33 protein-coding genes, 4 pseudogenes and 1 riboswitch are annotated in these 50,312 nt (G+C 67.7%); of the genes and pseudogenes, 21 read left to right on the plus strand and 16 right to left on the minus strand.

Annotated elements, in window-relative coordinates; genetic code table 11:
* Window positions 1-106: 106 nt before the first annotated feature.
* A pseudogene (locus ACIBJF_RS37655) lies at window positions 107-469 on the minus strand (ATP-binding protein); the annotation flags it as partial.
* A 57-nt stretch (window positions 470-526) separates the two neighbouring features.
* Between ACIBJF_RS37655 and ACIBJF_RS37660 the strand changes: the two are divergent.
* Window positions 527-1,102, plus strand: coding sequence for a hypothetical protein (locus tag ACIBJF_RS37660; RefSeq protein ID WP_399180760.1), 576 nt, complete (start codon window positions 527-529; stop codon window positions 1,100-1,102).
* Here the strand turns inward: ACIBJF_RS37660 and ACIBJF_RS37665 are convergent.
* A pseudogene (locus tag ACIBJF_RS37665) lies at window positions 1,069-1,754 on the minus strand (transposase); the annotation flags it as partial. The gene ACIBJF_RS37660 and the pseudogene ACIBJF_RS37665 sit on opposite strands and share 34 nt — an antisense overlap.
* 316 nt (window positions 1,755-2,070) lie before the next feature.
* Between ACIBJF_RS37665 and ACIBJF_RS37670 the strand changes: the two are divergent.
* Both ACIBJF_RS37670 and ACIBJF_RS37675 read left to right on the plus strand, forming a co-directional pair.
* A complete protein-coding gene (locus tag ACIBJF_RS37670; protein ID WP_399180761.1) occupies window positions 2,071-4,875 on the plus strand; it encodes a hypothetical protein in 2,805 nt (934 codons plus the stop codon).
* A 240-nt stretch (window positions 4,876-5,115) separates the two neighbouring features.
* A complete protein-coding gene (locus tag ACIBJF_RS37675) occupies window positions 5,116-6,504 on the plus strand; it encodes a hypothetical protein (RefSeq protein WP_399180763.1) in 1,389 nt (462 codons plus the stop codon).
* A 127-nt stretch (window positions 6,505-6,631) separates the two neighbouring features.
* Here the strand turns inward: ACIBJF_RS37675 and ACIBJF_RS37680 are convergent, their stop codons facing one another.
* The 4 genes from ACIBJF_RS37680 to ACIBJF_RS37695 form a co-directional block, all read right to left on the minus strand.
* Window positions 6,632-6,766: a hypothetical protein gene (locus tag ACIBJF_RS37680; RefSeq protein ID WP_399180765.1), complete on the minus strand. Its 135-nt coding sequence runs from the start codon at window positions 6,764-6,766 to the stop codon at window positions 6,632-6,634.
* Between the two features lie 518 nt (window positions 6,767-7,284).
* On the minus strand, window positions 7,285-8,790 hold the full coding sequence (locus tag ACIBJF_RS37685) for a hypothetical protein (protein WP_399180767.1): 1,506 nt from the start codon (window positions 8,788-8,790) through the stop codon (window positions 7,285-7,287).
* 885 nt (window positions 8,791-9,675) lie between these two features.
* Entirely contained in the window at window positions 9,676-10,353 is a 678-nt protein-coding gene (locus tag ACIBJF_RS37690) for a hypothetical protein (protein ID WP_399180769.1), read from the minus strand.
* A gap of 164 nt (window positions 10,354-10,517) precedes the next feature.
* Window positions 10,518-13,232, minus strand: a complete 2,715-nt coding sequence (locus tag ACIBJF_RS37695; protein WP_399180770.1) for an ADP-ribosylglycohydrolase family protein — start codon at window positions 13,230-13,232, stop codon at window positions 10,518-10,520.
* 908 nt (window positions 13,233-14,140) lie between these two features.
* On the opposite strand from ACIBJF_RS37695, the gene ACIBJF_RS37700 reads away from it, so the two are divergent.
* From ACIBJF_RS37700 to ACIBJF_RS37710, 3 genes are all read left to right on the plus strand, one after another.
* Entirely contained in the window at window positions 14,141-14,644 is a 504-nt protein-coding gene (locus ACIBJF_RS37700) for a hypothetical protein (protein WP_399180772.1), read from the plus strand.
* A gap of 297 nt (window positions 14,645-14,941) precedes the next feature.
* Window positions 14,942-15,055, plus strand: a riboswitch (SAM riboswitch).
* A 45-nt stretch (window positions 15,056-15,100) separates the two neighbouring features.
* Complete coding sequence (locus ACIBJF_RS37705; protein WP_399180774.1) at window positions 15,101-15,583, plus strand: DUF3293 domain-containing protein; 483 nt, start codon at window positions 15,101-15,103, stop codon at window positions 15,581-15,583.
* A gap of 453 nt (window positions 15,584-16,036) precedes the next feature.
* Entirely contained in the window at window positions 16,037-18,079 is a 2,043-nt protein-coding gene (locus ACIBJF_RS37710) for a hypothetical protein (protein WP_399180775.1), read from the plus strand.
* A 119-nt stretch (window positions 18,080-18,198) separates the two neighbouring features.
* On the opposite strand, the gene ACIBJF_RS37715 is transcribed toward ACIBJF_RS37710, so the two are convergent.
* The 6 genes from ACIBJF_RS37715 to ACIBJF_RS37740 all read right to left on the minus strand — a co-directional run bounded on the left by ACIBJF_RS37715 (window position 18,199) and on the right by ACIBJF_RS37740 (window position 30,419).
* Window positions 18,199-19,605 (minus strand): hypothetical protein, encoded by a 1,407-nt coding sequence (locus tag ACIBJF_RS37715; RefSeq protein ID WP_399180776.1) that lies wholly within the window; start codon window positions 19,603-19,605, stop codon window positions 18,199-18,201.
* 310 nt (window positions 19,606-19,915) lie between these two features.
* Entirely contained in the window at window positions 19,916-21,520 is a 1,605-nt protein-coding gene (locus tag ACIBJF_RS37720; protein ID WP_399180778.1) for a protein kinase, read from the minus strand.
* A gap of 165 nt (window positions 21,521-21,685) precedes the next feature.
* Window positions 21,686-24,880 (minus strand): type I restriction endonuclease subunit R, encoded by a 3,195-nt coding sequence (locus tag ACIBJF_RS37725; protein ID WP_399180780.1) that lies wholly within the window; start codon window positions 24,878-24,880, stop codon window positions 21,686-21,688.
* Window positions 24,877-25,884 carry a restriction endonuclease subunit S gene (locus ACIBJF_RS37730; protein ID WP_399180782.1) on the minus strand — a complete coding sequence of 336 codons (1,008 nt, stop codon included), beginning with the start codon at window positions 25,882-25,884 and terminating at the stop codon, window positions 24,877-24,879. The genes ACIBJF_RS37725 and ACIBJF_RS37730 overlap by 4 nt, the downstream gene beginning before the upstream one ends.
* A 299-nt stretch (window positions 25,885-26,183) precedes the next feature.
* Window positions 26,184-28,175, minus strand: a complete 1,992-nt coding sequence (locus ACIBJF_RS37735) for an N-6 DNA methylase (RefSeq protein WP_399180784.1) — start codon at window positions 28,173-28,175, stop codon at window positions 26,184-26,186.
* A gap of 90 nt (window positions 28,176-28,265) precedes the next feature.
* The gene (locus ACIBJF_RS37740) at window positions 28,266-30,419 is read right to left on the minus strand and encodes an N-6 DNA methylase (protein ID WP_399180786.1); all 2,154 of its coding nucleotides are present in this window, start codon (window positions 30,417-30,419) and stop codon (window positions 28,266-28,268) included.
* 206 nt (window positions 30,420-30,625) lie between these two features.
* On the opposite strand from ACIBJF_RS37740, the gene ACIBJF_RS37745 reads away from it, so the two are divergent.
* From ACIBJF_RS37745 to ACIBJF_RS37775, 7 genes are all read left to right on the plus strand, one after another.
* Window positions 30,626-30,955 (plus strand): hypothetical protein, encoded by a 330-nt coding sequence (locus ACIBJF_RS37745; RefSeq protein WP_399180787.1) that lies wholly within the window; start codon window positions 30,626-30,628, stop codon window positions 30,953-30,955.
* A gap of 78 nt (window positions 30,956-31,033) precedes the next feature.
* Window positions 31,034-32,317, plus strand: a complete 1,284-nt coding sequence (locus ACIBJF_RS37750) for a DNA sulfur modification protein DndB (protein ID WP_399180789.1) — start codon at window positions 31,034-31,036, stop codon at window positions 32,315-32,317.
* 157 nt (window positions 32,318-32,474) lie between these two features.
* The gene (locus ACIBJF_RS37755; RefSeq protein ID WP_399180791.1) at window positions 32,475-33,110 is read left to right on the plus strand and encodes a ribonuclease HI; all 636 of its coding nucleotides are present in this window, start codon (window positions 32,475-32,477) and stop codon (window positions 33,108-33,110) included.
* A 346-nt stretch (window positions 33,111-33,456) separates the two neighbouring features.
* Window positions 33,457-34,851: a nucleotide sugar dehydrogenase gene (locus ACIBJF_RS37760; protein ID WP_399180793.1), complete on the plus strand. Its 1,395-nt coding sequence runs from the start codon at window positions 33,457-33,459 to the stop codon at window positions 34,849-34,851.
* 131 nt (window positions 34,852-34,982) lie between these two features.
* Window positions 34,983-35,156, plus strand: coding sequence for a hypothetical protein (locus tag ACIBJF_RS37765; protein WP_399180795.1), 174 nt, complete (start codon window positions 34,983-34,985; stop codon window positions 35,154-35,156).
* Window positions 35,153-36,622, plus strand: coding sequence for a glycosyltransferase (locus ACIBJF_RS37770; RefSeq protein ID WP_399180796.1), 1,470 nt, complete (start codon window positions 35,153-35,155; stop codon window positions 36,620-36,622). Before ACIBJF_RS37765 ends, ACIBJF_RS37770 begins: the two co-directional genes overlap by 4 nt.
* 78 nt (window positions 36,623-36,700) lie before the next feature.
* On the plus strand, window positions 36,701-36,958 hold the full coding sequence (locus ACIBJF_RS37775) for a hypothetical protein (protein WP_399180798.1): 258 nt from the start codon (window positions 36,701-36,703) through the stop codon (window positions 36,956-36,958).
* Window positions 36,959-37,352: 394 nt separating this feature from the next.
* Here the strand turns inward: ACIBJF_RS37775 and ACIBJF_RS37780 are convergent, their stop codons facing one another.
* Window positions 37,353-37,658, minus strand: coding sequence for a hypothetical protein (locus ACIBJF_RS37780; RefSeq protein ID WP_399180799.1), 306 nt, complete (start codon window positions 37,656-37,658; stop codon window positions 37,353-37,355).
* An 889-nt stretch (window positions 37,659-38,547) separates the two neighbouring features.
* Between ACIBJF_RS37780 and ACIBJF_RS37785 the strand changes: the two genes are divergently transcribed.
* Together ACIBJF_RS37785 and ACIBJF_RS37790 are read left to right on the plus strand one after the other, a co-directional pair.
* Window positions 38,548-39,339 carry a DUF4389 domain-containing protein gene (locus tag ACIBJF_RS37785; protein WP_399180801.1) on the plus strand — a complete coding sequence of 264 codons (792 nt, stop codon included), beginning with the start codon at window positions 38,548-38,550 and terminating at the stop codon, window positions 39,337-39,339.
* Window positions 39,340-39,408: 69 nt separating this feature from the next.
* On the plus strand, window positions 39,409-39,702 hold the full coding sequence (locus ACIBJF_RS37790; RefSeq protein WP_399180803.1) for a hypothetical protein: 294 nt from the start codon (window positions 39,409-39,411) through the stop codon (window positions 39,700-39,702).
* A gap of 618 nt (window positions 39,703-40,320) precedes the next feature.
* Here the strand turns inward: ACIBJF_RS37790 and ACIBJF_RS37795 are convergent.
* From ACIBJF_RS37795 to ACIBJF_RS37805, 3 genes and pseudogenes are all read right to left on the minus strand, one after another.
* Window positions 40,321-40,662, minus strand: coding sequence for a hypothetical protein (locus ACIBJF_RS37795; RefSeq protein WP_399180804.1), 342 nt, complete (start codon window positions 40,660-40,662; stop codon window positions 40,321-40,323).
* A gap of 37 nt (window positions 40,663-40,699) precedes the next feature.
* Window positions 40,700-40,887 (minus strand): annotated as a pseudogene (locus ACIBJF_RS37800) (hypothetical protein); the annotation flags it as partial.
* Window positions 40,872-41,197: pseudogene (locus ACIBJF_RS37805) on the minus strand (ATP-binding cassette domain-containing protein); the annotation flags it as partial. The pseudogenes ACIBJF_RS37800 and ACIBJF_RS37805, both read right to left, overlap by 16 nt.
* Window positions 41,198-41,751: 554 nt before the next feature.
* Between ACIBJF_RS37805 and ACIBJF_RS37810 the strand changes: the two are divergent.
* The 6 genes from ACIBJF_RS37810 to ACIBJF_RS37835 all read left to right on the plus strand — a co-directional run bounded on the left by ACIBJF_RS37810 (window position 41,752) and on the right by ACIBJF_RS37835 (window position 50,143).
* Window positions 41,752-42,228 carry an ATP-binding protein gene (locus ACIBJF_RS37810; protein WP_399180806.1) on the plus strand — a complete coding sequence of 159 codons (477 nt, stop codon included), beginning with the start codon at window positions 41,752-41,754 and terminating at the stop codon, window positions 42,226-42,228.
* 454 nt (window positions 42,229-42,682) lie between these two features.
* Window positions 42,683-44,248, plus strand: coding sequence for an alpha/beta hydrolase (locus tag ACIBJF_RS37815; protein WP_399180808.1), 1,566 nt, complete (start codon window positions 42,683-42,685; stop codon window positions 44,246-44,248).
* A 1,255-nt stretch (window positions 44,249-45,503) separates the two neighbouring features.
* Complete coding sequence (locus tag ACIBJF_RS37820) at window positions 45,504-46,811, plus strand: serine/threonine-protein kinase (RefSeq protein ID WP_399180810.1); 1,308 nt, start codon at window positions 45,504-45,506, stop codon at window positions 46,809-46,811.
* Between the two features lie 408 nt (window positions 46,812-47,219).
* Window positions 47,220-47,975, plus strand: a complete 756-nt coding sequence (locus tag ACIBJF_RS37825) for a hypothetical protein (protein ID WP_399180812.1) — start codon at window positions 47,220-47,222, stop codon at window positions 47,973-47,975.
* A gap of 222 nt (window positions 47,976-48,197) precedes the next feature.
* Window positions 48,198-49,454 carry an IS256 family transposase gene (locus ACIBJF_RS37830; RefSeq protein WP_399180814.1) on the plus strand — a complete coding sequence of 419 codons (1,257 nt, stop codon included), beginning with the start codon at window positions 48,198-48,200 and terminating at the stop codon, window positions 49,452-49,454.
* Window positions 49,455-49,489: 35 nt separating this feature from the next.
* Entirely contained in the window at window positions 49,490-50,143 is a 654-nt protein-coding gene (locus ACIBJF_RS37835) for a class I SAM-dependent methyltransferase (RefSeq protein ID WP_399180815.1), read from the plus strand.
* Window positions 50,144-50,312: the final 169 nt, after the last annotated feature.

Here is a 50,312-nt window from a genome sequence, read left to right on the forward strand (position 1 = left end):
ATGCACTCGTTCGGGTGTGCGGCCGTGCCGGTGTGCAGGGTAGTGGGCGGTGGGCAGGCAGCCAGGGTCTGTCATCGAAGACCACGCGCAACAAGAGGGTCGCCGGTCAGTGCGGACACCTGATGAGCTGTTCGGACCAGATCGTCTTGTTGTTCCGGCCATGACGGCAGCCCCAGCGCGCGCCCAGTTGAGCGACGAGGAACAGACCGCGTCCTCCCTCATCGGTGGTGCGGGCCCGCCGCAGGCGGGGGTGGCTGGTGCTGGAGTCGGTGACCTCGCAGACCAGGATGTCGTGGCGAATCAGACGCAGCACCGCCAGCGGACGACCGTAGCGGATGGCGTTGGTCACCAGCTCGCTCACGATGAGTTCGGTGGTGAAGAGGAGGTCGTCCAGCCCCCACCTGGTGAGTTGACGGGTTGTCCACGCCCGGGCCTCGCAGACGGCGGCGGGATCGGCCGGGATCTGCCACTAAGGGCCCGCGCGGATAGGTGCGAGCCCCCATCTGCATGGGAAGCTGCACCTGGCGTGCAGCTCTATGAGCCCGCGGGTAGCCGCTCGGCTCTGCTGCCTCCAAGCCCGGCGGACCTCGTTGGTGGGATGCGCCGTCAGGAAGGGAAGCATATGGCCTTTGATGTGTCCTCTGCCGTCATCCCACTGGCTGGTGTTGTCCTCGGCGGAGCACTTTCTTTCGCCGCGCAACGACTGACCCAGCGGTCCAACGAGCGTTTGGAAGCCAGTCGCCAAGAAGTGAGCCGCACCGAAGCCCGGCGTGTGGAACGGCTCCGCGTACTTGAGCAGTTCTTGGCTTGTGTCCAAGCGGCCGAGCGAGCAGCTATTGATCTGGTGCACCACCAAGCAGACACCGAAGAAGCCCATAGACGAGCCGACTTAGCGGTCGATGAGATGTGGCTCGCTGAGAAGATGGTTCGCGTGCTCTGCTCGGCCCGGGTCTCGGAAGCCGCCAACAAGTTCGCCTGGCAGATCGACAAGGCGGTCGACGGTGGAACCAACGGAGCTGCCGTCTGGGACTTCCTTCGCGAAGATCGCGTGCGGTTTCTCGACGCGGCTCACACCGAACTTGGCAGTTCGGACAGCCCTTGATTAGAGGTCGCGCGGATAGTCAGGGGCAGCGTCGGGGGCGTGTGGCCCCAGCGATGGCTGGTCCAGGCTCGGCGGACCAGGCTAACGGACGGTGATGATCGTGTCGGCGAGGTCGAAGAAGGCGTCGATGACGCTGGTGCGGCCCTCGTGGCAGCGGGCGAGCCGGTGGAAGGCGTTCTGCCAAGCGTGGGTGCGCTCGATGTGCCACCGCTGGGTGGCCGGAATTGGCGCCTAAATCCCCTTTGTCGCTATCTGGCCGTGCAGTCCCCGTGCGTCCAGCAGGGCACGGGAAGTGGCTGAGTCGTAGCCGGCATCGAGGTGAACGGTGACGACGTCGGGCAGTGGCCCAAGTTCCGCCAGGAGGTCCAGCTTCTGGGGCCAGAAGCCGTGAGTGGTGTCGATTGGCGCCAGCCAGGACGCGGCCGAGCGGGATGCCGTAGCCGTCGGTCATGCCCGAGCGTTTCATGCCTTGTTTGCCTCGATCCACCGGTGAGCGTCCGGCCACCTCACCGCCGCCGGGCGCCTTCGTGATGGAACCGTCCACGGCGATCTGGTCGAGGACGAGGCTGACGACGCGGTCGTAGGCATCAAACGCGATCTGCTTGAGCCGAACGAACACGCCCAGGCGTATCCACTCGTCGCGGCGGTTGCGGTATCGAGGACAAAGGAACCCCGGGGTGCCCAGAGGCTTCCGGACAGGGACCTGCACCAAGGGCACAAGCAACCAGGAAGACCGAAGGGGGCCACCGCCTCGATACCAACACCTCTGGCGGGGCACACACTTGGTGGAACGTTTGTTCCCCACGGTTTCCAGGGGCATTAATCTCACCTTCGCATGGGGCCATGGTGACCGAGGACTCGGGCACTTGGCGATAGCGGGGCTTCAACCACCAGGGCTGCACAGCACCTTGGGAGGTCGGCTTTCGGTCAGTTGTCACCCATGCCTTCCCACCGTGAAGGAGGAATGGGTGGTCCAACACACCCTGAGGAGCGGATGCATCGCGGTCGCCGCGGCCTTCGCCCTCGCTTCGGGGGTCCTGCCGCTGACCGCAGCGACGGCCTCGGCCGACACCCCCACCGAGACGGTCATACCGGCCGCTCTCCTGAACAACCCGCCCAAAGACTTGGTCGTCTTCGCCGGCACGGGCGGATTCCTACACCGGTCCGACAGCCAGTCCACCTACGTCTGGACGAAGTACACGGGCGGACCGGACATCCCGATGCCCGAGGTCCGGAACAACCCCCAGATACCCGGGTACTCCGGCGCGGGTTCCGACGTCGTGGCGACCCCGTCGGCCGAGGGGTACCACCTGCACGACATGGACTCCGGAACGACCACCACCATCACCCCCGGGGCTGGCCAGAGCTACCTGGGCACCTTTGGCTCGCGCGTGCTGACGGTCACCAGGGCCGCGGACGGAACCGTGACGGGCTTCCATGTGCTCGGCACGACGGACGGGCAGCAGACCGACACACCGATCACCGGCTGGCCCGCGGGCGCCACGCCCCAGGCCCAGGTGCTGGCCGGCGACGCCGACGCCGTGGTGATCCGCTACATCCAGGACACCGACGGCACGACCGCGGCCCGGGCGGCCCTCGTGGACCTGGCGACCGGTGCGGTCACCCCCGTCTCCGGGCCGCTGGTCAACGGCTCCCGCGTCGTCCTGTCCGAGGATCACATCGTCTGGTACACCTCGGCGAGAGCCACCGGGGACGGCTCGGCGGGCCAGGTCCAGTTCGTGCCGCGCTCCGCCCCCGGCGGCGCCGTGAGCACCGTGCAGATCCCGGCCGCACCGCTGGGCAGCGCGTACAGCAGCTCCCTGCGCTTCCTGGGGATCGCGGGCGACTCCCTGCTGATGACCTACTCGGTGTCGCACAACGGCGCCTCGACCACGGACGACGTCCTCGGTTACCCGCTCTACGCGATGCCGCTGACCGGCTCGACCACGGTGACCCCGGTCCTGGACCACGCCGACTCCAACACCATCAGGCAGGAACCGGGCGGGGCCGTGGTCGTGGGCGGCTCGTCCGTCACCGACTGGGCGGCCCGCCTGTTCACCGCCGGGCCGGACGGCGCCCCGACGGGGACCGCCGTGGACTCCGACCCCCCGGTGCCCGCCCCCTACGACGGCCTGGCCTTCGGCGGCGGGAAGCTGTACCCGGTCCGTCGTCTGTCGAACGGTGGAGACCGCGTCTACGACCGGAGCGTCCAGCTCGGTTCCCCTCCCTCCTACGGTCCCGAGGAGGGCTTCGGCCAGCCCTTCGCGCCCACCGACTGCGACTCCGCGGCTACCTGCAACCCGCTCATCGCCACCGGCGACGGGAACATCTCACAGCTGTGGCCGAACGCCAACGCCCAGGGGGACGCCGTCACCGTGCAGACCCCCGACAGCAGCGCGGTTCTGGTCACCCCCGGCGCCACCGGCGGCACCCTCGTCGACGCCGAGGGCCGCTACGTGGTCTACGACGGCGGCTCCACGAACAAGCAGTACATCGGTGACGCGGACGCGGGCGGCAACAGCCACGTGCTCTTCAGCCGCCCAGTCTCCGCCGCCGCGCTGTCGGGCTCCACCGTGTGGGTCCCCGGAGCCACCCCGGGGACCCTGACCCAGATCGACCTCACCACCCGGCGCATCGTCCAGACGGTCGCGACCGGCGCGCCGTGCACGCCCAGCGAGCTGCAGGCGGCCGCCCAGCACTGGGTGTACTGGTCGTGCGGAACGTCGGGCCCGGCGGGCGTGTGGGACCTGGCCACCGGCAAGAACGTTCCCGTCGCCGCCGGCATGGCCCAGCTCGGCGACGGGTTCGTCGTCGAACATGACACCGCGGCGGGCAAGCTGACCCTCACCGACGTGCACAGCGACACCGCCACCACCAGCGACCTGGCCGACCTGCCCGGCGGACCGGTCGCCGAGGACCGCAGGGTCACCTGGGCCGTCGACAAGTACCAGGGCGGCATCGCCTACGTGGACAGCGGGAAGAACCTCCACCTCGTCGACCCGCACATCCCCGCCTCGACCCCCGCCCCCGCCGCAGGCGCCTTCATATACCCCGGACAGCACCTGTCCCCGGGGCACAGCCTGAGCAGCTCCACGATGACGCTGACCATGCAGACGGACGGCAACCTCGTGGCGTACCTGAAGACCGGCAAGGGCAGCGGCCAGGTGATCTGGTCGAGCCGGACAGGTGGCAACCCCGGTGCGTACGCGGTGATGCAGACGGACGGCAACCTGGTCGTCTACATGAGCACCGGCGGCCCCGGCACGGGCGGCGTCCTGTGGTCCAGCCGGACGAACGGCAACCAGGGGGCGTACGCCACCGTGCAGGACGACGGCAACGTCGTCGTCTACGCGAAGGCGAGCACCTCGCCCCTGTGGGCGAGCGGTACCTACGCCCGGCCGCAGACCACCTACTCCGGCACCACCCTCAAGCCGGGCTGGTGGACGCAGGGCACCTACACCCGTCTGGTGATGCAGACGGACGGCAACCTGGTGATGTACCGCCGACGTGACGGCGCCACCATCTGGTCGAGCCGGACCTACGGCCACCCGGGCGCGTACGCGGTGATGCAGACGGACGGCAACTTCGTCGTCTACAAGAGCACCGGCGGACCCGGCAAGGGCGGCGCCCTGTGGTCCACCGGCACATACCGCAACTCCGGCGCCTACGCGGTGATGCAGAACGACGGAAACCTGGTCGTCTACAAGAGGACCGGCGGCACCGGCAAGGGGGGCGCCCTCTGGGCCAGCGGCACCACAAAGACAGCACGGTGACCACGACCTGACCCACGCCGCATTCAAGCACGGGGCCGCGGGAAACCCCGGCCCCGTCCGCGTTCGCAAGCGCACGCACCGAGATTCGTGCCGACCAGGGCGTGCCGTATCCCGCGCGGATCACGCGGGTCGGGTACCTCGGCCAGTCGCGCCAGCAGGCCCGGCCAGGCCCCAGCCGTGCCCATTACTGCACGTGGAGGGCACTGGGCGGAACACCACATGCGGGGAGAGGCAGGACGGATGGCCTGGGACGGCGGGCTCAGCGGACTCGACGAGTCGAAACTCAACCGCGTCTTCCTGCATCCCGAGCACCGAGCAAATCTGTCGAACGTCACCTGGCTACTGGAACGGTGCGACGCGGCCGGACGCGGCGTTGATGACCTATACGACGTCCAGGCACACCTCTTTCAAGCCTCCTACCGCGCCCAGCTGGCTGCTCAGAGCATCCGCCGCGCGCTGCGCCGCGTGCAAGGCCTCAAGGCACCTGACTGGCCCGGCGACCACACCACTGAGATCGCCGAGCTCGTCGCTCCGCCGTGGCAGCTGAGCTGCCCGTCCGACAGTAGCCGCGAGGAGGACTGGCGGCTGGAACGACACGTCGCCGAGCGCGTCATCCGGCAATTACGGGCCGTCGGCGACATGCTGGCCTGGCGGGTCTACAACTACGACCGGTGCGCGATCGTCGCCCTCTCACGCAACGACCCGCCGGGCCCGTTCGTCGGCAAGGAGGGCCTGGACTACGAGCTGGGCAAGGTCGTCGAGATCAAAAACAAAGAGGGGAACTTCGTCCTTCTGCACGACCTCACCTCCGTACTGCGTGTCCTAGACGTGACCGAGCTCAGGCCCGACGGCAGCTGCATGCTCCGGGAGGTGAAGTCCAGTGCGACAGCAAGCGCCACGACGAAGGCACGCCGGCAACTCAAGCAGGCGGAGCGGCTCCTGGCCGCCATCGACGGATCTCAACCGTTGCCGGGGAACGAAGCCATCCAGTTGTGGCGGTCGAGGACACAGCTGCGCACCCACGTCCGCGACATCGGCCCACTGCTCGACCGAGCAGAGAAAGACGGCTACGCCGCGGCGCGCATCAACGACCGCGTCATCAGCGTTCTGCACCTACTCACCGCGGCGCGTGACGGTCGCCCCCAGGCGAAATGGGCCGCTTATGCTGGCCTGCGCAACCGACTTCTGGAACAGCATCAGGGGGTCGAACGTGGACCCCACCGCCTCCAGGTCACCAGCACCGACACCACCGCCCGCGACCCGGCAACGGCCCCCTGGGGCATCTATCCCCTGCCTGCCCGTCACCGGGCAGCCCTGATCTGCGACTACCTGATCATCCAGACCTCCGCGCTCGCCGACAGCCTCGCCGAACGCTTCCAGCGTCGAGGCCTTCATGCCCAGGTCCTCCTTCCCGAACGGGACGGCACATTCGACACCAGCACGGACGTGCTGCGCGTCGCTGGCCCCAGACGCGGCATGGTCATCCATGGCAACGCCGTCTACCAGCTGCTCATGGAGTTCGTCCGCACAGACCGCTTCATCCCCGCCATCAGCGAAGCACTCGAACTGCCCCACCCGCCGCAACACACGCTGCACACCTACGGCAACGAAAAGGCAGCCTGGAACTGAGGCATAAGTCCACGCGCGCACATTGGCACTCGACTGGCGCGGGCCGATGTTCACGGCGGTTCCATACTGCCCCTATGGCAAGGACGATCACATCCGCGTGTCGTGGAGTCCTGGCGGCTCATGGCCGTCAAGTCTCCGGTGCTTCCCTGTGGGTACCGTCCTGGGTGAGGTCGATTCGCACCAGGGCCTCGGCGATTCCCACCGTGTCCTCGTCGTCGGCTCCGTAGACCACACACATGTCGTCGTGGAGCGGTTCGAGCATCCGCCGGGCCTCGACGAGTCGCCCCTCTTACAGTTCCAGGAACCCGATAGCGCGCCGCAGTTCGGTTGCCTCGTCGGACGGCCCGCACACGGCGGAGGACGGCCTCGAACTCTTGCAGGGCGACCGTGACCTGGCCCCGTTCGGCGCGGCAGTGCGCGGCCTGGGCGCGGCAGGAGCGCGCCTTGTCGCTGGTGGGACCACCATCCGCAAGGTACGGGCCGGGTGTCGACATTGGGAGAACCGGGCCCCGTACATCAGTCGGGGATGACGTCGAACGACAGCTGGAGTGCCTCGGGGTCCGAGACCTCTTTCTGGAAGTAGGCCGCGGACCGTGCGCCCGTCCGCCCCTCACGACTCTCGCCGCGCCGCCTCTCGCGGCGGCCACGTCCCGCTGATGATCCTCGTGGCGATCACGCAACCAGGAGAGCGGACACGGAGACATCTTGCAGGCGCGGCAACGACCGCCGGGCATCCCGTCGTCGGCCGACGACGGGATGCCCGGCTAATGCACCAGAGGGTCAGCTGCCGTGGACGGCGCTGACGAGGTCAGGCAGGAGCTTCGCCGCGTTCGGCGTGCCCAGCCCGGTGACAGGGTCCCATCCTGCGGTGGCCGAGTAGCCGGGGACCGAGGCGTCGGTGATGTTGTTGCCCACGGTGACGTCGTTGAAGTCCGCCGCGTAGGTGGCCGGGTCCGAGGCGAGCTTGTACAGAGCCGGGTTGATCAGTCCGAGTCCACCGTGGTTGATCTGGGCGGCGATGGAGACCAGGCCCGCCCACTCGGGGCACGCCAGCGACGTGCCGCCGATGTCGTACCAGCCAGTGCTGCACGGTGCGCCGCCGCACTTCAGCCCGCTCAGGCCGTCGGGCGGGAGGGACAAGTACACCAAGGCTCCCGTCGACGGGCTCGCCTGCAGGGAGACATCCGGAACGCCGCGCATCGCGCCGATGGAGGTGCTGCCGGCCGGCAGCGCGCCCGACTGGTAGTCCGGCTTGGCGAAGACGCTGCTGTAGCCGCCGCCCGAGCCGACCCAGGAGATCTCCGACTGGCCGGGCGCCTTCTGGCAGGCTCCCGGCGGGGAGACACTGTCGACGACCCTGCCGCTGGTGGCACGCGGGTCGGTGCACAGGTCCGTGCCGCCGACTCCGGTGACCAGCGGGTCGGAAGCGGGCCACTCGACGGCGGGATCGGTGAGCGTCGATCCGCCCTTGCCCACAGGCGTCTTGAGCGAGCCCACGCTTCCGCTGTCACCTGACGAGCCGAGAACGGTGACACCGTTCTGTGCCGCTGCCTTGTAGGCGTCGCGCAGGTTCTCCAGCGACCGGGCGTTGTGGAAGGCGCCCTCCGCGGAGGCGAACGACTGGGAGATGACGGTCGCGAGGTGGTGCTCGACGACGTACTGCTCGGCAGCCATCATCTGCGGGAAGCCCTGCACCCCGAGGGTCTCGGCGGTGGGCGTGGTGACCAGCAGGATGTTGGCGCCGGGTGCCATGGCGTGGGCGGTCTCGACGTCGAGAGCCACCTCCAGCGCCCACGCGCTCTTGTCCTCCTGCCCGGGGCTGTTGCTCGTGGACGGGGGTGCCTTGGTGGCGGGCGCGCCCTGCAGGTGAAGCTCGCTGAAGGTCGGCATGCCGGGCGCACAGGTGACGTCCTCTTCGCCGCACATCGATGCGATGCCGAATGCCTGGTCGAAGACGTGCAGGTCGTGGGCCATGGTGTCGCTGCCGTAGGCGTCGACGATGGCGATCGTCTGACCGCGGCCATCGTTGCCGGCCGCGTGCAGCGGGCCTACGTTGTATGCCGCCTGGACGCCCTGGGGGGTGAAGCAGCGACGTCGCACCGACGCGCACTGGCCCTGAGTCGGTGGCGTCTGGCTGGTCGTCAACTGCGTGTAGTCGGCCACGGTTGGCCGTACTTGCGGATAGGTTGCCTGGTGGGCAGCGCTACCGACGGGTACGGCGCCGGCCGCTGCGAGGCCGAGGGTGCCCACCCCCGCGAGCAGCCACCGTCTGATGCTGCGTGCCATCAGAGTCCTCTCTTGAGATTGAAAGGGGACTTGCGTGTCCGCCCCTCAGGTGGGGGGTGGTGGCACAGGGGGTTGCGGACGGGGGCGAGGCTATCCCTCGCGTTTGCTGGGCCGATAGGGTCGTCCTGTCAACAACGATCAAAAAAACGTTCAGTGGGACGAGCTGGGCGGTGGTGGTTGCGCGAGCGGGCCCCTTGCGCGCGAAACGTCCGGTCTGCGTCCCGCTGTCATGCGTGAAGAGCCTGCTGCCGACAGTACCGGGGGGCCAGTCACGTCAGTCCGGCTATCGCACAAACCGGGATGAATCCCGAGAACGCCGGGCCCTGAGGGAAAGACCCGTACAGAGCACCACATTAGTTCATCGTTAGCTACATGCGGGCTGCCGCGTAGCTACTACAAGGGCTCAGGGCAGCAGTACCCTTGCCACCGTCAAGTTCCTTGTATGCACGTCTGTGTTGCCTTCATCCTCTGCCGTCAGGATCCGCAAAGCACCGGCACTGGTGTTGTTAAAGCTGAGCGAGAGGGCCGCGCGGATGGTCCAGCACCGTTGCCAGGTAGAGGACTCTGTAGGGCGACCGTGACCTGGCCCAGTTCGGCGCGGCAGTGCGCGGCCTGGGCGCGACAGGAGCGCGCCTTTTCGCTGGTGGTCCGGCGGTGCAGGGCAAGGCGCCGGCAAGCGCGTCGAACTCGCGTAGGGTTCGGCGGTAGTCGCCGTCGAGGAAGTGGACTGCGGCCAGTTCCATGCGCAGGTCGAGCACCTCGCCGTTGCCGGAGCCGAGCGCCAGGGCCGCCGGCTCGACAAAGTCGCTTCAGTCCCGCTGGGAGCGTGCGCTCGCCGCCGCTGACACAGAGAGCATGCCGATGCCGCGGTACAACGCCTGGCAATTAGGGCAGTTGCTTGCCGTGGAAGAACAACGCGGCCTCGACCTGGTCCGGCAGGACGCCTCGTCTCTGCGCGAGGTCGTGTACTCCCTCCAGGTACTGCCTGTACTGGTCCGTGGTCCAGCCGTTCTCCGGCCAGTCGGCGTCGACCGCTTTCAGGTCTTTGAGGGCTTGCGAGACGACGCTGTCCAAGATGAGCGGTCGGTAGGGCCCGGTGGGTCTCTCGTGCCCGGCGAAGTACAGCACCTTGGTGAAGAACGCCGCCCCCAGGTAGGGGATGTGCTGGTCGTTGTTCAAGGCCCAGTACGCTTCTGTAGCTCCTCGCTCTAGGAGCGCCTCGAGTACCGCGTCGAGTCGCGCGTCGATGTCAGTACCTGGAGAGTGGCGAAAGATTTGCGCGCGTCTGTCTACTGACCGGGCCTTGGTGCCCGTTCCCCAAACCAGGGCCGCGACGAGCAGGCGCCGACGTCCTTCAACGGTGTCCGTTTTGCGAGCGATGCTGAACACCGTTCGGCGGTCCACCCGCGGCCACTTGCCTACGAGCGGGCATGAGTCGAGTTCGGCCGGCCACCACGTGGCGTCTGGCAGCTCGGGTATCCAGCGGGCTCGGTCGAAGGGGAACGCCTGGCCGAGCACCGTGTCGCGGTCCGGCAGATCTAGATCGTGCGGAAGGACGATCACTCTGGCTCCTTGATGTGGATGCCTGTGTTGCAGATGTGGTGCGCGGCGTGCGGGACGTTTCCCTCGACGTAGATGAGGTGGCCGGCGGGCGGGTGCAGCGTGATGCAGTAGGCGAGGAGCTGGTCAAAGTGGGCGTCGGGGAAGCCCTCAGGGCGCTCGGCGGATCACCAGCCGGGGTAGCGGCCCAACCAGTGCGGGTCCCAGCCTCCTCCGTACCCGCCGCCGCTGGGGCGGTCGACGATCTGGGCGACGAGGTCGCGGGCCAGGGTGTCGAGCACCCAGGACAGTTCATGCCGGCTCACCAGATCGATGGGCAGCGCCTCCGCGCCGTGGGCCGCTCCGAGCAGCGCCCCGGTCATGCAGGCCACCGAGTCGCCGTCGGGCGCTCCGGCGGCGAAGCGCAGTGCGGCGTCCACCTGGTCTCGCTCTGGGAAGGAGGCGGCGACATACAGGCCACCGAACAGCGCCGAGGGCGCGGTGGCGTCCGGGGCGAGGTGGGCGAGGCGTTTCGGGTCGGCAGGATGCTTGTCGGCCTGCTCAAGTGCCTTGATGAGCTGTACGCGTTCCCTGCTGGACAGGTCGGGGTCGATATCAGGAAGCGCGTGGATGGCGTCCATCAGGGCTTGGCGCACCTGTGACTGCGCGACGAACAGGGACTCCTGCACTTCGGGAGTGCTGGTCAGGCAGTGGCTGAGCAGCACGGTCGCGTGGGCCGCGGCGGACTGGGCGGCCGGGTCGCCGTGGGTGAGGGCGGCGATCTCGCGAGCCTGCCGAACCCAGTACTCCGGGTCGTGCCCCGCAACGGCCACGGCGACGGGGAGGGCACGGGTGAGCGCATGGCAGCCGCGGCTGGTCGTCGTCGGCTTCTCCATGGTGCCCTGCTCGATCTTGGACAGGGCGGCCACGGTCGCCGGTGCCGAACCCCGCCGGTGTGCCAGCACGGGGACCTGGGCGAGCCAGCCGTCGGGCCACTCCTCGTCACCAGCCGTGACCCAGCGGCTCCGCATCCGCTCCACCTCTATGCCCTGCAGGGCGGCCCACCGGCAGTAGGCATGCGACACCACCGACGGGGGATGGCACAGGCCCCTGTGGTCACCGCGCACGCAAGCGCGGATCGTGCCCTCGGCGGTGAAGCAGGCCAGCTGAGTGCTTACCCCGGCCCGCAACGTACCCTCGGCTGGCAGCTTGCCCTGGGCCGCACCCAGCGTGTCGCCCACCGCCAGCCCAAGCAGCAACCCGCGCACCCGCGAGGATGTCCACTTCTGCTTCAAGAACTCAATCTGCCGCTCCGGCTCCGCGTCGCGCTCCTGCCGTACTTCCTCGACCTCTCGCGGCCGGCTTACGGGAGAGGTGCCATCGCTGGCCGCCGGGGTGGCCAACGCGTGCACGGCGTCCTGCATCTCTGGGTGCTTGTCGAGATGCCAGCCGCCGGTCAGCACCCGGCGCAGGTCGTTCAGGGCGGTCTCGGCGTCGGTTCCGGTGGCCAGGTGGCTGTAGAGGGCTGCGACGGCCGGGGTGCGGCTCTGCCCGGCCGCGCAGTGCAGTAGGACCCGCTTGCCGGCGTGGCGGAGCCGCAGTACCTGGCGGGCTGCCTGGTCCATGACGTAGTGGAGGTTGGCGTTGTGTCCCTGGCTGTCCACTAGCCAGACGCGGACATGCTCGATGTCGCTGCCGGGGAGGATCGGGTCCGTCCCGACCCGGCACAGCGATACCACGGCATCGACGGGGACCGGCTCGGCCCGCTGTGTCAGGGCCAAGTTGCCCAGTACCACTCCAGGGTCGTGCGGGTGGTGTATGGCGAAGGCCCGGCTGGACTGTGACGGGATCGGCATGCGCTGCGCCAAGGGCCAGCCTGCGTCGTCGTTGCTCCCGCCGCGGGCGGCGAGCACTGCCAGTCGGACCAGGTCGGCCTGTCTGTGGCCGGGCCAGCCGTGGACGGCCTGCTGCCACTGAAGCGGGATGCCGGAGCAGCCCCAGCGTGCGCCGAGCAGGGCGCCGGCGATCGCCGCGACGGTGTCGGTGTCCGTCCCGGCGCGCACCGCCGCCTCCAGGGCGAGGTGAAAGTGCTGGGTGGGGAAGCTGCCCTTGGCGGGCAGCAATTCGGGGACGGCGGTGTGGGTGATCGCCGACCAGGCGGCCTGGAGGGCGTGGACCACCCAGCCGTTGTTGCCGAAGTGGTGCGGCGGGTGGGCCTCCGCCTCGTCCAGGCGCCGCGCCCACACGCCCCGGCGCTCCTCGGGGAGCAGGTCCAGGCCCGCGCGGACGCCGTCGAACGTGCCCTTGAGAACCGCGGTACGGATACCGGAGCACCACAGCACGCAGGCGTCGGCGCAGTCGGGATCGGGGTGGGTGAGCGCGCTGACGGCGGTGGCGGCCTCGGCCATCTCCGCGGCGTCGCCCAGGTGAGCGAGAGCGACGATCCCGGTGCGCATCAGCGAGCCGTTCCCGGCGGCGCGATCGTTGCCGGCGGTGAAGCCTCGTGCGGCCTCCGACAGCGCCGCGCCCGGCGCTCCGCCAGCCCGGCGGGCGGCGTCCAGGACGGTGCGGGTCTGCGAGCCGACGTCGGTGGCGCCGCCGCTCAGCCATTGCTGGAAGTTGGCGGCGATCTGGTCGAGGGCCTCGGGGGTGCGCAGGTCCGCCCCGGTGGCCGCGACGTCGGCGATGCACAACTGCATCTGGGTGTCGTCGGAGTACTCGCCGGGCTCGTACGGACCCAGGCCACCGCCGATCATCTGCGGTTGCTGGTCCTCGCGCAGCCTTGTCGCGAACTCGTAGGGCACGCCCAACGCGTCGCCCACGGCTGCCCCGAGCAGTACGCCCGCGGCCCGGTCGGTGACCAGGGAGTCCAAGTGGGGCTGGGGTTTACGGGCGTGGACCATGGAGCCTCCATGTGGTGTGGTGGCGCACGTTTGTGCCGAGCAGGGGGCGGGCGGGCAGCGATCCCAGGCGCAGTTGGGGTGGCGCAGCCGCAACTCGCAGGCTGAAGAAGTCGGTTCATCAACGGCTTGATGCTGCGCCAGATTGACACGGCACCTCAGTTATCGTCAAGGAGACGATAGTGAGTGGTTGTCAGGACAGGCAGCAAAGGGTTCACAGCAGTACTCGTGCGGCGAACGCGCCCAGTCAAACGGCGAGGGATGCCACGTCGACCGATGGGCAGCCGCCCTCGCCGACCTCGTGGCCATGTCTCCGAAGAGGCAGCGGCCGGTGCACGGGCCGAAGGCATCGCGATAGGGGCCGCAGCGTTTGGCTCGGGGACGGCGACCTCCCGCGGGAGGACGGGTGCACTTCAGTTGACCATTCTGAGCACGCACTCCGTCTGCTCGACGTGCCCCTCGAACTGGGTCGGTTAGACCCAGATCTCGTGCTCGTTGCGGTAGTGCGGCCACGGCTGGCCGGTTTGTCGTGCGGCGAGCAGGTGTCTGATACCTGCGGCCCACGAACCCGGCCGCTCGGCACTCGACCAGGTTGGGGTCGAGTGCCGAGCGGCGCATCTGCAACGTCCCGGCCGGGGTTATCGTGAGCCCGCCGGCAGAAGGACACACCGCAGCTGCTCCGCGCGGTGAATCTCCATTGCGACCTGCCCGGATTTCAGGTCATGGTTCCCGGGCGGGCGGACCCATCGCGCGTCCATGCCCGAGAGCTGGAGCAGTCGGGTGAGTGTGGGGCCAGAAGTCCGCCTGGCACTCGTCGATGCGCTCTACCTGATCGCGGGGTTTGCCAGCGGCTCGGGGTCAATAGCTCGCGGCCGACCAGGCGTATCGTCACGGTCCGGCAACAACAGCCCGTGCTCCGTACACAGCTGCCACTGTGGCTGCACGAAACTGCTGCACTGCCGGGGGGCTTCGTGCGTCGCTTCATTCTGCCCATCGCCGCCATCCTGCTGACCGCCGCTTGGGGGGGCGGCAGCACCGAAGACGCCAAAGCGATACCTGCGCACACCTCCTCCCGGCCGCCCGTTAAGAACCACGGCTCTAAGGCGAAGGCCACGCCTAGCGGACCTCGCACAGGCAAGCCGAAGCCGTCAGGGTCGGCGAAGAGCTGCCCGCCCACCCGAGACGTCCTCGTCTGGACGAAATCGGTTGGGGTGCCAGCCAACGCGCAGGCCCTGGGCAACTACAGCCAGGTGGACTGCTCGACGACCTTCCAGTGGCTGCAGCGCACGTCACCGACCGAGGCCGGCGACTGCACCGAAGCCGCGTGGGCGAGCGATAACCCCGGCTACAACGTCGACGCGGTCCCGGCCGCGCGATTGAAGAAGGTCCAGATGGCTGTCGGCCCTGCCTGCTGAAGCCACCAGTCGACGAGGTCGAGGCCCCCGCCAACTTTTCGGCGGCACGCGCAGGGTCGGGGCGACCGAGGGCCGCAGTGGTACTTGAATCGAACGCGCGTGAACGAGTTGCCGCCGGATGCCGCACGCCTACGCGTGATCCTGGCACACCCCGACGAGCAGGCACGCGTGGCGCTGATTTCCCGCTGTGGGCCAACGCGGGCGACGACGGCACGGTGCGGTTGTGGAGCTTCGGTGAAGGTGGCGAGGTGATCCAGTGGTGGACTTCGTGCCGGGTCTCGTGTCAGTATCCGTCTTGGTCATGAAGCCGATTGCGCCCCTGGACGAGCGTCGGCTGGCAACCTCGCATACCGCGCAAGGTGCTTTCCAGGGAAGACCAGGCCCCCACGGTCGTGGGGGTAAGCGCGGATCTCCCTGCCCGGCGGGTAAGGGGGTCCCTCTCGGACGGAGGCCCTCATGCCCGCTGACACACCGACCCTCAGAACGCCGCAGTGGACCCTCTACCAGCGGGCCGTGGTGGATATCGAGCTGCCCGAAGGAACGGTCCGAGTAGCACCGGCAGCGCCCGGAGTAGCGGTCGGCCCGTTTCCTGCCCCGCACGTCGCTACCATCCACATTGTTACGGCTCACAACCCTGGTGGCGGCTCCGTATCCCGGCAGGACAACGACCGCGCCCACCAAGAGCTGCTCGGCCTGCTGCGCCGACGAGGACTTCCGTTCTGGCCTGCTGTCGGCGGTGACGCGGACGGCCGATACACCGAGGACAGCGCAGCGATTGTTGGCATAAGCGACCACGAAGCATGCGTACTGGGCCAGCAGTTCGGCCAGGATGCGGTATTCGCCTGGTCGGCAACGACATGGAGGCTGCTTTCCTGCTCCGGAGCTGAGGAAGCACCAACACGCGGCTGGCAGGCAACCAGGCGGTCCCCGCAGGACTGACCCCGCCGGCCCCGACTCTGACCGTTCGGGTTGCCGTGCCCCTCAGAGCCAGATCCGACCACCTCGGCGCCCTTCGGCGGCAAGCACAGACCTCCACGGGGTCTGCCGAGAGGTCTCCGTACCAGCCCGAGGAGTGCCGCCGTGGCCCCACGCCCGCGATGCCCGCACTGCGCCGCATCACTCCAGACCGAACCTCCGCCGGATGCCGGCGCCGAGCATGAGGCCGGTCGCGGCCCGGTGACGAACCGGGCCCTGCACGTCATCGTCCACGAGGTGCATCCGGAGCCGTCGCTGTACGCCTGCCCCGACTGCGGGGGCCGCTGGCCGCGTGGAAGGCCTGCCTCGTCCGATCCGGTGCGCAAGCGTGTCCTGCCCTATCTGCGGGTGCGGACGAGGAGCGCCGTCCGCACCGGTCCGCTCCGCCAGACGACGCCCGAAAGGGAAGAAGACCCCGTGGACCTCGAAGACGCCATCAGCTCGCCCTACGCCCGCGTCGAGCGCGAATGGAACTCCGGTACCTACTCGATCGCGGTGATCTCGGAGCAGCCCTGCAACGCTGACACTGTGGAGGTGCTCCCCATCCCGGATCTGCCTTCCGGCATTGGTCCGGGGGAGGACTCAGAGCTCGACGCCCTTATCTGTGACGCCGCCGAGGACATGCTCCTGGGCGCCTCCTACGAACTCACCTCCACCTGGCGAGTCGTCGGCAACGGCTGCTACCTCGTCGGCGTCGTCATCCCCGACCGGGTCTTCGAGGAACAGGATGAGCGGCTCAACGCGGCGGCCGCGGCCGTCGAGGGCCTGAAGTCGGTCGATTGGACCGAGGCCCAGGCCCTGTTCGAAACGGCCGAGATCACCCCGGACGGGGACCTGGGCTCGACCTACGAACTCGACGAATGGCTGGAGAAGGAGGTCAACGTCGCCTTCTACCGGACGGCAGGCGGCCGCCTGCTGGCCCGCCCCGTGGACCGCTTCGAGCGGCCCAGCACCAAGCTCTTCAGCGCCCGCTTCAAATCGGCATCGCTGGCGTCGGTGTTCCCCAATCCCCGCCCGGTGCAGGCCACACTTGATCAGCCGCAGGGCGTTCTCGATGAGTCGGACGACGGCTTCGAGGGCGAGGGCGCGCAAGCCTCGCAGCCAGCCGATGGGAACGGCGAAGGGGATGCCCTCCCTCTGCTGTACGCGGACACGGACGTGTCCTGGCCCCCCGCACAGCGCCTCAACGCCCGCCGGGCGCGGCAGTTCCTTCTGGCATCCCTGTACGACAGGGATCCCGCGGAACTGCGCTGGAACGACCAGTTGCTCGTCCGAGGACACGCCCTCGCCTTCTACGCGGGTGCTGGACCGGACCCCCGCGAACTGATCATCCGGCACTACGGCGGTCCCCAGCCAGGGATCCTCCCCGTGCAACCGCCGCAGACCGTGGGGCAGGACGACGACGCATACCGGCTCGTGGCTATTTACGACGGACCCGCCCTGTTCGGGAAGGGCTGGCGGCACGCCGTCTCCACCATGCCGCTCGAGTCACTCCTGACGGTCTGTGTGTCACCCATCGAGGGCGAGGAGGCGGAGTTTGCGCTGTGTGTGCGTGACGGGGTCCTTCAACTGCTGAAGGACCAGGGTGCGGCTCAGGACGCGGTGACGGTGCTGGGTACCTTCGAGCCGGGGAGCGACCCGCTCGCCCTCGCCCTCGCCGCGGTCCCGGACCTGCTCACCTTCCCGCCCACCGCCGCCGTGGACATCTCGACCTCCGCCCCGCACGCCGTGGCCGACGCCATCCGCTTCACCTCCAGCCCTGGGAGGAACACCTGGGAAGATCTGTACGGAGAGGACTGGGACGACTACGAGTTCGCGAACAAGGACTTCATCCGCCGACACGACGACCTGGCACCACTGCGCCTCGACATCAACAGCACGCCGCACCTTGCCGCCACGGTCGACGGCGACTGGGTGGTCATCCCTGTGGACGACGAGGAGATCCAGCTGAACCGTGACTTCCTCACGGTGTCCTACGACTTCGATGGCGGCGGCATCTCCAGCGGCCCGGGAAGCCAGTGCATCGGAGAGATACGGCCGGGCCTCAACGCCTACTGGGAGGACTTCTCAGAGGAGAACTGGAACACGGACCTCACACTGTCGAGCCAAGACCTGGTTGACTTCGCTGTCGAGCAGATGTACGCCTCCCGGTTCGGGGTCCACGTCGTCCACGCCCTGGTCGGTGGTCTGGACGAAATCCCTGAGATCGCTCTCGAGGGGGACCTCGAGAACTACGAGGACGTCACGGCAATCGCCGGCTTCGAACCGGACGACGAGGAGGGGCTGAGGTTCCTCCGCACACTTGGTGACCGCTGCGCAGACGAGTCGCCGGTCCGCAGGCGCATCGAGGGGTACATCACCGAGGCTGCTACGGCAGGACACCAGGCGTCTGTGGGCGATGCGATGGCCAGAGACCCGCTTGCCTTGCCGGGAAGCAATCTTGATGCGTGCGGGAAATGACCTTCAGCGTCGTGGCCTCATTGGTCTCGTCGCCGCGGTGGTCGCGTTGACGTAGAGCCCACTGACGCCAGGCATCTGCCCCCGCCACCTTCGGGCGGCGGGGCTGCTCGGCCGCTCGTTCATCCAAGAAGCTCGGCTTGCGCGATAGCGGACAGGCCGGCGATGAGCTGCGCGGACCAGTCGGGATGGGCGTTCAACTCGTCGGGGAAGTGTATGAACGTGTGCTCACCTTGGACGAGCAAGCGCCCAGAGAAGCTCGTGGCTGATGTTGCGCCGCCCTGGAAAACCGTCAGCTCCCAGCCAGTGGGACCGGAAATGTCCCTGGCCGTCCTACACAGTGCGAACTGGCACTCTGGCGTTGCCTTGAAGGCGAAGTACCCATCCTCTGCCATGGATCGGAAGAGACTCTCTTGCTTTTGCCGGGGGTCAACTCCTCGTATCAGCAGAGGATGCCAGTCTGCGTCTAGGTCTGCCGAGGCGAGGTCTCCGGCCAGGCGCTTGCGAAGCTCCTGATGGCGAAACGCGATACTGAGTAGAGGCTCGACAGCGTCGTCTACTCCACGGCGGGGCTGCGGCCAACTACCTTCCCACTGGTCTCGAAGTGCGGCATCGACCCATGACTGGAGAAGACCATCCAGGGGTCCGGCATGGTAATTGCGTTCTGCCTCCTGCATGGCAAAGCGGATGACGCCAGGGAGGTTTTTGGCGCGCTCCTTCTCTTGTTGCCGCTCGAATGTGTATGGATCGGTGATTTTTAGGTGTACGTTCTCAATATCCAGCAGTCTGGCCAGCAGTTGCCGGCGTCCATGAGTTCCAACGGCTATTCCGCGGAGCGCATCAGCCACTGCGTCGTCGGCGCACCACGCGTCCTCATTGAGTAGCCACTCTGCCGCTTCGATGCGGACCTCGGCCGGCTGGTCTTGGTCAGCTGCGACCCAGCGGGCGAAGCCATAGACATGGTTGTCGTCCACATCGCAGACCCCGGTCGCGGAGATCGCGATGTTAATATCGGAAGCGAGGGTCTTAACAGCCTCGTATCCCTTTCGTCCCTCCTTGTCGATCAGCTCGCCGATGGCTGGCCAGCGGAGGTCGTCCTGCAGGTCGGAGGCCGCAACGAGGTGTCGGAGAGCGGCGACATAATCCTGCTGCCGCTCCTCATCCGTCGCATTTGGTTCCGCAGGCCCGTGGTATTGGCCCGACTCCAGGTAGACCCGCTGCATTTCTCGCCAGGGGTTTGAGGTGTTGATCACCCACCATGCTGCGGTCGCTGCGCTTCCGCCTCTGCTCAGTAGGTGGTCGAGTGCGTCCGCGCGGCATTCGAGGTTATCTACGGTGCCGAGGTCGGTGTCTGCGATCAACGCAAGCAATTCGGGAATTCCGCGATCAGGATCCGTGTCAGCCAGTTTCGCTGCCTCCCGGACACGTTGCGCGTCCTCGTCCTCGTCGAAGGATTCCTCTTCCTCCCAGTCCCATTCGTCGTTCGCTAGATCGTCGCTTTGGTCGCCATCACGTGCGGCATCCGACATGGCTGGTCCTTTCGGCGAACTGGGGGGCGTGTTGCGCAACATGGTGAATATCAGCGGTAAAGTCGAAGTAGTTAGGAGGGCGGCCTTCCAATGGCGGCTGCGTCTGCTCCGTCCAGTGATCTTCGGCTTGGTCGTAGCCTCGCCCAACAGCAGGTATCGCGGCTAGATGTCAAAGCTGCAAGAGCTCTTGTGCTGGCGTCAGGCGGGCTGCGCCACAGAAATCAGTTCCGATCTGCGTCGTCCGCGAAGCTGGTCCCCCTCATGGCTGTTCTTATCCAAGTGCTGTGGAGTCCGGGCAATCTCATAGCCGTCAGGCTTCCGGTGCTTCCCGGTGAGTGCTGTCCAGGGTGAGGCGGATTCGCGCCAGGGCCTCGGCGATTTCGACGGTGTCCTCGTCGTCGGGGCCGTAGACCACGCACATGTCGTCGTGGAGCGGTTCGAGCGTCCGCCGGGCCTCGGCGAGTCGTCCCTCGGACAGTTCCAGGAATCCGATGGCGCGGCGCAGTTCGATGGCCTCGTCGCTGGCGTCGCTGTCCACGGCCCGCACTTGGCGGAGGACGGCTTCGAACTCTTGCAGGGCGACCGTGACCTGGCCCAGTTCGGCGCGGCAGTGTGCGGCCTGGGCGCGGCAGGAGCGTGCCTTTTCGCTGGTGGGTCCGGCGGTGCGGGAGAAGGCACTGGCGAGCGCGTCGAACTCGGGCAGTGCCCGGCGGTAGTCGCCGCCGAGGAAGAGGACCGCGGCCCGTTCCATGCGCAGGTCGAGCACCTCGCCGTTGTCGGAGCCGAGCACCAGTGCGGCCGGCTCGACAACGTCGCTGAGGACCTCGGCGGCCTGGGCGAACCGCTCCTCCTCGAGCAGGGCGTTCGCCTGTGCGCGTGCCGCCTTGATGTTTTCGCGGAGCCGGGCCGCGGCTGCTGGCGGTACCGGCGGGGCGGACGGTTCGGCGTGGGTGGCAGGGATGTGGGACGGCTGTGTCCCGGTGCGGGGGCGGGGCGCGTATGGCTGCCGGTAGATCCCCGTGGGGTCGGGGGTTCCGAGGGGGCCGACCTCATCAGGCGCTGCGGCCTGGCCGGGCGGGGGCAGGAACGGCAGCAGCCGCTCGTAGACCTCCTGGGCGTCGGCGGGCCGACGCTCCGGGCGCTTGCGCAGCAGGTGGAGGACAAGCTCCTCCAGTGCATTTGGCACGTCGTACCGCAGCAATCGCAGCGGTACGGGCGCGGCCTCGACGTGCTGCCGCATCAGCTGGTATTCGCCGTCCCCGTCGAACAGGGGCCGCCCGCAGCACAGTTCGTGCAGGATGCAGCCGAGCGCGTACAGGTCGCTCTGAGGGGTGACCCGTCCGCCCTGGACCTGCTCGGGCGCCATGTACTGGCTGGTGCCGATTGGGCTCCCGGTGGCGGTGATCCTGGTGACGTCGGTGCGCAGGACCGCGGCGATGCCGAAGTCGAGGACCTTCACCGTGCCGTCTTCTGCCACCAGGATGTTGGAGGGCTTGAGGTCCCGGTGGATGACCGGCACGGCGTGCGCATGGGACAGCACGGTGCACACCTGTGCTGCGACCGCGGCCGCCCAGGACATCGGCAGCGGCTGGTCGTGGTCGATGTAGTCGCCCAGGGGGATCCCGTCGACGAGTTCCATGACCAGGTACAGCTGCTCGTACGACTCGTTGAGGACGGCGTCGTAGACCTGCGGGACGCCGGGGTGCTGGATGCGTGCGGTGACGCGTGCCTCGCGCTTGAACCGCTTGGCGAACTCTTCGGCCATGGCGGGCGTGGTGATGGCGGCCTGGCGTATGAGTTTGACGGCGACGGGGCGGTCGAGCACTCGGTCGTAGCCACGCCACACGTCGCCCATGCCGCCGTGGCTGAGCGGTTGCACGAGTTCGTAGCGGTCGGAGATCACCTGTGACGGCACGCCCCGCCTCCCCCTCATAGGGCCTCGCCTGTCGTACGCCGGTGCGTCCTCGGTCCGAGACCGGTGGCGTCCGGGTGCTCCCCCAGTGTGGCGGCCGCAGTGATCGTTCGTCCAGGCGGGTGCGGCCGGACAGGATTCCATGCCCCTGCCCGGCCCCGACCAGCGTCACGCCGCGTTGTCGTCGATGCCTTCCTCCCGACGGATCATCCGCCAGGCTGCGCGTCGTGCACTGCGGTTGAGGGAGCTCTTGAAGCTCTTGTCCGGGCCGAAGTACTGGCGGCCCAGGCCCGCGATGGTGTCGATGTGGTCGGCCATCTTGTCTTCGAAGACCCTGTCGAAGACGATGCCGAAGTTCTCCGGGTCGGTGTTGCCGCACGCCGCCAGCCGCACATCACGATCGGCCACGGCTTCCTCGAACGGCTGGATCACGTCCTGCTCGGTGAAGTCGGTGCCGAACTTGGCGTTGAACTTCTCGATCAGCTCGGACAGCAGTGATTTCTCCGGCTCCTTGGCCCCGCCCGCGCCGTCACCGAAGCCCGGCAGCACTGTCGGGCCCTCGGAGGTGAGGCCGAGATCGTGTTCGCCGGTCTTGTCCACCCGCAGGTGACTAAGGTCGACCTCGCCTATGTCGACCCCGCCGTCCGAGCGTCGCGGCAGCCGGTTGAGGAGGTGGCGGCCGTAGAGGTAGAGCCTCTCGAGTTCGGCGTCTTGGTACGGCACGATCTGGGCGAGGAAGCCGTACTTGCGGACATAGTCGTTCAGGTCCGCGCGGAAGTCCTCCGCGGTCTCCTGGTCGTCGTCCTCATCGCTGTCAGCGAGTTTGGTGAAGCGGGCCACGGCCGGCGCGAGGAGCCGGTACAGCTCGGCGTGCAGCTTCTCCCACTTCGCCTGCAAGCCGGCCGCCTTCTCCTCGGCCGCAAGGTAGGCCTCCGCGAACTCCTGCATGTCCTTCTCGGTCAGGATCGGCGGGGACATCACACGGCTTTGCGCGGTGTAGAGGAGGTTCGGGTCGGACGGGAGGGTCTCCGCCTCCTCGAAGTACGGCCGGAACGATTCCCGGATGTCCTCCGCGTCGTTGACGAAGTCCAGCACGGCCAGGTCCGCCTGGGACTTGCGTTCAGCGGTGCGGTTGAGCCTGGAGAGGGTCTGCACGGCGGAGATGCCGGCCAGCTTCTTGTTGACGTACATCGTCGTCAGCAGCGGCTGGTCGAAGCCGGTCTGGTACTTCTCGGCGACGACCAGGATGCGGTACTCCGGCTGTCCGGGGCCGCCGGACCGGGTGGCCTTGTCGTCGGCACGGGTGTACGCGAACGCCTTCGGCAGCGTGCTCTCCGCCAGGCCACCGTTCTCCTTGGACTCGGTGGTCTCCTCGCCCTCGTATGTGAGGGTGCCGGAGAAGGCGGTGAGGACGCCGAGGTCCGGGTACTTCTTGTCGTACTCGCGGTCGCGGATGTAGCTCTTGATGGCCCGCGCCATCTGTACCGCGCTCTGTCGGGTGGGGGTTACCACCATGGCCTTGGCTCTGCCGCCGAGCCGGCCGCGGGTATGCGCCACGAAGTGCTCAACGATCACCTGAGCGTGCTGGGCGACCGTGGAGTCGTGGGTGAGCGCGAACCGGGCGAGCAGGGTGTTCGCCTTGGACGGGTCGACCTCGCGCTCGTCCGGGTTCTCGTTGACCAGCTTCCAGTACGTGTTGTAGGTGACGTAGTTCCGCAGCGGGTCGAGGATGAAGCCCTCCTCTATGGCCTGCCGCATGGAGTACATGTGGAAGGGCCGGTAGGTCACCTTCCCATCGACCACGTCCTCAGTGCCGAACAGCTCCAGCGTCTTGGCCTTGGGCGTGGCGGTGAACGCGAAGTAGGAGAGGTTGGCGGCCCGGCCGCGCTGGGCGGCCTTCCGCTTCAGCTTCGCCTCGATGGTCAGCTCGGCCTCGGTGGCGCCCACGTCGTCCGAGTCGGAGTCCAAGCCCAGGTCACGCAGTGCGGCCCGGACGGCGGTGGCCGCGTCACCGGACTGTGAGGAGTGGGCCTCGTCCACGATGATCGCGAAGTTGCTGCCCTGGATCTCTGTGGGGCTGCGCTTGAGGTAGTCCAGCAGCGCCGGGAAAGTGTGCAGCGTGACCGTGACGATCTTCCCGGTCTCGCTGGAGAGCGCCTTGGCGAGCTGCTCGGACTTCGCCCCGTGCTTCTCGTCGATCTTCACGACAAGCCCGGCGGTCTGCTCGAAACTGCCGACCGTCTCCCGCAGCTGGGCGTCCAGGTTGCGGCGGTCGGTGATGATGATGACCTTGTCGAAGACCGGCTGGCCCGGCTTGAGCCCGCTCGCCACGGCCTCCGGGTCCAGCTCCTTCGAGTCAGTGGGCGTGTGCAGGTCGCTGAGCCGGTGGCCGAGCCAACCGATTGTGTTCGACTTGCCCGAGCCGGCAGAGGCCATCACCAGGTAGTTGTGCCCGGCGCCGTGGCGGGCGGCGTGCGCGGTGAGCTTCTTGACCACGTCCCACTGGTGGTAGCGGGGAAAGATCAGGGTCCTGGTGGTGCTGCCGCTAGGCGTCTTGGCCTTGTGCAGGTGCACAAACCGCTCGAGCAGATCCAGCCAGTTGTCCGGCTGCCAGATCTGCTCCCACAGGTACGAGGTGGGGTACGTGCCGGGGGCGGCCTGATGCGGGTTTCCCGCGCCGCCGGGCCGGCCGGGGCCCTCGGAGCCGGTGTTGAACGGCAAGAACCGGGTCTTCTCGCCGCGCAGCTGGGTGGTGACGAAGACCAGGTCCGTGTCGACGGCGAAGTTCGCGACGACCCGACGAGTGAAGATCAGCTCGGTCGGGTCGCGGTCGGTGCGGTACTGCTTCTTGGCCAGCTCGACGCCCTGCTTGGTGAGCCCGTTCTTCAGCTCGGCGGTCGCGACCGGGATTCCGTTGAGGAACAGGGCCAGGTCAAGTTCCTTGCCTTTGTTAGCCTGCTTGGTCGCGTACACCAGCTCGCGGACGGCGGTCAGCCGGTTGGCCCGGTAGGGGGCGAGCACGGAGTCGTTCGCCACCAGGTTCGGCTTGAAGTACGCCACGCGGATGCGGACGCCCCGGTCCTTGACGCCCTTGCGGAGCACCTCCAGCAGGCCGTCGGTGGCGATGGCCTGGTCAAGCCGCTTGGCGAAGCCGTACTGGGCCTCGTCGGGGTCGTTTCCGTAGAGGGCGAGGAGCTCCCCCCACTCGTCGGCCTGGGTTTTCCCGATGAAGGTGAACAACTCGTTGGTGTCCAAGCCGAGGTCGGCCCGGTAGTCCTTCGGGTTCGCCTCGCGCCAGCCGCGGTCTCGCATGGCGGCGACTATGGCCTCACCGAAGGCGGACTCGTGGTGGATCGGGCTCATACGGTTACCCCCTCGGTTACGTTGCGCCCGCTGGCGGTAGCTGCGTCGAGCTGGCCAGTTACGACGGAGGTAATTAGCGCCTGGCGGCGTTCCCTGAGAAGCGCGATTTGCAGGCGGACCTTGTCGGTCAGTCTGTCGATGCGCGCGTTCTGGCCACGGATGCTACGCACGATCTGCTCCTGCTCATCCAGTGATGGGAGCGGGATTCGGAGCATTTGCAGATCGGGTACGTAGATGGTCTTGTGAGTGGACCCCATGGCGAGCCGACCCAACAGGTCCGGCCGCATGGCTCGGAGGCACCACAGCAAGTAGTAGGGATTGAGTCGTGGACCACAGGTCCAGGTGACGAAGTCTTGGCTTGTAGCCATGTCCAGTCCCATGACGCCGGAGTAACCAGCCGAAGCCGTGCGGCAGAGGAAGACGGTGCCCTTTGGGTGCAACTCCGCAGCCGAGTTCGCCAAGCCAAGCTCACTAATCTGCTCGCGTGTCTCGTGCAGGTCCTCTACGCGGTCCTCGCGGACCTGCTTCACCTCACCAGTGGTGATCCAAGGAATGTTGCAGTCCATCCACCACTCTTGATGCGAACGGCTCGGTGTGTGTCCGCTACCCATCCGAGCCAGCAACCCGACGCGCACCTCTTGCCAGTGCGACGGAACGGTATCGAGCCACGCCAAGGTAGAGGGCTTTCGGCTGTCACTGTGGTGGCTGCCAGCAACTGCGGCAACGACACTTGCTGCCCGGCGCTCGGCCAGAAGATCCAGGAGTCGTTGCTGCACGGTTGCTAGTGCGTCGATGCGGGCGGTCTCGGCATCGAGAAAGTCGGCGATGCGGCGCTGCTCATCCACGCTCGGAAAGCTAACTTGCAGATCCCGGACTTGCCCTTCGTTCACAAATGGCAGAGGGCCTGATCCCGAGAACTTGCCGAGGTCGATGATGGACAGTGCATACACCCAGAAACGAGGGTCTCCCACCTGAGGGACAACTGCCATGAGATTGTTATCCATGGCTGACGGCTGTGCCAGTAGGCGCCGTGGATTCTTGAGTAGAGCCGCACCGACTTTGGGGAAGACGACCGAACCCGACGGGGCCAAGCGTGCACCGAGCGCGCCAAGATCTGCTTGGCTCACCCAGTTCTGCGCCCCTGTGACGGTATAGCCACTCCTGTATGCGGTGAGATCGGATACTTTGATAAACGGGTGATCGCCGGACCCTCGTCCTTGAAATTCATGCGGGAAGCCCACCCCGCTAATGAGTCGTGCGACTCGTCCGATTTTTACTGTCGGATATGTCGGGTGAGGGAATGTCATTTCGTGACCTCGCCCAGCAGTCCTTGAATCTCGGCCTCCAGCGTCTTCAGTTCCGCGTCGATTTCCGCCAGCGGCCTCGGCGGCTTGTACACATAGAAGTGCCGGGTGAACGGGATCTCGTAGCCGACCTTGGTTTTGCTGTGGTCGATCCAAGCGTCAGGAACGTGTGGGTGCACCTCGCGCTTGAGGTACTCCTCGACGTCCTCGCCCAGCGGTACGTTCTCGTAGTCCCTCAGCTCCGGGTCCGGCTCGGATTTGCCCTTGACCTTCTGGACCTCACCCCCGAGGTCACGGACGCCCACAGTCTCCCGTACCGCCTTGTCGAACGGCGCGCCCGTCGGCCACGTCAGGCCAGCCGCCACCACAGCGTCCTTGAGGTCGACGAATGCCTCGGACTTCGTCGGCCATGACGCTCCGAGAAGCGGTCGCAGCGCAGCGACGAACTCCTCGCTCTGCTCCAGTTTCGCCACCGGCTTTGCTGCTGCTAGCGCCGACAGTGTCTGCTCCGTCAACTCGAAGCGCAGCTTCAGCGGTCGTTCAACGGTGATTCGCTGGTATCCGAAGTCCTCGTTCCAGAAGACCCTGACCTTGCCGTGCAGCAGGTGCTTCGGGTTGCCCGCGGCCTGGAGGGCTTCCCCGTACAGCCGCGTGATCTCGCGGATGTGGTTGTCGCTCAACTCCTTGCGCTTGTCGCCGAGCGATTTGCGCATCTTCTGCCAGTAGTCCCGCGCGTCCAGCAGGACGACCTTGCCCTTGTGGTCCTTGTCCTTGCGGTTCGTCAGAATCCAGAAGTACGTGGAGATGCCGGTGTTGTAGAAGAGCTGGTCCGGGAGGGCGATGATGGCCTCTAGCCAGTCGTTCTCCAAGATCCACTGGCGGATCTTCGACGGGCCGGACTCTGCCGCACCCGTAAACATGGGTGACCCGTTGAAGACGATGGCGATGCGGCTGCCGCCCCCGCCATGCACATCGACCGGCTTCATCTTCGAGATCATGTGCTGGAGGAAGAGCAGCGAACCGTCGTTGATGGGCGGCAGGCCGACCCCGAAGCGGCCGGCGTCGCCGAGCGTCTTGTGCTCGTACTCGACCTCGTCCTTGACTTTCTTCCACTCCACACCGAACGGCGGGTTGGCCAGCAGGTAGTCGAACTTCGCCCGCTTGTGGCCGTCGTCGGAGAAGGAGTTACCGAAGGCGATGTTGTCCGGATCCTGGCCTTTGATCATCAGGTCCGACCGGCAGATGGCCCAGGACTCCGAGTTGAGTTCCTGCCCGTACACCTCCACCGTGGCGTCCGGGTTGAGGGCCTTGATGTGGTCCTCGGCTGCGCTGAGCATGCCGCCGGTGCCGCAGGCTGGGTCCATGACGGTGCGGACCACGCCCGGGATACTCAGCGCGTCGGCGTCGGGGGCTACCAGCAGGTTGACCATGAGCCTGATGACCTCGCGCGGCGTGAAGTGCTCACCGGCGGTCTCGTTGGACTGCTCCGCGAAGCGGCGGATGAGCTCCTCGAAGATGTAGCCCATGTTGTGGTTGGGGACCACCTCGGGCCGCAGGTCGAGGTCGGCGAACTTGCCGATGACCTGGTAGAGCAGGTTCGCGCCGTCCAGCTTCTTGATCTGCTGGGCGAACTCGTACTTCTCCAGGACTTCGCGCGCGTTCTCGGAGAACGCGCCCACGTACGCCTGCAGGTTGCCGGCCGCGTGTCCGGGGTCGGCCGCGATCTTCTTCAGCGTCAGATCGCTGGTGTTGTAGAAGGCCTGGCCCGAGGCCTTCCGCAGGAAGCGGTCGGTGTCGATGTCCTGGCCAGCGAAGCGGGCCACCGTCTCGAGGACCTTGTCCCGTGTGGGCTCCAGGACGCATTCCAGGCGCCGCAGCACGGTGAACGGCAGGATCACCTTGCCGTAGTCGTGCTGCCGGTAGTCGCCGCGCAGGAGGTCGGCGACGGACCAGGCGTGGTTCGCCAGCTCCGTGTGCTTGCTGCTGTTCAAGGTTCCCCGAGTTCCTTCCGAGCCGTTCCGCCGGGCGAGAGGGCGGGTGCGGCCGAGTGTGGTGGATGAGTGAAGAAGCGTGCCAGTGCGTCAGGTCGACGCAGTCTCGGGTGGGAGCAGCGCCCCCGCCGTCAGGCCGGTGGTCAGGAGGGCCGCGTACTCGTGAGCCAGTTCGGTGGCCTGGCGGGCGGCGGTGCGTAGTTCGTGGACGCGGCGGAAGGCCTCGCCGTAGCGACGCTGCTCCTGCAGGGGCAGCAGCGGTACGCGCAGTCGGCCGGGTTGGAGGTGGATGGTGGTGCTGCCGGTGGATGCCCCGGTGATGTTGTCGTGTGCGCCGACGAAGCCTGCGAGGAACCAGGGGTCCAGTCGTGTCGGGTCGGGGCGCAGAAGGTAGAGGTCGTGGCCGAGCAGTACGCCGATGTCCTGTCGGTCGGCCAGTCGGGCCATGTTTCCGCCGTCCCCTGTGAACACGCGTACCAGGATGTCCCCTTCGGCGATAACCGGTGAAGACTTCAGGGGCATGCTGTCGAGGAACGTGCCGGAGACGGGCACGCCGTCCGCGATGTCGGTTCCTTGGAGGACCGGCCGTCCGGTGTTCTCGGCCCTCCATCGCGCGCCCTCGGCTTTCTCCCGGGTGTCGGTCGCTGCCCGCAGGATCTCCAGGGCGCCGCCGCGGGCGAGGTCGGAGAGGGTGGCCGTGCGCCACTGCCGTGGGGAGTCGCTGGTGGGCTGCCATGTGCCCTGAGCGGTCTCGGCCAGGAGGTGGGCGTGCTCGGTCAACTGCTTGCGGTGGTCGTCGGCTTGCCGTGCCACCTGGGCTGGGTCGATGTCGGCGGGCAGGGCGCGGACCTGGCGGGCCGGGGTGAGGTCGACGACCTCGTCGAGGAGGTCCAGTACGGGGACGGCCCGGGCGATGCCGGGCTGGTCGGGGAAGGACTCCGGGTTGGCGCGGAAGGCCGTCCAGTGGTCCAGCACGGTGTCGGTCAGCTCGTCCCAGTCGAGGGCGTCGCGGCGTCGACGCGTCCCCGGCGAGCCGAGCGTGCTGTCGGACCGGTTGCGTGGCCTGTCCTGTTGCCGCTCGGCGGCTGCGTCTACGAACAGCACCGAGGTGCGGTCCGGGCTGTCGGGCTCTGGGGTTTGCAGGATCCATAGCTGTAGCCCGATGTGCAGGGGTGCGGCCGCGCCGGGTGGCAGGGCGACGACGGCGCGCAGGGCGCCGCCGCGTACCAGTTCGGCGCGCACGCGGCGGCCGGAGGCGCGGGCGGCGGTGGCGGGGGGCAGGAGCAGCACCGCGTATCCGCCGGGGTGCAGGTGGGCCAGGGCGTGCTGGGTCCAGGCGAGTTCGGATTCCATGCGTGGTGGGACGCCGTAGGCCCAGCGGGGGTCGTAGGCGAGCTCGTCGTGGCCCCAGTCACGGTCGCCGTAGGGCGGGTTGCACAGCACCGCATCCATTGGGGGCTGGGGGAAAGCGTCGTGGCGCAGGCTGTCGCCGGCCTGTACGGCCACCGCCGCGTCGGGCGTGGCGAGCAGCAGGCGTACTGCGCTGCGTTGGGCCTGGACCGGCAGGGAGTCTTGGCCGTACAGCTCGCGGGCGCCGTGGCGTGCGGCGGCGGCCAGCAGGGTGCCGCTGCCGCACGCGGGGTCCAGGACCCGGGCGGTGTCCGCGGGTAGTAGGCGGGCCATGAGGTCGGCCAGGCGGTCGGGGGTTTGGTAGGTGCCGGTGGAGGCGCTGTCTTCCAGTTCACGCTCGGCGAGTACGTCGAGGGCGGCCCGGGCGCCTTCTTCTCGTACGCAGTGGATCAGCGCGCGCACGATGCCTGCGTCGTCTGCCGTGAAGGGGGCGGCCTCGGTCTGCGGGACCGTGTCGGCGAGCTCGGCGACGGTGGCGTCCGCGCGTGCGGCGAGGTCTGCGTCCGGCAGGTCGGCGAGCGCGGTCAGCTCGTGCGGGGAGCGGCGGGAGGTGGCGAGGACCAGGGGGAGCAGCGGTACGGCTGAGTCAGCGACCGCAGGGCGCAGTCGCAGCAGGGTGCGGAGCTCCTCGGCGGGGGCGGCGGCGGAGGTCTGGCCGCGGGAGCGCAGCCAGGCGCGCACGGTTTCCAGGTCGTAGAGCGGGCTGGTCTCGGTGCCGCCGGCTGGTGCTGGGAAGTCGTCGTGCCGGCGGCGCCAGTTGCTGACGGTGGCGCGTGTGACTCCTGCGATGCGGGAGATCTCCGCGGCTGTCACCTGGGCTGACGGCTGGGCCATGACGTGTTCTCACCTCTCATCGGGGACGGGGGCCACCTTACACCACTAGCTAAGCTCGTAAACAGGGTTGACAGTGCTTTCACTGCGATGCTTTTCTGTAGACGCTTCCGGTCGGCCGTGGTCGGCGGAAGCGCCCCGGGGCCCTTTACGGCCGCTTCGGCCTGCCCTGGGACAGCAGACGAGGCCTCACGAGTGGAGAAACCTGCTTGACCGAGACGGGCGAGCCCGAACTGACCGTGTACCGCCGCCACCTGGCGCAGATGCTGAAGCGCGACGCCGGGGAAAACTTCCGGGCCCTGCTGGTCCAGGCCCGCCACATCACCGGCACGTCCTACGAGACCACCCTCTACGACCACCAGCAGGCATTCCGCCTTCTGTGGCGCCACCTGGAACGCAGCGGCTACCTGCGCCGCGCCCACCGTGAGGCCCGCACCCGCCTCGCCTCCGGTCACACCGCGCCCGACGAGCGCGCCGACCTGGAGCTGTTCCTCACCGTCTACCGGCAGGTCTACCCGCCGCACGCAGCTGGCGCCTGACCCATACGGGCATTACGCGCTGCCCGCCCCTCTTTCCCTCTGCCGCTGAGAGCTACCTACTCGGAAAGGAAGTCATCCGTGACCATCACCGTCGACTCCTCGCGCCTCTCCCTGGTGCGTGAGGAGTCCACCTACCTCGCGATCCGCACGAGCCAGGGCGGCCGGACCGTCTACACGACGCGTATCCCGCTCTCCGACCTCTCGGTCATCCTCACCATCCCCGACCCGGCCAAGCCGGACCCGGATAACCGCAAGGTGGACATCAACCACGCCAAGGGCTTTGGCCAGTACCTCGCCGACACCCCCGGCTGGGTGGCTCCGGCCCTCCTCATTCGCGACACCGGCAGCTGCCGCTTCGAGCCGATCAGCGAGGACGGCTCGGTCGGCTACCTCACCGTTCCGTGGTCCATCGGCGGTATCGGTCGCCTGATCACGATCGACGGTCAGCACCGCATCCTCGGCGTTCACCTGGAGAAGAAGCGCATCACTGACGAGGTCTCCCGCATCGATCGCGAGATGCAGCGTGCCAACGAGGCCAAGAAGGTGAAGCTGCAGCAGGACCGTGAGGCTCTGATCGGCCGCATGCAGCGGCTCAAGGACGAGTTCGTCGGCATCGACATCTACGTGGAGCCCGACGGCGTCAAGGGCCAGCAGATGTTCGTCGACGTCGCGGACAACGCCAAGGGCATCTCCGGTGCCGTCCGGGCCCGCTTCGACACCTCGCGCATCGCGAACCGGACGCTCAGCGACATCGTCACCCACCCCCTCTTCCTGGGCAAGATCGACATAGAGCGGGACCGGATGACCCTGGCCAACCGCAACCTGATGGGCGCCAAGCATGTCGCCGACATCACGCGGGCCGTCATCGCCGGCCCCGGTGGCCGCGTCAGCAAGAAGGTCGAGTCGCTGACCGACAACGAGGTTATCGAGAGCGTCCGCGGCTTCCTGGACGTCATCTCCATCGCCTTCACCGCGCTCGCGGAGATCACCGAGGAGGACGTGGACAACTACGACCCCTCGCTCTCGGAGAAGAAGAAGAACGAGCCGCCGGCGGCCCCTACCAAGGCCATGAGGCTGCGAGAGTCCTCGCTCCTGGGTTCGGTGGGCATGCTCCGCGTGCTGGGCGGCGTCTACCGCAACCTGCGGGAGGCCGGAGCCGAGGACGGTGACATCCAGGAGTTCTTCAAGCGGCTCGACCGGCACATGGCTGCCCCGGTCACCGAGGACAGCATCTGGCGTACCACGGCTGCGAACGAGGACTTCGAGCCGAACGCCTCCGCCCCGATCATGCGGCAGCAGAACGTCGTGCACCTGACCAAGGTGATCACGGACTGGTACAGGAAGGCCCCGGCTGCCATCTGACCCACCAGCGCGCCGGAGCTCGTCCACAGCTGTGGATGCCAGGGGTCATTGCAACACCGCGATGACACCTGCCCCACACGACCGAGATCGGAGGGCGTCACCGCGCCCGCCCTCTCTCCCACTGCCCTATCGCGATGACAAGGAGGCAACAACTGTCATGGGTCGTCGTTCTCCCCTCGCCCACGCACCCCGCCCCGCCGTATCCGCTCGCCGCCAGGTGTGCGTGAACGACAAGGTCAAGGCCGTCGCCGGGCCGATCGTGCTGGCCACGGACGCCTCGGTCGGCCCGGACCGGGTGGCCTCCGGCTACCTCGCCACCACCGGCCACACCGGTCTGCGCGCTCACCTCTACCCGAAGTACCTCGTACGCCCCCAATCCCGCGTGGTCGTCACCGAACTGCGCGCCGTTTACTTGGGTCTCAAGGCGGTCCTCCTCACGCACCCCGGCCGGCCCATCGAGGTTCGCGTGGACAACCTGCAGGCGCTGCGGCACCTGCACGGCTGGCAGCAGGGCGGGTCGGACATGCCCGAGGGCTACGACACCCACCTGCGCGCCCAGGGCCGTCGGCCCAGCCTGGTCAAGCTGCAGCTGCTCGCCGAGTACACCCCTCACCTGACCTTCGTCCACGAGAAGGCCCACGCCGGTCACCCCCTCAACGAGGCCGCCGACTCCCTGGCCAAGCTCGGCCTGCGCTGCGTGCGCGGCGCCGTCCCGCGCACCGAACTCCCGCGGCTGGTCCCGCTGTGGGCTGCTGGCGCCCTCGCCGACTATCGGCGCTCCCAGGCCGCCTAGCTCAACCGCCCATTTCGCAGAGCCCTCATGTTATTGGCGCCCCACCTCGCGGGTGATCTTCTGCAGGGGAGGGGCGGATTCCGATGGCTTCGGCGTATGGGGGTGGTGCTGGCCTAACTCCCGCCGATGCAGGGGTGATGCCATGTCTGCACCCGGTCGCGGCCGGCGGGTTGCTGGTCGTCTGCACTGGCTTTGTTTCCAGCTACACCCAACATTCATCACAGGATCATCACAGAACCTTTTCATGCCGCTTCGACTGGCCTTAAGTCGCTGTGGTTTCAAACCTTCACTGATCGCGACCGCTGTCACACATGATGTGAACGCGTGTCGCTTTGGGGGGACTTGTATGAACTACGTCGACAGTGCGCCCGGTGTGCATCCGACGCTCCGTCAGCCCCTGCCTGGGCGGGGAGGATTGCAGTCCACCGTGCGATCCGCGGATGCGTCTGTTGCGGGGCTTGCGGATGCCGCGGAGCACGCGGTGGCTCCCGTCGCTGTCGTGGGGCTTGGATACGTGGGCCTTCCTACGGCTCTTGCCCTGCTGGCCGCGGGTAACCAGGTCATTGGGCTCGACGCCGACGAGGGCCGTCTGGAGGCCATCCGGCGCCGCGAGGTAGATCTCCTGCCCAGCGACCACGATCGGCTCAGCCGGTACCTCCCCGACGACCGGTTCACCCTTACCGCTGACCCGGCGCAGCTCGCGCGGGCTCGGACCGTGTTGATCTGCGTGCCCACCCCTGTGGACCGCCACCTGGTCCCGGACTTGACCGCTATGGCGGCTGCGTGTGCTACCGCGGTGGAACATGCCGTGCCTGGTCAGCTTCTGATGCTGACCTCGACCACCTATGTGGGCACCACGCGCGATTTGCTGGTGCGTCCGTTGACGGAGCGGGGCTTCGCGGTGGGCCGTGAGGTGTTCGTGGCGTTCTCTCCGGAGCGCATCGACCCTGGCAACTCCCTGCATACCCAGGACACGACTCCCCGGGTTGTCGGTGGTGCCGGAGAGCATTCCACGGCGCTGGCCGCGGCGCTGTTGCGGCGGACCGCGCCGTCGGTGCACGTCCTCGCTTCCCCGGAGGAGGCGGAGATGACCAAGCTGTGGGAGAACACGTTCCGGGCGGTCAACATCGCCCTGGCGAATGAGTTCGCTGACGATTGCCATGCGCTTGGGCTTGAGCCTGGGCCGATCATCGGCGCGGCTGCGACCAAACCGTACGGGTTCATGCCGTTCTACCCTGGTCCGGGTGTGGGCGGCCACTGTATCCCCTGCGACCCGCACTACCTGCTGTGGCAGTTGCGTGCCCAGCGCGTTGCCTCTCCGCTCATCAGCACCGCCATGACAGCCATTGCCTCCCGCCCTACCCATGTGGTGGACCGGGTGCGGGAGCTTCTGGCCGACCGCGGCTTGAGCCTGTCGGGGGCGAAGGTGCTGGTGGTCGGCGTCGCCTACAAGCCTGGTGTGGCGGACCTGCGTGAGTCGCCCGCCCTGGAAATCATGGACCGGCTCGCGGCCGCGGGCGTCAAGGTTCGCTTCACCGACCCGCTGGTTCCTGTGCTCCGGCTCGGCGCAGTGGAACTGACCAGTGAGACGGCACCCGAGTACGAGCCCTGGGACCTGATCCTCATTCACACTCTGCACCCTCAGGCGGATCTGAGCTGGCTCTCCGAGGTGCCCGAGGAGCGCACCGTACTGGACGCCACCTACCGCCTCGACTCGGCCCCCGCGCGCGTGGTGCTGTGACCGCCTCCTGCGCCGGCCGCTTCATCGATCTCTGAGATCACCCCTGCCTCCGGGCCTTATGCCCGGCTGGGCGATGACGTCGGTTCGTCCTCGCCTAAAACCCTCATCACGACTTTTCTGGAGGTTGTCGCATGAATGACTACGGCTCGCAGTTGGCCAAGACCGGCCTGGGCGCCATCACCATCGGGGGCGTCACTTACACCCTGGGCGGCTGGATGATCGGCATAGCTGCCGCTCTCGTCGTCGTCGGGGCGGTCGCGGTGCGTCTTGGCTTCCGTCGCAGCAAGGACGTCGCCGAGAAGTGACCCCGAACCGGCGGAATACATCGGTGCTGGCTGCCCACCAGCACCGGTCCGCCACCGTCTTCATGGGCATCGTGGTCCTCATCGGTGCCGCGGTTTGGGCCGGACAGCACGCCCTGGCACTCTCGCAGGTCAAGGACCACACCGGCAGCCGCATGCTCGCGGTCTGGGTCTCCCTGTTCACGCTGCTGATGATCCAAACGTTCCTGTACCACCTGGAGCGCCCTCGGCGATTGACTCCCCGGACCGCTCGTCAGCTCAAGGGGCTGCACGTCTCAATCTTGGTGCCGGTCTTCAATGAAGACCCGGGCTACCTTCGGCTGGGCTTGGAATCCTTCCTGCATCAGAGCCGCCTGCCCGACTCCGTGCACATCGTGGACGACGGTTCGACCAGCACCGACTACGCCGAGTTGCGCAACTGGTGGCATCTGGAGGCTCACCGGCTCGGGATCGAGACGACCTGGCAGCGGGTGCCCAACGGCGGCAAACGTCACGCCCAGGCCAATGGTGTGCGGGTCAGCCCGAACGCAGACATCTACGTAACGGTGGACTCCGACTCCTGCCTGGCGCCCAATGCTCTTGAGCAGTTGTTGATTCCCTTCGGCCGCCGCAAGGTCCAGGCGGTTGCCGGCATCGTGCTGGCCACCAACAACCGCGGCCCGCAGCGCCCGGAGCTGCACCGGGCCAGCGGTGGACGGATGCCGTGGCCATCCCGCGTCGCCAAGCTGGTCCGCTGGCGAGGACAACAGTGTTTTTCCCGGGTCACGGACCTGTGGCTGGTCACCTCCCAGCTCGTGGACCGCTCAGGTCAGTCAGCTCTCGGCTCTGTGCTCGTCAACTCCGGTCCGCTGGCGGCCTATCGGGCAGAAGTGATACGAGACAACCTCGGGTCGTACCTCAACGAGACCTTCATGGGCCGGCCCGTCATGCTCTCCGACGACAGCATGCTGACGCTGTACGCAGCGTTGCGCGGGCCCACGGTGCAGCAATCCTCCGCAGTCGTCTTCACCGCGATGCCGGAGAAAGTGTCGCACTTCACCCGCATGTACCTGCGGTGGATGCGTGGTTCCACGATCCGATCGATCTGGCGTATGCGCTATCTACCGCTGCACCGACCCTCGTACTGGCTGCACCTGCTGCGCTGGTTCGAAATGATCTTGGGTCAGATGGTCCTCGCGTGGCTGCTGATCGTCGAGCCGCTGCGGTACCACAACCCACCGACGACAGCGATGCTCGCGGTCCCCTTCCTCATCGGCTGGGCTCAGGGCCTGCGCTACCTGGGCGTCATCCGCTCAGACGAGCGGATCCGCTCCCGGGCCGTGACCTGGCTGATGATGCCGCTCGCGATCCTCATGGGGTGGACCGTACTGCGCGTCCTGCACTGGTACGGCATGGCCACCTGCGCCAAAACCGGCTGGGGCACGCGACAAAACGGCGCCGAAGTCGCCCTGGAGACAAGCAGCGCATAACCGACCCTCTATCACATTCACTTCCGGTCCATCCCTCGACCGTTGGTGGCGTGAAGGGGAAGAGAGGCGGTACACCACGTGGATCTCAAAGCCCAGCGCACCGAGGCGGTCGTGGTGCGCGCCGGGATGTACACGGCGCACCTCAGTCTCCCGGCCTGGCACAAGGGCGCCATCACCGTCACCGCCCCGACCTCCGTCCTGTGCGAAGTCACCGGACGCAACCGTGCCGAACTGCCCGGCGCGTCCCTGACGGTCGCCGTGTGTCTGGACGCCGTACTGGACAGCGACCTGCACCCCCACGACTGGCAGCTCCCCGCGTGCAACAGCCCGAGGTGAACGCGGCGGGAGTGCGGCCGCGCTGACCGGCCCGGTCTCCGTCAGCGCAATCCCCGGACGGCGCCCACCTGCTCGTGACGATTGACAGTTCCCGGCCGTCCGATCGGTAACGGTCCCCAACGCCCTGTCGTGTTGCAGGCCTGGGCGCCCTGCCGCGCGTTGGGCGCCAGCTCGCCCCTTTGTCTCGCGAGCAGGGACAGACCCGTCACGGGGGTAAACGAGCCTGCCCCTGCACGCTGGCGCCCGTGAGCCTCTCCAAGAGGTAGGCGCCTTGACCCACGTCCTGGGCCACAGCCTTCAGCGTGGCGTGGGCCCGATGTGTCACGGATGGCAGGGACTGATCGCGAGATCAATACAGGGGTGAAGAGCAGCACTTACTTGCGTCACAACGTGATCACTCGACCTTCGCTGTTCTCGCGGGGCCGGTGTGATCAAGCTGTGTGTTGGAGGCCTGCTTGGGCCCAGGCATGGTGGACGGCCTGGATTTCGGCGTCTGTCGGGGGGCCTGGGTGACGGGGAGAAATCGGGCGGCAATGATCACGCGGCGGAGCTTGGCGAGCATGTCGGCGAGGGACGGGTCGGTCTTGGTGGTGTACCAGGGGGCCCGTGCGCGGTGGACGGCGGCGTCGCTGGGATGGTGGCCGTGCACCGCGCACCAGACGACGGTGATCGAGCCGTGCCAGATCCAGCGGAGAACCACGGGGAACGACGGTCCCCGGCGGAGGACTGGTCCCGTGTTCGCTCACATGGCCATCTCGCAGGTCAGAGCCGCACTCGCCTCACCTCTCTCCTAAAGCGGTGGCTTCCTGACAAGCGGCAGCGGCCAGCCGGCACAGGCCACTAGTGCGCTGCCGTCCTCGGCGAGGAAGAGCAGGGTGGTCCATGTCCGATCGGCAGAATCGATCAGCCCTGTGCGCACGGGCCGGCCATGTTCGCGGACGAGCTGCACTGCTCGTTCCAGCCCAAGAGGTTCGAGTCCGTGCATCCGCATGCGCTGCAGTCGGTGCTTGAAGACTCCGGCATGCTGTCCTGCGGGTTGTGCCCGGTCTGCCACCCAGTAGGTGGCCCCGCTGCGGAGGGTGGCCAGACCCCTCCCGGACGCCTCATCGTCACCGGCCAACAGCGATTCCAACACATGCCGTTCCATGGTCACCCCCGCCGGGATCCTGCGGTACAGCAGCCAGGTACCGCAACCCCAGCAATCGCCCGCGTCCGGTAGCGTCCGTCCGGGGCCTCGTAACGGCCGGCATGACCGCCGCTGACCGATCCGGCTAGAGCTACGGATCAGAAGGCTGCAGGTTCGAATCCTGCCGAGTGCGCACACCTCAAGGCCCACTCGGGATCATCCCGGAGGGTGTTTTGTCGTTCCATACTGCAGCGAAGTACAGCAACCGCCTCAGCGGGACCGCCCGTGGCGTCGGACAGCCTGACCGGCAGGCCGCGCGCATCTCTCGTCGCGTGCCGCCGCGCCAGCCTCCGTATTCATCCGAAATTCATCCGACTGGTCCTCACCGCGCGTGCACCGGGCCCAGCGGCGTGATCCTGAAGCTCTGAACCGGGCGCAGTCGCGAATCGGGCAGGAGCTGGCCATGGCAGAGCAGACGTGGGTGCACCGCCCCCCACCAACGGAGGCGCTCCCAGAGTTGGATCTCCCCGAGCCTGGCCGGCAGCGCCGCTGGAGCGTGCTGCTGCGCTGGCTCCTGCTGGTTCCCCAGTACGTCGCCTTGTTCTTCCTGGGGATCGCCGCGTTCGTCTACACGGTCGGCGGCTGGTTCGCCGCCCTGTTCACCGGACGGCTGCCCGAATCGATCGCGTCATTCTTGACCGGCTACCTCGCCTACGCGACCCGCGTCACCGCCTACGCGATGCTGTTGGTCGACACCTACCCGCCCTTCGCCTTCCTGGCGCCCGACCACCCCGTCCAGGTCGAGATCCATCCTGGAAGGCTCAGCCCCCTCGCCGTCTTCTTCCGCATCATTCTGCTCATACCTGCCTATATTCTTGCGAAGCTGGTCATCTACGGGTGGTTCGTCGTCTGCCCCATCTTCTGGCTTCTGGTGCTGATCCTCGGCCGGATGCCGCGCCCACTGTTCGAGGCAACCGCCGCCACCACTCGCTACGGGATGCGTCTGAACGGCTACGTGATGATGCTGACCTCGGCCTACCCCAAGCGACTGTTCGGGGACGAGCCCAACCCCGCCGACCAACCCCGCTCGGCTTCCCGCCCGCTGCTGCTCAGCAGCGCGGGCAAAGCTCTCGTCGTCCTGTTCATCGCCCTTGGGGCCGTGCTCTCGTTCTTCATTCATCAGCGCGCCCACGAGTACGACTACGACTACAGCATCGCCTCGCAGCCACCGGCAGCCTCGCAGGCCAGCGGCTGATGGCTCGGCCTGCTCATCGACCCCGGCGGGCTGCACCCAGGGATGAGTCAGCCGCCGTTCCGGGGTGGCATGTTCCCCGCCCTGGGCCACGTCAGCATGTACGAAGTCGAGCACGGCGGCCCGATGCTCTCGGCGCTCGTCGTCAAACAGGACTCGGGGACCGCCGGACCGGGATTTGTTGACCTGGCCCGGCACCTCAAGTTCGACGTTCAGGACGAGGAAGCCTTCTGGAAGCGTGAACTGGAGGAAGTGGTGCGCTTCTGGTCCGCCAAGGACCCCGTGCTCCTGCTCGACGCCGCCGTCGACTGCGTCATGGAAGAGCTGAAGCAGATCAAGGCGCAGCTCCGCAAGCTCAGCGTGTAACTGGGCCAATCGCGATTCCCGCTGAGGGTGCCGCGAGGGTTGGGAGCCCGGACCAGCCTGCGGGCCCTGATCCGGCGACGCTGCCGCAAGTTTGAAGAGCTGCCCCTGCCACGTGTTGGCGCCCAGGCTGGTCCTTGGGAGCCGAGGCAGGCCTGTCACGGGGGGAAACGGGCCTGCCTCGGCCCTTGCGAGCGGAGGCGGGCCCGTTACGGGGGGAGCGGGCCTGCCCCTGCACGTCGGCGCCCGCGTACCTCCCCCAAGAGGGCGGGCCCATTGACCCTCATGATCGGGTCACTCTCTCCAGCGTGTACTGAGGCGGCAGTGTCACAGGGGGTGGTGCACCGTTGCGAGGTCAACACGCCTGGAGAGTGGCCGGATTCGGGAGTGCTGCCCCGGCTCGGCATGTGGTGTCGGGTCGGGGCAGTGGCTTGTGGGCTTCCGGGGGCGCGACCACCGCGGTCGTGGTCTTGCCGTACTGGTCGCGGAAGTGGCCGGTCAGCAGGCGTGGGCCTGGGAGAAGTCCCGGTCCAGGTGCCGGTAGGCGTGCGACAGCACGACCAGCGCCGCCTTCCGCGCGGCCGCGAGGGCTTCGCTGCGGGCTTGCTCCGGCTGCCGTCCCTACCGGTAGTGCCACTCGAGTACGGCGGCCCCGACCAGGGCCGCCACGAGGACGAGACCCAGTACCGCGGTGAGCACGCTCCGCCCGGCCGTGCGTGGGGGCGCGCCGTCGTCCGGCTCCGCCTCGAACGGCTCGGGCTCCGGCGGGTCCTCCCAGCCGTTCGGCGGGGGCTCGACGAAGAGGGTGCGCCCGGAGGGAGTCTGCTCTTCCTGGCGGGCACCGCGCTCGGGGGGTGTGGGCCGCCCGGCGCGCGTGGCTGCCGCCAGGCGGGCGGTAGCGGTCATGATGATGCGGCGGGCCGGTGAGCCGGTGCCGCGGGTGCGGGAGGTCGGGTTTGCCACGGTGTCTCTTCTCATCGATGGCCTCACGGGTGGGGCAGCCCACGAAGGCGACGTCGGAGGTTAGCCAGCTGCCGGCGATGCGCGCGAGGTCGAGCTGGAGCCGGTAGGTGCGCGCCTGCCCCTCGGGCGCGGCGGTGTTGGTCACCTTGCTGTCGGCCACGACCAGGACCGGGCCGAGCGCGCGTCAGACCGCACGATGCCCGCTTCTAGGACCTGCCATTGTGAGTGTGCTCGCGCAGCGGGAAGGCGATGTTGTCGTACATGTTCTTCGAGCCGAACAGTGCGCCGAACTGCTTCCGCACCTCGTACAGGTCGTGCTCGTGCAGGCGGGTGATGTTCCGGCCCGCGACCTTCACCGAGCGCCGCTGCGGCTTAAGCAGCCCCACGAGCGTCTTGAGGAACACCGATGTGCCCGTCCTCGAGGGCCGAGCAGCACCGAGACTTCCTCGGCGGGCAGCGTCAACGAGACGGCCTGCCAGATGACCTGGTGGCCGAAGGACTTGGTCAGCCCTTCCACACAGGTCTCGACACTCATCCCGTTCACCCTTCGGCCTCGTGTGCAGCTCCGACTTGTGCTCTACGGGGAGGGGAGGGGCGTCCGTCGCGACGGACGAAGATTTTTTGCGGACACGTGTAGTGCTCCCGGCCGGTCGCGACATTGCCGCCGAGTAGCGGCGGTTGTGGAGGGGAGAGGCGGGTGGTGGCGTAGCGCGGCGGCCCGTCTTTACCGCAGACCCTTTGGGGACGACAAAGGCCCCGCCTCTCAAGCCTCGGCCGTCTGTGTGGGCCGCTCATGGCCGCTGAGGACAGCTATCTGCACTCGTGAGAGGCACGGCGAGAGCGGCCGGTTTCTTCAAGCAGCCATGCACGTGGGGGTCGCGGCCCAGGGCTTCGCTATAGGCATTCAAGATCGTCCGCTATGGCTGATTGAAGAGAAGCCCACACATCCCGTGGTTGTGTCACGTTGCGGGGCTGTCGGGTCGCGACAGTGGTGGGTGGCTGCTTGATGGGCTCTCGCCGCATTGCATGATGTTTTGGGGGTATGCGGGTTTGGTGGTGTATGGCTGTGCGGAGAGCAGGGCGGACCGTATGGATCAGGCGGCGGAGGATGGCGACTCGATGTCGCTGGTCGGCGGGTTTGTTTCGGTGTCCGCAGTCTTCGAGGGCAGCGGTGGGATTGGTGAGGCTCGGGATCTGGTCCGCTCCTTTCTGACTGATGCGCAGGCCGTTCACGGGTTTCCCGTATCGGGGCGTGCGATGGGCATGGCGCAGCTTGTGGTCAGCGAGCTGGTGACCAATGCCCGCAAGTACGCGCCCGGGCCGTGCCTGCTGACGCTGGAGATCGCGGACGGAGCCGTGCAGATCAGCGTGTGGGACAGCAGCACGACGTTGCCGGCAGTCTTGGCGCCCGACCCGCGCCGGGTGGGGCAACACGGTCTGGAGATCGTGATGGCGGTCTGCGCCAGTTTCGCCGTTCACCGCGAGCCGGTGGGCAAGCGGATCACCGCAGCTGTCGTGCTGGCCGATGACCCGGGTGGTGCCGTGGTCGGCCGCTTGGCGCCGTGACGCGCAGGTCGTCCTTCGGTTGCGGGGCGTTGGGCGTTCAGGTCCTCGGGACGGCGTACACGCTGCACGATCTCGCGGTGTTCCTCCAGCGGGCCGGCCCTATCGTCCCAGTTCAAAAGGCACTTTCGCGTTCCCACAGCGTTGGTTGCCGAAGGGGTCCCAGATCAGCGAGGCCCCGCTTCTGCGGCTACTGGTGGAGGTGGCCCGCCCCCTGCCTATGGCCGCGGGAACTTGTGACGGGGCCTCGTATGAAACATGGAACAGCACGGTTCACACATTCGGCTCAGTCGACGGTCACACGAACACGATCTGTGGTGCACTGGTTACACATCGCGAGGCGGATCGGCGAGAGCGCCGCTCGAGGACGGGTCCCGGCGCCGGGGCCGACGATCGCGACCCCACCCTCGATCCCCACAAGTCCCGTGTCCCGCGCGGGCGGAAGTGAAGGCTGGCGATGAACGCTGACCCGACCAGTGACCGAATACCCCGGCGCAGGCTCCGCGGCGCGCTTGCGGTGCTGAGCGCCTGCGGGCTGCTGCTGACCTCGTGCACGGCCACCCACCTGCGGCTGAGCGCGGCACATATTCCTGCCGGAACGGAGGCCACCGCCGCCACGGCCCCCGTCCCGGCAGGTCTGCTGCGCTATTACCAGCAGCAGCTGGACTGGAAGCCCTGCCCGGACAAACCGGCCTTCCAGTGCACGACCCTGAAGGCGCCGCTGGACTACGCCCACCCCGACGTGGGCGACATCACGCTGGCGGCCACCCGCAAACGGGCCACGGGGACCGGCGCGAAACGGATCGGCTCCCTGCTGTACAACCCCGGTGGTCCAGGCGTCCCGGCCATCACCGGACTGTGGGACGCCGCTGATGCCTTCTCGCCGTTGGTGCGCGCCGCCTACGACCTGGTCGCGGTCGACCCGCGCGGGGTCGGCGACAGCACCCCGGTGGACTGCAACACCGGCACGGCCCTGGCCCTCCCCAATGCTGGTGTGATCACCACCGCCGGGAAACCGGACTTCGAGGGCGTGGACGCGGTGAACGAAAAGTTCGCCGATGCGTGCCGACTGCACTCCGGGCGGCTACTGCCCCACGTCGGCACCCTGGAGGCAGCACGGGACTTGGACCTCATGCGCGCCCTCGTCGGAGACGAACGGCTGCACTTCCTCGGCTTCTCCTACGGCACCTACCTCGGGACCACCTATGCCGAACTCTTCCCCTCCCGTGTGGGCCGCATGGTCCTGGACGGAGCCGTAGACCCCTCCATCGACGGCTACCACCACTTCCTGGACTCCGCGCACGGATACCAGGTCGCCTGGGAGTCCTTCGCCGCCGACTGCGCCACCCGCACCGACTGCCCCGTCGGCCACTCCGTCGAGGAAGCCAACCGCACCCTCGACGCCCTGGTGGCCGCACTCGACCAGAACCCGCTCCAGCCAGACAAGGACGTCACCATCACAGGGCAATACCTCCTTGTCGTTGTCACGACATGGCTGCGGGCGCCCGCGTGGGAGGACCTGCGCGTGTTGCTGAGCAAGGTGACCCACCGCGGCACCACCGGGCTGCAGAAACTCTCCGCCGCGGACCAGGGAGACTCCGCCGTCAGCGACTCGGGTTTTATGGCGGTCAGCTGCCTCAGCGCCCCGCTCGGCTCGCGGTTCACCCCCGCGCAGGCTGAGGCGGCACTCCCCGAGTTCGTCCGTGTCTCACCCCAGTTCGGGGCGTTCTACTCCACTTACCTCCAGGAGTGCGCGCACTGGCCGGTCGGGCCGACCCAGCCCTCGCATCGCATCACCGCACCCGGCACCCCGCCGATCCTGGTCGTCGGCACCACCCGCGACCCGGCCACGCCCTACGTCTGGTCCCAGGCGCTCGCCCGCCAGCTCTCCTCGGGCCGCCTCCTCACTCGGAACGGCGACGGCCACTTGGCCTTCTTGCAGGGCAGCACCTGCGTCAACGCCGCCATCGACCGCTACCTGCTGAACGATCAGCTCCCACCCGTGGCCACCGTCTGCACCTGACGCAGGGGCAGAAAGCGAGTCTCGAAGATCGAGGCCCATCGGGCCATTGCGGACTCGCCTGAGAGGCACGGGGAACAGCGGCGTCACCGGCGCTCCCGCATAGGTCAGAGATTTGCCAGGTCGGCCGTCGTCCACATACGCAGTCTTCCAAATTGGTGATGTACAGCAGCGAAGTACAGCAACCCCAGCAACCGCCCCCGTCCGGCAGCCTCTTCGCAAAGCTGTAGCGCGACCGGTATGCCGCTCACCGTGTCAACGGCCATGTCGTTCTCCCCGTAAGCGGCCAGGAGTTCGCCCACAGTCATCACCGACCGATCCACATAGAGCTACGGATCAGAAGGCTTCTGACATCCACGGCTGACATCAACGACGCCGGACAGGGGCGTACACCCGCGTCTCTGTCTGGCCGTCGCGCCAGTCGACGGCAGCGGCCGGAGCGGGCTCGGATCGAACTCCTAAAGCGGTGGTCGTCGGCACGCCCAGCGCCAGCGCAACGCGAGCGTCATGGCGACCGGGACGTCCGGGCAACCGGTCATGGCTCAGAGCCGGGCCGTCTGTGGGCCGTCCAAGCCTGGCCAACAACGACAGACAACGGCAGGCAACCACTGCCCCTCCGCAGGTCAGCCCACAGCCGACATGGCAAGCGCACGGCACTATCTGACGTGAAATCAGTTCTAGCGGGAGTGGCGTCCACGATGAAAGGGGGCTGTTGACAGTCGGCTTGTTAGGAGAGCGGCCTGCCAGTTGCCCCGCTAGCGACGGCAGCCTGGGTGTGACTGTCACGTGGACACCCGGGCTGCCATATGCGAGCAGGAGCGAGCCAGCACGGGGGGAACCGGCCCGCTCCTGCGGTCGGCGCTCGCGTACCTCCCCATGAGGGCGAGCACCTCGACCCTCACGAGCGGGTCACTCTTGTTCCAGCGTGCTGTGTCCCTGGGGTGTTACTGGTGGCGAGAGGTGGTCACAACTCCGACGCTCGTGTGACAAGCGCAACTTAAAGCCATCACGACTCATCCGTGAACCACGACGCGCGTCTTCTCTGCCTCGTGGCGTACCTCGTAACGGCCGGGCGTTGGAGTGGTCCCGCGGCTCGGGCCCTCCCGCTGCAACCTGAGGGATGGCCGCGCCCAGAAAGGCAAGGTCGCAGGGCCGGTACGCTGGGGCCGCTGCGGCTTCCCCACCTTGATCCGCGTCCGCGCGGTGATTCATGGCCTGCGGTGATCAAGACGTCTTTGGGTGTGAGGGTGAAGAACACGTGCTGATAGCGGGCCGGTACCGGCTGGGGGACGCCATCGGGCGGGGTGCGATGGGGGAGGTCTGGCGGGCCTTCGACGAGACGCTCGGCAGACCGGTCGCCGTGAAACTCCTGCTCCCCCACGACTCCGACCCCACCGCGGCCTCCCGCTTCCGGCTGGAGGCACAGACCGCCGGCCGCCTCAGCCACCCGAACGTGGTCGGCGTCCTCGACTTCGGCGAGCACGAAGATCGTCTGTTTCTGGTGATGGAGCTCGTCGACGGGGGCAGCCTCGCCGGGCTGCTCACCGTCTCCGGACCGTTGCCCGCCGAGCGGGTGGCCCGTATCGCCGCGCAGGCCGCCGTTGGGCTGGCCGCCGCGCACCGGCAGGGCATCGTGCACCGGGACATCAAGCCGGCCAACCTCCTGCTGGGCGCCGACGGCACCCTGAAGATCGGCGACTTCGGCATCGCCCGCTTCCTCGACGACCCCGGTGCCGCGCTCACCGCCACCGGGCAGATCGTCGGCACCAGCCTCTACCTCGCGCCCGAGCGGGCCCTGGGCCGCACCGCCGGTCCGGCCTCGGACATGTACTCCCTGGGCTGTGTGCTCTACCAACTCCTCACCGGCCGCCCGCCGTTCCAGGCGGACAGCGCGCTCGCGGTGCTTCATCAGCATCTCGACTCCGCCCCGGTCCCGCCCCGGCAACTCGGCGCCGACCTGCCGCCCGCCTTCGAGAGCTACCTGCTCGGTCTGCTGGCCAAGGAGCCCGAGAGCCGACCCACTGCCGACGAGGTGGCGGACTGGTTCGGGCACGGAGCCTGGCGCGGCGCGCCGGAGCCGCTGCCGAGCGAACGCCAGGATCACAGCCGCCCGGACCGGCCGCACGTCACCGGCTCGAGCGCCGCCGCCCCTGCAAGCTCCACCTCTGCTCCCACGGCCCGCTCCAAGGGTGCCTTCGTCCCGGTGGCGGACACCGAGTGGCAGACCAGCGTGCACCGGGTCGCGACCCGCCGCTCGCACCTGCCGTTCCTCCGCCGTTCCCGCCTGGTGGGCGTGCTGGGCGGCGCCGGCCTCTTCATCATTGCCTTGCTGGTGGGCATGGCCTGGTTCTCGCCCGACACCGGCTCAGCGCAGGAGCCGCAGACCACGCCGTCCACGAGCACGAGCCCCGCCACGTCACCATCCTCGACGCCGTACGGCGCCGCTTCTTCACCGTCGCCCACGTCCCCATCCCCGGCGCAGCCTGCCGAGCAGAAGCCGGAGAAGCCGACCGACGCCAAGCCAATGCCCAAGGAGGCTGACAAGCGCGGCAAGGGCAAGCACTGACCGAAACCTGGGGCCTGGATCCGCCACGTCTGCCGTGCGCGTCTGACACCCGGGCCTCACCTGGAAGTGGCCAGACCTCCAGACCAGCGCCAGGCCGGAAAGCCTTTCCATCGCATCGACCTTGCGACGCGAAGAGGCCCCACCCCTCCTGGGGGTAGGGCCTCTTGGCCGTCTGCGTCGGCCCTCTGAGAGCCGTATAGCACAGGCTACTTCTTCGGGCTGATTTGCGGGGCCAGTTGGTACAGAACGCCGGCGCGAGTCTCTGGCCGCCCGACGTAGCCGCAGCCGTGCGGGCAGGGCGCCTACTTCCACGGCTGCACGTGCGGTCCTGACCGGTCCCCTCCCGGGGGCATCCGAACGGCGTACTAATCTGACCGCTCCTCATTTACCCACAACAGAGGATGGTTCATGTCCCGTACCACCCGTCTTGCCGGTGCCGCGCTGGTTGCCGGCCTGGCGCTGGCCGTCTCGGGCTGCTCCAGCAGCGGCACGGCGACCGGCGGTGCTGCTGCCTCCCCCGCCGCCTCCACTCCGGCCCCCGCCGCCTCGGCGCCGGCTTCTCCGTCACCTGTCGACCGCACGCTGACCAAGGCTGCGCTGCAGCAGGCCCTGCTGACCAGTGCGGAGGTACCGGCCGGCTTCAAGGCGTCCAAGCCCGACAAGGGTGAGGACATGTTCGGCAAGGCCGATACCACAATGCCTGCCAGCTGCCAGCCCATCGCCGACATCGCGGCCAACGACGCGGCCATCAGGCCATCCGCCGCGGTGGACCAGGACTATCCGCAGCCTGCGAAGACATCAGCGATGATCTTCAGCCGTCTCGTCTCTTACCCGGCGGGCGACGCCGAGAAGGCCATGACCGCCCTCAAGGTGGCTCTGAAGTCCTGCGCCACCTACAAGAGCAAGAGCCCGGACGACGGGAGTATCACCCGGGTGCGGCTCGCCGTCCAGCCGGGTCCCGCGCTGGGCGACGACGCCGTCACCCTGGACGCGACGGGTGACGTCCAGGGCCACGCCCTCACGGTACGCCTGGTCGACATCCGCATCGGCTCGTCCATGGCCGTCTTTGCGAGCTTCGACTTCAAGGCCGCCAAGGTGCCTGCGGTTCCGCAGCTGCTGATGGCCAAGCAGGTCGAGAAGCTGAAGGCGGCCGCCACCGGCTGACTCGGGATCGGTCCGGTGGTGCGCGGCCGCACCACCGGTCCGGACATCCCACCGACCCTGAGAGGCATTTAGTACTCCAGTGCGGTTTCGTGATCTATCCAGCGGGTTGAGCAATGCTCAGAACCTGTGGATCACCCGGGGAGGACGTACCTTCCCGGGTGATTGATCGATAGGTCACCGAGCAAGACCGGTGTTCGCAGCACCGGCCGGGAAGGTACGTCCGTGCTCACCGTAGTCAACGAGGACGACTCCACTCACGACGGGTCGTCGCTGATCGACGAGATCGTTCGGGAAGGCGCAAGAAGGATGCTGGCCGCTGCGCTAGAGGCCGAAGTCAACGCGTACATAGCCGAGTTGGCCGACCAGTGCGACGAGAACGGTCGGCGGCTCGTGGTCCGCAACGGCTACCACCAGCCCAGGAAAGTCACCACCGCGGCCGGCGTGGTCGAGGTGAAGGCCCCGCGGGTGAACGACAAGCGCGTCGATGAGGCGACGGGCGAGCGGAAGCGGTTCTCCTCGGCGATACTGCCGCCATGGTGCCGCAAGTCCCCGAAGATCAGCGAGGTGCTGCCACTGCTCTACCTGCACGGTCTGTCCTCCGGCGACTTCGTGCCCGCCCTGGAGCAGTTCCTGGGCAGTTCGGCCGGGCTGTCCCCGGCCACGATCACGCGGCTGACGACGCAGTGGCAGGCCGACCACGCCGCGTTCATGGACCGCGACCTCGCGGGAATCGACTACGTGTACGTGTGGGCCGACGGCATCCACCTCAACGTCCGCCTGGAGGAGGCCAAGGCGTGCGTCCTGGTGCTCATAGGGGTTCGCGCCGATGGCTCCAAGGAGCTGGTGGCGCTCAAAGACGGCTACCGCGAGTCCGGTGAGTCCTGGGCCGACCTGTTGCGCGACTGCGCCCGCCGGGGCATGCGCGCCCCCGTCCTCGCGGTCGGCGATGGCGCGCTGGGCTTCTGGAAGGCGCTGGCCGAGGTGTTTCCCGACACCCGCGAGCAAAGGTGCTGGGTTCACAAAACCGCAAATGTTCTCGACGCCATGCCGAAGTCCGCACAGCCCGGCGCGAAGAAGGCGATCCAGGACGTCTACAACGCCGAGGACCGCGCCCACGCCGAGGCGGCGGTCAAGACGTTCGCCCAGCTCTACGGCGCGAAGTTCCCCAAAGCGGTCAAGAAGATCACCGACGATCAGGAGGAGCTGCTGGCGTTCTTCGACTTTCCGGCCGAACACTGGATCCACTTGCGGACCACGAATCCGATCGAGTCCACGTTCTCCACCGTCCGGCTGCGGACCAAGGTCACCCGCGGGGCCGGCTCCCGCACCGCCGCCCTGGCCATGGTCTTCAAGCTCGTCGAGTCCGCCCAGCAGCGGTGGCGGGCCGTGAACGCACCCCACCTCGTCGCCCTCGTCCGTGCCGGAGCCCGCTTCGAACGCGGCCAGCTCGTCGAACGCCCAACCGCCGTGGCAGCATGACCGGCTTCAGGCAAGTGTCCAGGGAGGTATCCGCCTTGTTCGACCTCGACAGCCAGGTTCCCTACTGGGATGCCGCTGCGGCCACGAAGACGTTCACCCACCCGCTGCACCTCCCCTGGCTCGACGGGATCAGCAGGCACGCCGCGATCCTCGACTACGGGTGCGGCTACGGCCGCATCATGAAGGAGCTCGAACAGCGCGGCTTCGGCAACCTCACGGGCGTCGATGCCTCACCGGGAATGATCAGCCGGGCACGCCACCTGCACCCCACCATGCGCTTTGCCGCCCTGGACGCACCGCCCGCCTCGCCCTGTCCAGATGCAGGCTTCGACGCCGTTCTGCTCTTCGCCGTGCTGACCTGCGTCCCCGGCGACGAAGCCCAGCACCGGTTGATCGCCGAGCTGAACCGCATCCTCAAGCCCGGCGGAATCCTCTACGTCAGCGATCTTCTGCTGCAAGACGACGAACGCAACCGCAACCGTTACGGCCGCCATGCCGATCACTACGGCAGCTACGGCGTGTTCGAAACCGGCGACGGTGCGGTCTGCCGCCACCACCCCCCCGAGTGGTTCTCCACCCTGCTCGCTGGGTTCCAGACCATCGACACCCGGACCATCACGGTGCCCACCATGAACGGTCACGAGTCAACCGGGATCCAGATCCTCGCCCGCAAGCCCGCATCGCCATGAACGCGGCTCAGATCCACAGGCCTTGATGCGATGAAGGGGCGAAGTCCCGCCCTCCGCGGGTGGTCTGGGTAGAAGCCAGTCACCCACTTCGTGACGGCGAAGGAGCCCCAGGTGAGCGAGTACGACGGACACCAGTACGTCGGTGTCGACCTGCACCGCAGGCGGTCCG

It is taken from the genome of Streptomyces sp. NPDC050743, from assembly GCF_044456925.1.
Classification (GTDB): Bacteria; Actinomycetota; Actinomycetes; order Streptomycetales; family Streptomycetaceae; genus Streptomyces.

Coding starts and splice junctions, on each gene's coding strand:
- ACIBJF_RS37785 (WP_399180801.1), top strand. CDS start 38,548: ATGGCAGAGCAGACGTGGGTGCACCGCCCCCCACCAACGGAGGCGCTC.
- ACIBJF_RS37760 (WP_399180793.1), top strand. CDS start 33,457: ATGAACTACGTCGACAGTGCGCCCGGTGTGCATCCGACGCTCCGTCAG.
- ACIBJF_RS37695 (WP_399180770.1), bottom strand. CDS start 13,232: ATGGTCCACGCCCGTAAACCCCAGCCCCACTTGGACTCCCTGGTCACC.
- ACIBJF_RS37815 (WP_399180808.1), top strand. CDS start 42,683: ATGAACGCTGACCCGACCAGTGACCGAATACCCCGGCGCAGGCTCCGC.
- ACIBJF_RS37715 (WP_399180776.1), bottom strand. CDS start 19,605: ATGTCGGATGCCGCACGTGATGGCGACCAAAGCGACGATCTAGCGAAC.
- ACIBJF_RS37790 (WP_399180803.1), top strand. CDS start 39,409: ATGTTCCCCGCCCTGGGCCACGTCAGCATGTACGAAGTCGAGCACGGC.
- ACIBJF_RS37755 (WP_399180791.1), top strand. CDS start 32,475: ATGGGTCGTCGTTCTCCCCTCGCCCACGCACCCCGCCCCGCCGTATCC.
- ACIBJF_RS37825 (WP_399180812.1), top strand. CDS start 47,220: ATGTCCCGTACCACCCGTCTTGCCGGTGCCGCGCTGGTTGCCGGCCTG.
- ACIBJF_RS37740 (WP_399180786.1), bottom strand. CDS start 30,419: ATGGCCCAGCCGTCAGCCCAGGTGACAGCCGCGGAGATCTCCCGCATC.
- ACIBJF_RS37725 (WP_399180780.1), bottom strand. CDS start 24,880: ATGAGCCCGATCCACCACGAGTCCGCCTTCGGTGAGGCCATAGTCGCC.
- ACIBJF_RS37705 (WP_399180774.1), top strand. CDS start 15,101: ATGCCCGCTGACACACCGACCCTCAGAACGCCGCAGTGGACCCTCTAC.
- ACIBJF_RS37685 (WP_399180767.1), bottom strand. CDS start 8,790: ATGGCACGCAGCATCAGACGGTGGCTGCTCGCGGGGGTGGGCACCCTC.
- ACIBJF_RS37810 (WP_399180806.1), top strand. CDS start 41,752: ATGGATCAGGCGGCGGAGGATGGCGACTCGATGTCGCTGGTCGGCGGG.
- ACIBJF_RS37765 (WP_399180795.1), top strand. CDS start 34,983: ATGAATGACTACGGCTCGCAGTTGGCCAAGACCGGCCTGGGCGCCATC.
- ACIBJF_RS37680 (WP_399180765.1), bottom strand. CDS start 6,766: ATGCTCGAACCGCTCCACGACGACATGTGTGTGGTCTACGGAGCCGAC.
- ACIBJF_RS37675 (WP_399180763.1), top strand. CDS start 5,116: ATGGCCTGGGACGGCGGGCTCAGCGGACTCGACGAGTCGAAACTCAAC.
- ACIBJF_RS37730 (WP_399180782.1), bottom strand. CDS start 25,884: ATGGATAACAATCTCATGGCAGTTGTCCCTCAGGTGGGAGACCCTCGT.